58 protein-coding genes and 1 pseudogene (2 of these 59 cut by a window edge) are annotated in these 57,671 nt (G+C 31.0%); 34 read left to right on the forward strand and 25 right to left on the reverse strand.

What is annotated here, in order from left to right; genetic code table 11:
• Nucleotides 1–268: the 3' portion of a hypothetical protein gene (locus tag ACS5L2_RS01885; protein WP_459202071.1), read on the forward strand. The gene continues 143 nt to the left of window position 1, outside the view; the window shows 268 of its 411 coding nt (coding positions 144–411); its start codon lies beyond the left edge, outside the window; the stop codon is at nt 266–268.
• 116 nt (nt 269–384) lie between these two features.
• Nucleotides 385–1,254: an HNH endonuclease gene (locus tag ACS5L2_RS01890; RefSeq protein ID WP_459202072.1), complete on the forward strand. Its 870-nt coding sequence runs from the start codon at nt 385–387 to the stop codon at nt 1,252–1,254.
• Between the two features lie 42 nt (nt 1,255–1,296).
• On the opposite strand, the gene ACS5L2_RS01895 is transcribed toward ACS5L2_RS01890, so the two are convergent.
• On the reverse strand, nt 1,297–1,836 hold the full coding sequence (locus ACS5L2_RS01895) for a hypothetical protein (protein ID WP_459202073.1): 540 nt from the start codon (nt 1,834–1,836) through the stop codon (nt 1,297–1,299).
• A gap of 190 nt (nt 1,837–2,026) precedes the next feature.
• On the opposite strand from ACS5L2_RS01895, the gene ACS5L2_RS01900 reads away from it, so the two are divergent.
• Together ACS5L2_RS01900 and ACS5L2_RS01905 are read left to right on the forward strand one after the other, a co-directional pair.
• Nucleotides 2,027–4,966, forward strand: a complete 2,940-nt coding sequence (locus tag ACS5L2_RS01900; RefSeq protein ID WP_459202074.1) for an Eco57I restriction-modification methylase domain-containing protein — start codon at nt 2,027–2,029, stop codon at nt 4,964–4,966.
• An 11-nt stretch (nt 4,967–4,977) separates the two neighbouring features.
• Nucleotides 4,978–6,618, forward strand: coding sequence for an Eco57I restriction-modification methylase domain-containing protein (locus ACS5L2_RS01905; protein ID WP_459202075.1), 1,641 nt, complete (start codon nt 4,978–4,980; stop codon nt 6,616–6,618).
• Between the two features lie 11 nt (nt 6,619–6,629).
• Here the strand turns inward: ACS5L2_RS01905 and ACS5L2_RS01910 are convergent, their stop codons facing one another.
• The 3 genes from ACS5L2_RS01910 to ACS5L2_RS01920 all read right to left on the reverse strand — a co-directional run bounded on the left by ACS5L2_RS01910 (nt 6,630) and on the right by ACS5L2_RS01920 (nt 10,214).
• Nucleotides 6,630–7,076: an EVE domain-containing protein gene (locus ACS5L2_RS01910; RefSeq protein ID WP_459202076.1), complete on the reverse strand. Its 447-nt coding sequence runs from the start codon at nt 7,074–7,076 to the stop codon at nt 6,630–6,632.
• A gap of 295 nt (nt 7,077–7,371) precedes the next feature.
• Nucleotides 7,372–7,977: a DUF3800 domain-containing protein gene (locus ACS5L2_RS01915; protein WP_459202077.1), complete on the reverse strand. Its 606-nt coding sequence runs from the start codon at nt 7,975–7,977 to the stop codon at nt 7,372–7,374.
• A 143-nt stretch (nt 7,978–8,120) separates the two neighbouring features.
• Complete coding sequence (locus ACS5L2_RS01920) at nt 8,121–10,214, reverse strand: hypothetical protein (protein ID WP_459202078.1); 2,094 nt, start codon at nt 10,212–10,214, stop codon at nt 8,121–8,123.
• A gap of 133 nt (nt 10,215–10,347) precedes the next feature.
• Between ACS5L2_RS01920 and ACS5L2_RS01925 the strand changes: the two genes are divergently transcribed.
• Nucleotides 10,348–11,115, forward strand: a complete 768-nt coding sequence (locus ACS5L2_RS01925; RefSeq protein WP_459202079.1) for a TRADD-N-associated membrane domain-containing protein — start codon at nt 10,348–10,350, stop codon at nt 11,113–11,115.
• Nucleotides 11,116–11,211: 96 nt separating this feature from the next.
• On the opposite strand, the gene ACS5L2_RS01930 is transcribed toward ACS5L2_RS01925, so the two are convergent.
• The 3 genes from ACS5L2_RS01930 to ACS5L2_RS01940 are packed head-to-tail and all read right to left on the reverse strand — an operon-like array spanning nt 11,212 to nt 14,079.
• Entirely contained in the window at nt 11,212–11,715 is a 504-nt protein-coding gene (locus ACS5L2_RS01930) for a hypothetical protein (RefSeq protein ID WP_459202080.1), read from the reverse strand.
• Nucleotides 11,708–13,516, reverse strand: a complete 1,809-nt coding sequence (locus ACS5L2_RS01935; RefSeq protein WP_459202081.1) for an AAA family ATPase — start codon at nt 13,514–13,516, stop codon at nt 11,708–11,710. The genes ACS5L2_RS01930 and ACS5L2_RS01935 overlap by 8 nt, the downstream gene beginning before the upstream one ends.
• Entirely contained in the window at nt 13,516–14,079 is a 564-nt protein-coding gene (locus ACS5L2_RS01940; RefSeq protein WP_459202082.1) for a hypothetical protein, read from the reverse strand. The genes ACS5L2_RS01935 and ACS5L2_RS01940 overlap by 1 nt, the downstream gene beginning before the upstream one ends.
• Before the next feature lie 182 nt (nt 14,080–14,261).
• Here ACS5L2_RS01940 and ACS5L2_RS01945 point away from each other — a divergent pair, with 182 nt between their 5' ends.
• Complete coding sequence (locus tag ACS5L2_RS01945; protein ID WP_459202083.1) at nt 14,262–15,047, forward strand: S1 family peptidase; 786 nt, start codon at nt 14,262–14,264, stop codon at nt 15,045–15,047.
• Between the two features lie 95 nt (nt 15,048–15,142).
• Here the strand turns inward: ACS5L2_RS01945 and ACS5L2_RS01950 are convergent, their stop codons facing one another.
• On the reverse strand, nt 15,143–15,520 hold the full coding sequence (locus ACS5L2_RS01950) for a MarR family transcriptional regulator (RefSeq protein ID WP_459202084.1): 378 nt from the start codon (nt 15,518–15,520) through the stop codon (nt 15,143–15,145).
• 164 nt (nt 15,521–15,684) lie between these two features.
• On the opposite strand from ACS5L2_RS01950, the gene ACS5L2_RS01955 reads away from it, so the two are divergent.
• From ACS5L2_RS01955 to ACS5L2_RS02040, 18 genes are all read left to right on the forward strand, one after another.
• Nucleotides 15,685–16,119: a hypothetical protein gene (locus ACS5L2_RS01955; protein ID WP_459202085.1), complete on the forward strand. Its 435-nt coding sequence runs from the start codon at nt 15,685–15,687 to the stop codon at nt 16,117–16,119.
• 60 nt (nt 16,120–16,179) lie between these two features.
• Nucleotides 16,180–16,323 (forward strand): hypothetical protein, encoded by a 144-nt coding sequence (locus ACS5L2_RS01960; RefSeq protein ID WP_459202086.1) that lies wholly within the window; start codon nt 16,180–16,182, stop codon nt 16,321–16,323.
• Between the two features lie 4 nt (nt 16,324–16,327).
• Nucleotides 16,328–16,471, forward strand: coding sequence for a hypothetical protein (locus tag ACS5L2_RS01965; protein WP_459202087.1), 144 nt, complete (start codon nt 16,328–16,330; stop codon nt 16,469–16,471).
• Nucleotides 16,472–16,483: 12 nt separating this feature from the next.
• A complete protein-coding gene (locus ACS5L2_RS01970) occupies nt 16,484–16,699 on the forward strand; it encodes a DUF2080 family transposase-associated protein (protein WP_459202088.1) in 216 nt (71 codons plus the stop codon).
• 204 nt (nt 16,700–16,903) lie between these two features.
• Nucleotides 16,904–17,134 carry a hypothetical protein gene (locus ACS5L2_RS01975; RefSeq protein ID WP_459202089.1) on the forward strand — a complete coding sequence of 77 codons (231 nt, stop codon included), beginning with the start codon at nt 16,904–16,906 and terminating at the stop codon, nt 17,132–17,134.
• Nucleotides 17,135–17,147: 13 nt separating this feature from the next.
• Nucleotides 17,148–17,327, forward strand: coding sequence for a hypothetical protein (locus tag ACS5L2_RS01980; RefSeq protein ID WP_459202090.1), 180 nt, complete (start codon nt 17,148–17,150; stop codon nt 17,325–17,327).
• A 5-nt stretch (nt 17,328–17,332) separates the two neighbouring features.
• Complete coding sequence (locus tag ACS5L2_RS01985; RefSeq protein ID WP_459202091.1) at nt 17,333–17,485, forward strand: hypothetical protein; 153 nt, start codon at nt 17,333–17,335, stop codon at nt 17,483–17,485.
• 5 nt (nt 17,486–17,490) lie between these two features.
• Entirely contained in the window at nt 17,491–17,709 is a 219-nt protein-coding gene (locus tag ACS5L2_RS01990; protein WP_459202092.1) for a hypothetical protein, read from the forward strand.
• On the forward strand, nt 17,706–17,855 hold the full coding sequence (locus ACS5L2_RS01995; RefSeq protein ID WP_459202093.1) for a hypothetical protein: 150 nt from the start codon (nt 17,706–17,708) through the stop codon (nt 17,853–17,855). Before ACS5L2_RS01990 ends, ACS5L2_RS01995 begins: the two co-directional genes overlap by 4 nt.
• 9 nt (nt 17,856–17,864) lie before the next feature.
• Complete coding sequence (locus ACS5L2_RS02000) at nt 17,865–18,104, forward strand: DUF2540 domain-containing protein (protein WP_459202094.1); 240 nt, start codon at nt 17,865–17,867, stop codon at nt 18,102–18,104.
• Between the two features lie 5 nt (nt 18,105–18,109).
• Nucleotides 18,110–19,078, forward strand: coding sequence for a tyrosine-type recombinase/integrase (locus ACS5L2_RS02005; protein ID WP_459202095.1), 969 nt, complete (start codon nt 18,110–18,112; stop codon nt 19,076–19,078).
• 28 nt (nt 19,079–19,106) lie between these two features.
• On the forward strand, nt 19,107–22,121 hold the full coding sequence (locus ACS5L2_RS02010; protein WP_459202096.1) for a hypothetical protein: 3,015 nt from the start codon (nt 19,107–19,109) through the stop codon (nt 22,119–22,121).
• 539 nt (nt 22,122–22,660) lie between these two features.
• Entirely contained in the window at nt 22,661–23,044 is a 384-nt protein-coding gene (locus ACS5L2_RS02015) for a hypothetical protein (protein ID WP_459202097.1), read from the forward strand.
• Between the two features lie 258 nt (nt 23,045–23,302).
• Nucleotides 23,303–23,545, forward strand: coding sequence for a DUF2683 family protein (locus ACS5L2_RS02020; protein ID WP_459202098.1), 243 nt, complete (start codon nt 23,303–23,305; stop codon nt 23,543–23,545).
• A 14-nt stretch (nt 23,546–23,559) separates the two neighbouring features.
• Nucleotides 23,560–23,835 carry a type II toxin-antitoxin system RelE/ParE family toxin gene (locus ACS5L2_RS02025; RefSeq protein ID WP_459202099.1) on the forward strand — a complete coding sequence of 92 codons (276 nt, stop codon included), beginning with the start codon at nt 23,560–23,562 and terminating at the stop codon, nt 23,833–23,835.
• 652 nt (nt 23,836–24,487) lie between these two features.
• Nucleotides 24,488–24,757 carry a DUF3467 domain-containing protein gene (locus ACS5L2_RS02030; RefSeq protein ID WP_459202100.1) on the forward strand — a complete coding sequence of 90 codons (270 nt, stop codon included), beginning with the start codon at nt 24,488–24,490 and terminating at the stop codon, nt 24,755–24,757.
• Between the two features lies 1 nt (nt 24,758).
• Entirely contained in the window at nt 24,759–25,259 is a 501-nt protein-coding gene (locus ACS5L2_RS02035) for a hypothetical protein (RefSeq protein WP_459202101.1), read from the forward strand.
• 21 nt (nt 25,260–25,280) lie between these two features.
• Nucleotides 25,281–25,784, forward strand: a complete 504-nt coding sequence (locus ACS5L2_RS02040; protein WP_459202102.1) for a hypothetical protein — start codon at nt 25,281–25,283, stop codon at nt 25,782–25,784.
• Between the two features lie 33 nt (nt 25,785–25,817).
• On the opposite strand, the gene ACS5L2_RS02045 is transcribed toward ACS5L2_RS02040, so the two are convergent.
• Together ACS5L2_RS02045 and ACS5L2_RS02050 are read right to left on the reverse strand one after the other, a co-directional pair.
• Entirely contained in the window at nt 25,818–26,102 is a 285-nt protein-coding gene (locus ACS5L2_RS02045; protein ID WP_459202103.1) for a MarR family transcriptional regulator, read from the reverse strand.
• Nucleotides 26,103–26,128: 26 nt separating this feature from the next.
• Nucleotides 26,129–26,284: a hypothetical protein gene (locus ACS5L2_RS02050; RefSeq protein WP_459202104.1), complete on the reverse strand. Its 156-nt coding sequence runs from the start codon at nt 26,282–26,284 to the stop codon at nt 26,129–26,131.
• A 137-nt stretch (nt 26,285–26,421) separates the two neighbouring features.
• Here ACS5L2_RS02050 and ACS5L2_RS02055 point away from each other — a divergent pair, with 137 nt between their 5' ends.
• Nucleotides 26,422–26,832 carry a hypothetical protein gene (locus ACS5L2_RS02055; protein WP_459202105.1) on the forward strand — a complete coding sequence of 137 codons (411 nt, stop codon included), beginning with the start codon at nt 26,422–26,424 and terminating at the stop codon, nt 26,830–26,832.
• A 37-nt stretch (nt 26,833–26,869) separates the two neighbouring features.
• Here ACS5L2_RS02055 and ACS5L2_RS02060 read toward each other — a convergent pair whose 3' ends face one another.
• Nucleotides 26,870–27,013 carry a hypothetical protein gene (locus ACS5L2_RS02060; RefSeq protein ID WP_459202106.1) on the reverse strand — a complete coding sequence of 48 codons (144 nt, stop codon included), beginning with the start codon at nt 27,011–27,013 and terminating at the stop codon, nt 26,870–26,872.
• Nucleotides 27,010–27,279, reverse strand: a complete 270-nt coding sequence (locus tag ACS5L2_RS02065; protein WP_459202107.1) for a hypothetical protein — start codon at nt 27,277–27,279, stop codon at nt 27,010–27,012. Before ACS5L2_RS02065 ends, ACS5L2_RS02060 begins: the two co-directional genes overlap by 4 nt.
• Before the next feature lie 187 nt (nt 27,280–27,466).
• Here ACS5L2_RS02065 and ACS5L2_RS02070 point away from each other — a divergent pair, with 187 nt between their 5' ends.
• The 3 genes and pseudogenes from ACS5L2_RS02070 (at nt 27,467) to ACS5L2_RS02080 (ending at nt 30,058) form a co-directional block, all read left to right on the forward strand.
• Nucleotides 27,467–28,756 carry a Fic family protein gene (locus ACS5L2_RS02070; RefSeq protein ID WP_459202108.1) on the forward strand — a complete coding sequence of 430 codons (1,290 nt, stop codon included), beginning with the start codon at nt 27,467–27,469 and terminating at the stop codon, nt 28,754–28,756.
• A gap of 891 nt (nt 28,757–29,647) precedes the next feature.
• Nucleotides 29,648–29,707, forward strand: a pseudogene (locus tag ACS5L2_RS02075) (hypothetical protein); the annotation flags it as partial.
• A 69-nt stretch (nt 29,708–29,776) separates the two neighbouring features.
• Complete coding sequence (locus ACS5L2_RS02080; protein WP_459202646.1) at nt 29,777–30,058, forward strand: DUF2798 domain-containing protein; 282 nt, start codon at nt 29,777–29,779, stop codon at nt 30,056–30,058.
• A gap of 137 nt (nt 30,059–30,195) precedes the next feature.
• Here the strand turns inward: ACS5L2_RS02080 and ACS5L2_RS02085 are convergent, their stop codons facing one another.
• The 9 genes from ACS5L2_RS02085 to ACS5L2_RS02125 all read right to left on the reverse strand — a co-directional run bounded on the left by ACS5L2_RS02085 (nt 30,196) and on the right by ACS5L2_RS02125 (nt 40,291).
• Nucleotides 30,196–31,221 carry a hypothetical protein gene (locus ACS5L2_RS02085; protein WP_459202109.1) on the reverse strand — a complete coding sequence of 342 codons (1,026 nt, stop codon included), beginning with the start codon at nt 31,219–31,221 and terminating at the stop codon, nt 30,196–30,198.
• A 391-nt stretch (nt 31,222–31,612) separates the two neighbouring features.
• Entirely contained in the window at nt 31,613–32,122 is a 510-nt protein-coding gene (locus ACS5L2_RS02090) for a bifunctional adenosylcobinamide kinase/adenosylcobinamide-phosphate guanylyltransferase (RefSeq protein ID WP_459202110.1), read from the reverse strand.
• A 1-nt stretch (nt 32,123) separates the two neighbouring features.
• A complete protein-coding gene (locus ACS5L2_RS02095; RefSeq protein WP_459202111.1) occupies nt 32,124–33,098 on the reverse strand; it encodes a TIM barrel protein in 975 nt (324 codons plus the stop codon).
• A gap of 54 nt (nt 33,099–33,152) precedes the next feature.
• The gene (locus tag ACS5L2_RS02100) at nt 33,153–34,208 is read right to left on the reverse strand and encodes a FecCD family ABC transporter permease (RefSeq protein WP_459202112.1); all 1,056 of its coding nucleotides are present in this window, start codon (nt 34,206–34,208) and stop codon (nt 33,153–33,155) included.
• A 19-nt stretch (nt 34,209–34,227) separates the two neighbouring features.
• On the reverse strand, nt 34,228–35,274 hold the full coding sequence (locus ACS5L2_RS02105) for a FecCD family ABC transporter permease (RefSeq protein WP_459202113.1): 1,047 nt from the start codon (nt 35,272–35,274) through the stop codon (nt 34,228–34,230).
• A gap of 136 nt (nt 35,275–35,410) precedes the next feature.
• Nucleotides 35,411–36,688, reverse strand: coding sequence for an ABC transporter substrate-binding protein (locus ACS5L2_RS02110; RefSeq protein ID WP_459202114.1), 1,278 nt, complete (start codon nt 36,686–36,688; stop codon nt 35,411–35,413).
• Between the two features lie 127 nt (nt 36,689–36,815).
• On the reverse strand, nt 36,816–38,891 hold the full coding sequence (locus ACS5L2_RS02115; protein ID WP_459202115.1) for a PKD domain-containing protein: 2,076 nt from the start codon (nt 38,889–38,891) through the stop codon (nt 36,816–36,818).
• Nucleotides 38,888–39,745: a hypothetical protein gene (locus ACS5L2_RS02120; protein WP_459202116.1), complete on the reverse strand. Its 858-nt coding sequence runs from the start codon at nt 39,743–39,745 to the stop codon at nt 38,888–38,890. The genes ACS5L2_RS02115 and ACS5L2_RS02120 overlap by 4 nt, the downstream gene beginning before the upstream one ends.
• Nucleotides 39,746–40,291, reverse strand: a complete 546-nt coding sequence (locus ACS5L2_RS02125) for a cellulosome anchoring protein cohesin region (RefSeq protein ID WP_459202117.1) — start codon at nt 40,289–40,291, stop codon at nt 39,746–39,748. It abuts the gene before it with no gap.
• A 430-nt stretch (nt 40,292–40,721) separates the two neighbouring features.
• Here ACS5L2_RS02125 and ACS5L2_RS02130 point away from each other — a divergent pair, with 430 nt between their 5' ends.
• The 4 genes from ACS5L2_RS02130 to ACS5L2_RS02145 all read left to right on the forward strand — a co-directional run bounded on the left by ACS5L2_RS02130 (nt 40,722) and on the right by ACS5L2_RS02145 (nt 51,192).
• The gene (locus ACS5L2_RS02130; RefSeq protein WP_459202118.1) at nt 40,722–45,116 is read left to right on the forward strand and encodes a CARDB domain-containing protein; all 4,395 of its coding nucleotides are present in this window, start codon (nt 40,722–40,724) and stop codon (nt 45,114–45,116) included.
• Between the two features lie 270 nt (nt 45,117–45,386).
• Complete coding sequence (locus ACS5L2_RS02135) at nt 45,387–49,259, forward strand: cobaltochelatase subunit CobN (RefSeq protein WP_459202119.1); 3,873 nt, start codon at nt 45,387–45,389, stop codon at nt 49,257–49,259.
• Entirely contained in the window at nt 49,256–50,338 is a 1,083-nt protein-coding gene (locus tag ACS5L2_RS02140) for an ATP-binding protein (protein WP_459202120.1), read from the forward strand. The genes ACS5L2_RS02135 and ACS5L2_RS02140 overlap by 4 nt, the downstream gene beginning before the upstream one ends.
• A gap of 119 nt (nt 50,339–50,457) precedes the next feature.
• Nucleotides 50,458–51,192 (forward strand): vWA domain-containing protein, encoded by a 735-nt coding sequence (locus ACS5L2_RS02145; RefSeq protein WP_459202121.1) that lies wholly within the window; start codon nt 50,458–50,460, stop codon nt 51,190–51,192.
• 98 nt (nt 51,193–51,290) lie between these two features.
• Here the strand turns inward: ACS5L2_RS02145 and ACS5L2_RS02150 are convergent, their stop codons facing one another.
• Nucleotides 51,291–52,247: a nucleoside recognition domain-containing protein gene (locus tag ACS5L2_RS02150; protein WP_459202122.1), complete on the reverse strand. Its 957-nt coding sequence runs from the start codon at nt 52,245–52,247 to the stop codon at nt 51,291–51,293.
• 132 nt (nt 52,248–52,379) lie between these two features.
• On the opposite strand from ACS5L2_RS02150, the gene ACS5L2_RS02155 reads away from it, so the two are divergent.
• Both ACS5L2_RS02155 and ACS5L2_RS02160 read left to right on the forward strand, forming a co-directional pair.
• Entirely contained in the window at nt 52,380–53,516 is a 1,137-nt protein-coding gene (locus tag ACS5L2_RS02155) for an ABC transporter ATP-binding protein (RefSeq protein ID WP_459202123.1), read from the forward strand.
• 228 nt (nt 53,517–53,744) lie between these two features.
• Entirely contained in the window at nt 53,745–55,016 is a 1,272-nt protein-coding gene (locus ACS5L2_RS02160; protein WP_459202124.1) for an ABC transporter substrate-binding protein, read from the forward strand.
• 425 nt (nt 55,017–55,441) lie between these two features.
• Here ACS5L2_RS02160 and ACS5L2_RS02165 read toward each other — a convergent pair whose 3' ends face one another.
• The 3 genes in view from ACS5L2_RS02165 to ACS5L2_RS02175 are tightly spaced (at most 15 nt apart) and all read right to left on the reverse strand, a layout consistent with a single transcriptional unit that may run on beyond the window.
• Nucleotides 55,442–56,473 carry an ATP-binding cassette domain-containing protein gene (locus ACS5L2_RS02165; RefSeq protein ID WP_459202125.1) on the reverse strand — a complete coding sequence of 344 codons (1,032 nt, stop codon included), beginning with the start codon at nt 56,471–56,473 and terminating at the stop codon, nt 55,442–55,444.
• A 15-nt stretch (nt 56,474–56,488) separates the two neighbouring features.
• On the reverse strand, nt 56,489–57,202 hold the full coding sequence (locus ACS5L2_RS02170; RefSeq protein ID WP_459202126.1) for a Rossmann-like domain-containing protein: 714 nt from the start codon (nt 57,200–57,202) through the stop codon (nt 56,489–56,491).
• Nucleotides 57,189–57,671 carry the 3' portion of an ABC transporter permease gene (locus ACS5L2_RS02175; protein WP_459202127.1) on the reverse strand. Its footprint extends 318 nt past the window's final position, so 483 of the gene's 801 nt are visible here — the last part of the coding sequence; its start codon lies beyond the right edge, outside the window; the stop codon is at nt 57,189–57,191. The genes ACS5L2_RS02170 and ACS5L2_RS02175 overlap by 14 nt, the downstream gene beginning before the upstream one ends.

A 57,671-nucleotide genomic window follows, 5' to 3' on the forward strand; every position in this document is an offset into this window, starting at 1 on the left:
GATTGTAGGCACTTTTAATGTTGGTGAAGTGATTGAAAACTGTCCAAAAATTCTTTGGAATGAGTTTAAAAACGTTTCTGGAATTAAAGAATCTGATTTCTTTAAATATTTCGAAGAGAAAGAAAAGGGGTATGCTATTGAAATAGACTGCTTGAATGAATTTGAAAATCATGTAGATCCCAAAAAAATAAATCCTGATTTCAGGGCCCCACAGTCATTCTGTTATATGTCAGAATCTTTTGAGGAAAAAATTCTGTCTTCAAACTAATATTTGCTTTTTTGAAATTATTAATATTTCATTCTTCGGAAATTTTACAACCAAATAACAACTCTTTTAAAATTTAAAAAAATAAGTTAATTTAACCATATTTTGGGGGATATATAATGAGCTATGAGGAACTGGCTGTTGGAAACATTATTTCTAATAATAAAATACATGAAATTTTTGGAGGGGGGACTGAAGCAGGAATGAGGTATTCGACAACAACCGAAACGTTAGTTCTTATTTCAAATCCAGAAAATGGATTATATGTGGACGAATGGCATGGGGGAGTATTGCACTATACGGGGATGGGCAGAAATGGTGATCAAGAACTAAAAGGGCCAAATAAAAGATTATATGAATCAAATGAAATGGATTTAGAAGTCTATCTTTTTGAAAAACTAGAACCAAATAAGTATGAATATAAAGGACAGTTTGAACTTTCAAAAGACGAAAAACCTTATCAAAAAGTTCAAAATGATGCAAACGGAGATCTGCGTAAAGTATGGATATTTCCAATTAAAATTAAAAACCAGTTTGTGATTACACCTCGTTCATCAATTCAAAAAAGCTATGACGAAAATTATGAAGAAGCCAGAAGTCTAAGTATTGGAAAGCTTGCATTGGAAACAAAAGGTTCTGATTTGGCCCCGCCGGTTCGAATGTATTCAAAAAATTATACGTATATTCGAGATCCTAAAGTAGCACTCCTAACTAAAAAAATTGCAGACGGTTTTTGTCAATTGTGTAAAAAAGAAGCACCTTTTGACAATAAATTGGGTGAACCATATTTAGAAACACATCATGTAAAATGGTTATCAAAAGGTGGATTGGACACTGTAACCAATACTGTAGCACTTTGTCCCAATTGCCATAAAAAGATCCATATTTTAAATTTAAAAGAGGATACTAAAAAATTACGTGAAATTGCTGTAAAAAATGCCCTATTTGTAGATCAACTTGCTGAAGAAGAATTAATGAATCAAAAATAAGTTTTTAGTAAATCTAATAAATAGATTATTTAATCTACTTTTTTAAAGAATAATCCTTGAAATATCATCTAAACACTGAACTCTCCACGGTTCAAGTTCTTTTAACTCCAATTTACATTTTATTTTTTCAAGAGGGTAAAGAAATAAATTATCCGGATCATTTGGACATCCCCCAAGACCAAATGCAAAGTATACAGGATTTTCTACTTTTTCAGAAAATTCTCTAAATGAATCTATTTGATCAGCCCTTGCCCAGTCATAAAAATTATTATACAAATATCCTCTGAATTTACATTTTAAATAAAAATGATCGTTATTTTCGTTTAAAAATACTTTGTAGTCGGGTTCATTCTTAAATTTACATTCTCGTTCAAATATTTTAAAATAAGGCTTTTTAAACAGTTCTTCACAAACATAAGCTTTAAAAAGTGCTGATTTTTTCAAAGATCGTCTTTTCTTTTCCCAATAGCTTTCTTGCTTTTGGTAGCTGCTTTCTTTTTTGTTATTATAATTTATAACAAGCGTTTCTACTTTTCCGATTTGAACTACCTGATTCTCGCCATTTAGTTTATTTTTAAACATTGTCTCACACAGTTTAGATGGGTTATTTCGTCAAAATAAACTATCAAAAAGGACTATATAAATGTTGATTATTTGATAACTTTTCAATGAATCTTTTGAAATTTCTTTAAATTTTAAACATTAAATCGCATCGTAACCAATATATCATAAAAGAGGTTAATTATTTAATAATTTAGTTATGGTGCGGAAAATGATAAAAAAATTAGCCGATTTAGTAAATAAATTTAATGCTAACCTTGAAAATTATAAGTCTGAATTTTATAACGAAACTTCATGTAGAATGGAATTTATTGACCCATTGCTTGAAATTTTTGGATGGGACATATCTAACAAAAAAGGACTATCGCCCAATTTTCGTGAAGTGATCCCGGAATACCATTTAAAATCAACAGGTAGGCCTGATTATGCACTTACATATAATGGACAGAAAAAATGTTTTTTAGAAGTTAAAAAACCATTTGTTGATATTTCTGAAAATAAAAATGCTTCTTTTCAGGCTAGAAAATATGGATGGTCTGCAAAACATAAAATAGCGGTCCTAACAAATTTTGAATATCTTATAATATACGATGCTACAGTAATGCCTGATTCAGAAGATAGTTATAATGTTGCAGTATTGAAAAAATATCATTATTCTGAATATTTAGATAAGTTTGATGATATTAACGCGATTTTATCGAGAGATTCCATATATGCTGGTACATTTGATGATTATTGGTCAGAACTAATACAAAATACTGCTGGAATAAAAATACCTGTGGACGAAAAATTCTTAGAAGAAATAAACGAATGGAGATTGGAAATTGCAGAATGTTTGAAAACTGAAAATTTAGATATGTGTCGTTTGAACCAACAAATTCAAAAATTTATAAATAAAATCGTCTTTTTAAGGATGTGTGAAGATAGAAATCTGCCGATACTACAAACACTTGAAAACATAAATGATTCTGCAGACGTTAAAGAAACTCTTATTGAGCTGTTTTTAAACTCAGATATCAAATACGATTCAGGTATTTTTGATGACGTTGATGACGACTTAACTGCTTTTTTGGATAATAATGTAATTTCTTCAATTATTTCAACATTATATTATCCGAATAGTCCTTATGCGTTTGGAGTGATCGAACCTGAGGTATTGGGCCAGATATATGAACTTTTTTTAGAAAAACAGGTGAATATTGAAAATGGTAATGTGGTTTTAGAATATAAAAATAGGTTATTACATAAAGATATAGTGTCAACACCTGCTGATATTGCAAGATATATGGTTAAAAATTCATTAGAGTTACTTTGTAATAATAAAACGCCTGATGAAATCTTAGATTTAAAAATAAGTGATATATCATGTGGTTCTGGTTTATTTTTAATTGAAGTTTATGATTATTTGTTAAATTACTTTACTTCATGGTATATCGAAAATGACCCTTCTTTTTTAGTAAATCGGGGTAATAACGTTCTAGAACTTCCTTATGAATTTAAAAAAGAAATTTTGGAACGTTGCATATATGGAATAGATATCGATAGCCATGCCGTGGAGATTACCAAATTTAATTTATTATTGAAATTACTTGAAAACGAATCTGAACTTACATTGCCTAAAGGAAACAGCTTACTCCCTAAATTAAATAATAATATAATTTCTGGAAATTCTTTAATAGATTTTAGAAAAACGTCTGCAATTGGGCTTTCTCAAATGGATGCTGCTGACTTAAACTCCATATCGAATTCGTATGGAAATTTTGATTTAATAATTGGTAATCCACCGTATCTAAAAAAGGAAGATCTTATAAACACCTCTTCAGAGTTGGAAATGGATATTTACGACAATTATAACTCTGCAGAAAAGCAGTATGATAAATATTTCTTATTCTTAGAGCGAGCTTTAGAATTAGCTAAACAAGGCGGTTATATTTGTTATTTAGTCCCGCCAAAATTTGCAAATATTGTTTCAGGTAAAAAACTTAGAGGATTGCTATCAAAATACGTTTTGGAATTTATAAATTTTGGAGCATTGCAACTTTTTAAAAGTAAAAATAAAATAATTTACAGTTCGATAATCACCTTAAAAAAAGAAATTCAAAATAATGTTAATTATGAAAAAGTAAAAGATTTTGAAAATTGGATTAAAAATGGTAAAAGTACTACAAAGATTGAAAATACTTTATCAAAGGATCCTTGGGATTTATTTGCAGACATTTCTGAAATTATCGATCTTAATCGATGTATTCCATTAGAATCTATTTCTGAAATTCTCAATGGCATTCAAACGAGTGCAGAATCTAGAAAAACATACTGGTTCCCGAATAATAAAAATGTGTTGTTAAATGAAACCGATTCTGTTTTTGAAATAGAACGGGACGGCAAAACATACAATATAGAAAAAGCCATAGTTCGACCTTATTTTAAACCTGAAAGACGTGAAATGGGAATGACTACATATGATCCTTACGTTCCAAATAAGTGGATAATATTCCCTTATGATGAAAATGGTAATTTATATTCTATTTCAGAAATGAAAATAGATTATCTTGGAGCCTGGAACTACTTAAAAGACCAATACTGGTTTTTGGTTCCACGACAAATAAATTCTCGAGGAACTCGAGATGTTCCTCATGCAACACCCCAAACATGGTATCATTACGGCAGATCACAAGGTCTTACAATATTTAATAACGTCGATAAAATAATTGTAGGCGTACTTAGGAATACCAATTTGTTATATTTATATGATAAAACCAATTCACTTATTGCTTCAGGCGGTACTGCTGGATATTGTGCAATATTTAAAAAAGAAGATAGTTCCTATGATTTAGAATATATTCAGGCAATTTTGAATAGTGATATTACCGAAAAATTGGTTAAATCCTTAGGTAGCGAATTTGAGGGAGGATTTGTATCCCGAGGCACCGCAGTACTTAAAAGAATACCTATTATTAAAATAGATTTTGAAAATGAAAATGAAAAAACAATTTACGATAAAATTGTTAAGAAATCCCAAGAGATTCGGGAAATTAACGAACGTATTATTAATAGAAACTATCAAAACTTAGAGTCCCTAGATCGAGCAAAAACTGAGTTGATAAATAATATCAATGAAGAAGTAATTAAGCTATATACTGGTGATTACTAAGAGGTATATTGATGAAATTAAAGTCAGAAAGTACAGAACAGAAGTTAAGGGGCGGATATTACACTCCAAAAGCCCTATCTGATTTCATGATCAGAATATACAAGGACAGACCATTAAATAAAATTTTAGAACCTAGCTGTGGCGATGGAGTTTTTCTTGAAAGTATTTTAGAAATTTTAGATTTATCAAATATCAAAGTTGATGCAGTCGAGTTAGATCCTTTAGAGGCAGAAAAATCTCGTTTAAAAGTTTCAAATAATCCGGAAATAACCGTTTTTAATGAAGATTTTATTTTGTGTTATGATACGATAAAAAAGAAAAAATATGATTTAGTTGTTGGAAATCCCCCATATATCAGATATCAGTACCTCTCCAAAGAACAAAGGGAATTGCAGGCTAAAATTTTAGAATCAAATGGAATGAAACCAAACAAACTCATTAATGCTTGGGTTTGCTTTGTAGTAGAATGTGTACAGCTTTTGAATGATACAGGCTGCATCTCAATGGTATTGCCTGCAGAAATTCTCCAAGTAGCTTATGCAAAAGATTTAAGACAGTATTTATCCAATAGCTTATCAAAAATAACAATAGTAACATTTGAAGAATTAGTATTTGAGGGAATTGAACAGGAAATCGTTGTTTTTATGGGCGAAAAGAATCCCGATATACCCCCTGAAAAATGTGAAGTTTGCGTTACTGAACTAAAAAATCTTGATTCATTGGGCGATTTTGATATTGAAAGCTTAGAATATCAACCCATCAATCATAATACAGGAAAATGGACCAAATATTTTTTATCAAACCATGAAAATTTATTAATTGAAGATATTCAAAAAAATGAAAGATTTAAACCACTTAAAGAATATGGAATAATAAATGTAGGGATTACTACTGGAAATAATGATTATTTTTCAATTAATGCAGAAACTGTTGAAGAATATGATTTAAAAAACGTTTCTTTACCATTGATTGGTAGAAGTTCACAGGTTCATGGCGTTTATTTTACTAAAGAAGACTGGGATAAGAATATTAAAAAAGGAGCTAAGGCATTTTTAATATCATTCCCAGAAATACCTTTTGAAAAATATCCTGAAAAACATCAGTCATATATTACAAAAGGAGAGGAAGAAGAGGCAAATAAAGGCTACAAATGTAGAATTAGGAATCAGTGGTATGTAGTACCTTCAATATGGGTTCCTGATGCATTTTTCCTCAGAAGGAACTACGGGGTTCCAAAATTTGTTTTAAATAATATTGATGCAGTCAGCACTGATACAATGCATAGAATTAAATTTAATGAAGAAGTAAATCGTGAAAAAATGCTATTATCTTACTATAACAGCATTACATTTGCATTTACTGAAATAAAAGGTAGAAGTTATGGGGGAGGAGTATTGGAGATCCTTCCAGGTGAAGTTGGTGAAGTTATATTGCCAAACCTTCAAGATATGGCAATGAGTGACGTAAGATCACTAATAGATAAAATAGATTGTCATATAAGAAATAATAAAAATATAGAATCACTGCTGGATGAACTGGATGAAAAAATCTTAGTTAATCATTTAGGCATTGAAAAAGATGTTGTTTTATCATTCAGAACCGTCTGGAAGAAATTAATGAAACGTAGGCACGGTAGAAGCCTTGCAAAATAATAAAAAATAAGTTATAATTGATTTTCAACTATTTTTTTATAGTCTTTTTCTCCAATCTGCGCCATTGCCCTTCTTAAAGAACCTGACCATTGCTTTTTATTTTTGATAAATTCCATTTTAGGTACCAATTCCTTGAAAAGAATGGGTTCGTCAAATATTTTAACTTCTTTTAAGTTAATTCTTAAAGGATACGTTTCTAAAGGATTTTTAGGATGAGATTCAAAGATTTTTCTATTATTTTCATTAACTTCTGAAACTGCCTCATAAACTGCACGAATGTATTGAGGTTTTGCTTCACTGATCTTGGTTTTTGGTTTTCCCATTTCATAAATTACCAAATAATCCCCAATATTTACTTTTGAAATAGCATTTTCGTAATTTTTAGAAACTCCCCAAATTTTCTTTTCTTTTATTACATTCCAGTTTTCCTCGGTTGTAATACATAAAAAATAGTTCATTAAACCACCTGAAAATTAACAAAACTTTTAACAGTACAATTTTGTAAATTTTGGTTAATAATAATTATGTTTTAAAATGTGTTTTTGATTAATTATCATAAAATAGAAATTCTAAAAACAGAATAATTATTAACTGAAGAATTGATATCCCCAACTAAATCTTCAGACTGTATCTTCAGATCGTAAGTAATATATACTGAAGTTACTAACTATTAATTACAGGTAAAACCAGATGGGCAGTGTACCTTGAGGATCACGCCTTCAGTCCCATCTGGTACTGGAAAACTGTTTTAATTTATTCAAAAACGTTAGACCCTTTTTTATTAATTGTTAACATGTCAAAATATTCTGAGTCATTTCGTTCGTATTTCCTAAATACTGACCATGCGAGTAAATCTGCAAATTGTAAACCAGAATATGAATGAGAATTACTATGTTCTATTTTTAAAGAATTAAATGTCGAATTTTCACGCAATTTTGATTCAAAATATTGATTAAAATCATCCCTTAAAACCTGTTTACCTTTCGATTTGTCAATCCTTACTTCAAGATTGTTGCAGTTTACAGAAACATTTTTAGCGAGTTCTCCTGCGATAAAATTGTATTTTTTGTGATTATCGCCATTTAAAAATTCACTATAACATTTGTGTAATTCTAATACTGTATAATATAAACCGGAATTTGGCACTTCGTTTAATTTTTTTAACATGTATTTTTTAAGTTCAGGGCTTGAATTATATGCTTTTATTTCATTTACTCCACTTAATTCTTTTTTAAACTTATTTCTACGCATATTTTTTATAATTCTATTAAGATTCTCAGGATCTCGAACAACGAGAGCCGATAAAACCATGTAATTTGAACCTTTTAATCCCAAATCCCCGCTTTCGTCAATATACATGTAATACACTAAAATCAACCTGATAATTATTTTATTTAATATATAATTTCCATTGATAAATCTTTTTTGTTTAAAGAAACAAAACTTTAATCATTTAATTAACTTAAAAAAGTTAAAAAAGACATTTTTACTCTTTTTTCACGTTATTTTAAAGCTTCAGCATATTCTTTAGACTTTTCAATGATTTCAGTACATAATTTTTTAAATCTAAGCTCTTTTGAGATTTTATCATCTAAATTAATTCCCAAAGAATCTAAATCATCAAAATTTACCCCAGAATAATCAGGATAACCTGCATGTTTAATTAAATATTGTAAAATCCTTTCTGGGTCTTGTCGTGCCCAGTCACCTAATTTCTCAATTTTAAACTTATTTTTGATTTCAGTTATTATGTCATCAAAATATTTTTCTTCTACATCCAAAATATCGTTGCAGAATAAATTAAACGGAATTAGTGATAACAGATCATTTATTGGCATTTTATCATTTAATTCGGAAAATAATTCAGAAATTGACTGTTTTTCAACTAAATCATTATTTTTATTTAGATAATTTATTAATTCTATAAATTTATGTGCATCAGGATCTTTTTCAACAGTGTTATCCTCAGGAAATATTGTTAGAACCCCTTTTGAAAAATCCAATGGAATTATACTAATGCCTGTTTCAGAACCCAAATTTAATTCTTTTTTGATATGTTCTAAAATATCTTCTGGAGACCAGCCCAAATCCCATTTTATGACATGCATTGATGGATCGATCCCCTTTAAATTTTCATTTTGTATATTCTTAGAATTCTTCCCTGCTGCTGAGATACGTACCAATTTATCAGTAAATCCTTTTTTAAATATGTTCATTGTATTAGATTTTGACTTTACTAGTACCAAAAAAGAATTTGAAACTTTTCCCGAATTTGATATCTTTTCATCAATTCTATCAAAAATGCTTTTATCTATCCCATATTTGGAAAGTCTGCCCTCAACAATTAGTTCACGTAATTTTGAATGTAAATTTTTCGTAGATTCATGTTCTGATAATGAAACCTGAATTAATCTATACATTGGAAAATATTTTTCAATAAATTCAGCTAATAATTTGGAATAAGCCTCACCAGAAATATTCTGAGTCATTATTATGTCAGAACCGTCTTTGTTTAGTAAAATATTAGTTTTTTCGTAGATTAATTTAAAATATACTCTCAAAAAAATGTCTACCCGGGTATCTATATCTAATTCGTTAGTAGTATAATCTAATAATCCCAATCGTGAAGAATATTCCATCAATCCCGAATCAGATACCGTTCCACCAAGATCTCTTTTTTTACATAAGTAACATAATATTATGCTGTTCCTGAGATTGGCTTTGAGGTTGTTATTTTTCAAAAAATACTCTAAAATATCCGTTTCAGACTTCTTTTTGGGATCTTTGGGAAGACTTTTATTTAATAGTATATTTTTACCAAAATAAGATTCAAAACTAGATAAAACTTCCAAATATTCTTTTTTAATTTCTAAATGTTTTTTATTTAATTCTTGACAGTCCATAAACTCTTCCAATGCCATATCATAAGTTTCAGGGGTTATTGAATTGGTTTTCCAGTCGAGATTATTTTTTAAATTATGGTATATATTCAAAAAAGTTTCAGTTTTCCCTAAATTTTTAGCATTTATTATTCCTAAAGATTCTGAAAGCTGGAGAACTTTCGATCTACTATGTTCATCAGACTCATTTTCTGATTTTTTACAATAATAACATAGTTTTAAACTATCTAACTCTTGTTTATTTTTTATTCCGTTATTTCGCAGGAGTGTATCTAAAATAGCATATTCTTCTTTTCGTTCAAAAGTACCAAAATTAATTAGTTTTAACTTAATACTTTTTTTAAAATAGCCATTAAATTTATTTAAAACATCTATCCAGTCATCTTTTATCGATTTTAAATTAGTATATTTATCAAATTTCTGTTTACTTGCAGTTAATACTGAAATCATTATAGAAAGGGAGTAAATTAGATATTCTTTTGAAATATTCTGCAAAGCCACATAATTAAAAAAAATCATGACAAGAGAAACAACTAATGAAGAAAAAATCCAATGTTCAAAAACAATGTTTAATCGTTTATAAAATCCAGGAATATACAAAATCAGCGTGATGAATGGAAATATAAGTAAAAAAGTGCTATATAAAAGATTTTGTTTTATCTGATTAATTATTGTTAAAATTAAAGTAAAATCCATGAAACCGCCCCTGGTTATCTCCCACATTTAAATTCAAATCCATACCCTTTTATTTTAATTTTAATAATATAATTATATTACGATTTGAAGGTTAAATTTTCTAAATTAGGTTATTTTATTGGGGGAATTAATTATGGGTTTTGAAATTAAAGAATATTCTCGAAAAGAAATATTGGAAGAAAGGATTCAAGACTTAAAAAATAAAAAGAAAAAACAAGATAAGGATAACAAAAAATATACTGCAATGACTATATTCTCTTTTGTTTTGGCCGCAATAGGTACAATATTTAGTTGCATAATGTGTCCAAACTGGTGGAAAATATATCCAGAATTGGCAGTTATCCCCCTTTGTTTTTTCTTATATCCCGCGTTATTTTTAACATTGCGTATAATACGTCCTGATCCAAATATTGAATCGGAATTAAGGCAAACCCAAGATGAATATGATCTTGTAGTTAATTCAGAATATAGTTTGGAAGAAAAAGCAGAAAAACAGTTTAAATTGCACCAATATATTCTAGATAGATATTATGATCAGTCATTAACCCAAGGGAAAAAGATATTTTCTGTTGGTATTTCTTGTATTATTGTGGGATTTCTAATAATGATTGGAATTATACTATTTGCAGTTTTCTTGCCTGAAAACCAAAATAAATACTTAATTGGAAGTCTTGGGGGATTAAGTAGTATTTTATCAGGCTATATCGGAACCATATATATGAAAATGTATTCAGAAACAATAAAATCATTGAATGAATTCCACAATCGGCTTGTTTATACACATAATTTACATTTTAGTAATTTTTTCGCTTCAAAAATAGAAAATAAAGAATTAAGGGAAAAAACAATAGCTGATATCGCATTGAAAATTGCAAATGAAAGAAATGGGGTTAAAAATTAAATAAATTAAAGGTCCATATTGGGCCTTAAGAATCGATTATGTAATACATTAAATAAACCATCTGTAATTGGGATTTTCCACTCTTGGATCCAATTATTACTTTTTCAAAGTATCTTTTAAGTCTAATTTTGCGCCCAACATGTTTCTACGCTTAGCTTCTTTTATAGCTACGTCTTGTTCTAATTCACTACCTGATTTATGCCCATTAGCATCTAAATATTCTTTACATTGTGTCAATACATTTTCAAACATGCTGTTTTCTAAAAGTTCACCAAATCTTTTTTGATATTCAATTAATCCATTCATGAATCGTTTTCCCTTTTCAGTTAAATTATATCTATTTTCTAATCTTTTAATTTCTTTTTCAATTTCAATAATGTCCAAAGTTTCCCAGTTCACAATATCTTTGGAGATTCCTTCATCAGTAGGCCCGTGATAATTTCTTACAAAATCAAAACTATCTTCAATGTCATAGCCCTTTTCAACGAGTTCTTCAGCCATTAAATAACATAATTTATGGTATTTTTTATTTCCATTAATGGTACCGAGGTGGTAAATACAAAAAAGCCTTAAAAAATCGGGGGCGAGTTCATTACTCATTTTCTACCACCAATTTCATCTGAAATCGAATGTTTATGTTTTCCATTTTCAATTTATTTGTATATTCATTATCTGCAGTTAGCAGAATAATTTGCATATCATCTTTTTCAATTTTTTCTTTTAATATCTCTATGAGAGTTTCTTTATGGTTTACTTCATCCATTTCATCATTATAAACTCCTTCTGCAGGATCTTCCATTATAATGTACCCAATATTTGAAACATTGTATATTTTATCCAAATCCGAAAATGCACATGCCAATGAAAAATCTAAACATCTTTTTTGGGCATTTCCCCTCCTTTCGTCGAAAATGCTCAAATATTTAACGTCATTGTGCAGAGTATCTTCAAATAAAAAATCCCCTTTTCGATAAACAATATTTTGACTTTTTATTCCCATTAATTTACCGTAATAATGGTTTAACTTTTCTAAAAATACCGATATGGATTCTTTTTCTAACTCGGAATATAATTTTGTATTTTCTTTTTCAATTTGTGTTTTGCTTTCATCTAGTTTTTTAATTTCTTTTTCAATACTTTCAAGCATATCCGTTTTATTTTTGATTTCGTTTGTAATTTTAGTTAATTCCTGTTTTCTATCCTCTAATTCTTTTATTTTTTCGTTTATTTCCAGTTTAAGCTCTTCACTTTGGTATGAATCATATTTTTTACAATAATCTAATGCATAAGGGTTATCTATAAGTTCTAAGTTTTTTTCTCCTTTTTCAATACTTTCAAGCATGGCTTTTTTATCATCAATTTCTTTCGTAATTTTTTCAATTTCTTTTTCAAATTCCGGGACCTTTTCGTCTGAAGAATCTATTCTGTTCGCAATTATATCATATAACGATTTATCGTAATTTTCTGAACCGCAGTATGGACATTTTTTAGTTTTATAATAATTGCTTATTTTTCCTAAATTTGCATTATCTCCACATACTGGACATACTAGTGATGATAGTGTCTGTTTGACTAAATCTAAAATCTGTTGTTTATAAAAACTCTTTAATTTACCTAATTCACCAAGTTTTTGGCGTTTTTTGCTTTCTAAAGATTTAATATTTGAACTAAGCTCTTTAGCTTGTTCAAAAACTTCGTTTTTTTGTTTTTTAAATTCGAAATACTTTTCCATCGAACCATTTTCATAGGATTCTACTAAATTTTTAAGTTTTCCAATATATTTTTCAGAATCTCGGTTTTGTGTTTTCAGCATTGCTATTTCTTTTTTTATCCTGTTTTGGTCAATTTCTAAATGGCCTTTATCATCTTCAATTTTTCGTAAAACCTTCTTATTTTCATCTATCGTATAATTTTTTTGATATAATCCAGTATAGTAACTTAAAAGTTCCATAAACCGTGATTTATTGAGTTTTCTGAGTGAATCATTTGGGCTTTGGTAAACTATTTTTCCACGAGGTTCTAATGATTCTTTGTTGATGTTAAACAATTCTTTTATTTTTGCATCAATCTTATCAATTCCACGGATGGTTTCTGTTTCGTTAGCACTGTCTTTTAGAGATTTTACTGTTAAAAAATGTTCATCGCCAACTTTTCGTTTAATGCTGAGTTCATAGTCTGAATTTTTTAGTTCGATATAAGTATCGGCTAAATTATGATTTTTAATTCTGGATCCACCGGTTCCAAACACGGCATAACCTAAAGCATCGATTGTTGTGGATTTTCCACTTGAATTTCCCCCATATATCATTAAATTATCGAACTCTTTTTCGATTCTAGCCCCACCATAACTTAATTCAGAATATTTTTCAATATTAAATGTAGTTATTTTGAATTTATCCATCATTCCACCTTAAACATTGGTACGTGTTCAATAGTATACGATTTTTTCATATCGTTATGATTTTTAAATAATAAACAAAACATGGCTAAACAGTAGCCTGCTGAAAAAAATAACGTTAAATAATCCTTTGATTCAATTATAAAAAATACGAAAATAAATACGGACGTTGTAAAAGCCATTAATGAATCGCAAAAATTTGGCCATTTTTCAGTGCTGACTTTTTTGTCCACCTTTTCGTCAATGAAATTTTGGGTGGTTCCGTCTAACTTTTTATAGTATGTATTAATCGGATCTTTGTCATCCCAGCCTTTACTTTGATAATAGTCTTTTCTAACTTTTACTAATCTGAATGCATCTAATCTATACAACCAATCTGTAGCAATCTGTTTTCTTGATTTTATCAACATATTGTAAAGAATTGCATAGCCTACGAGTACACCCACAAAACTTAGTGAATTTTCTAATGCGTGAGTAGTATCCGCTAGATTTAAAACATAAATCGACAGTAAAACTGCCGAAAAAAATGAAAAAATACCCAAATATTTTGTAAGATTTATATTCATACTCCCCATCTCGAATACTCATTATTAAAATGGGTATTAGTTTATAATTACCCCAATAAAAACCTTTATTATTAATGTCTGAAAATAAAAACAAATTTACATAAAAAAAATGGTAAAAATTTAAAAAAGTTTTTAAATGTACACTGAAATAGCTAAATATCATAACTTAGTGGGGGGTAATTATGATAAGAAATACACTTGAAAATACTATGGAATCGACTTTTAGTATAGATTTACCCAATGAACAGGCTGCAGGAATGCCGACTCCAACAGGAACCGGTTTTTTTATATCTCCGGATGGATGGTTTGCTACTGCTGCACATGTTGTAATGGGCAAAGATAAAAAACCTAGAGACGATATAAATAAAGCCTTTTTGACAAAAGAACGAAGTGCAACGGGTCATGGGGCCATGTGTCAGTACGTAACATTAGAGCATATACTACCTAAATTTGATATTGCATTATTAAAAGTTGATTTCGAAAAAAATTCAAACAAACAATGGCTTAGTGGAAAGACAGAGTTTCCATTCATAAAAGTTTCAACAAAATCTCTAAAAATGGGTGAACCAGTTTATTCATTTGGTTATCCATTATCAAGTTTTGGTATAATTAAACCTGGCCGGGTGGGATTTACAAAATTAAGTCCAAGAGTTACTTCTGCAATAATTTCCTCAAATTTAGAATCAACAAACATGGTTATGAGTAGCCGTGATCCAAAAAATTATGTATTAGATAAAGCATTAAATTATGGAAATAGTGGTGGACCAATTATTTCAACAGAAACAGGTCATGTGCATGCTATCTGTTCTAAATTTCAGCCAGTAATTATTCCACAGCCCCATATTAATGATAATCAAGGTAAACCTACAGCAATAATGATTCCTAGTCTTTATGGGGTAGTATCTAGTTTTAATAATGGGGAAGTTATCGATCTGTTAAAGTCGTTAAATGTTCCAATTGAGGAATAATTTTTCAAATGTTCCAATTTTACATTTTTTATCCCAAATATAATTTTTATTTGAGTTTCAGTTTTCACAGAAAATAGAACAATTTAAAAAAACCTTTATTTACCTTTTTTAAAGTTAATCTCTAAGCCGTCGGCTTTATCTATGTTGATAACCTGCCCAACGTCGCCATTAATCTCATTATGAAATTTAACGTCATTTATCTCTTCTTCAAGTTCTTCATCCCATTTATAAACTTTTACGGCTTTTTTCCCAATTTTGGTGAGCATAAAATATGATTTACCAATGCTTTCACCAAGGGGCTCTTTTCGTTTTTCCAGAAGTTTTTCTTTAACTAAGTTATTTAACAATGTGCTTAAATTTCCACTATCTATGCCCAGTTCAGTCTGAATCTCAGATAGGTACATTTCTCCACGTTCATTTAATAATTCCAACACATTACGAACATGTTTTTTTGTTAAAATCGTAAGAACCATCTTTTCACTAAATCTTCCTTTATATATAATATACATCTTTGGTATAATAAATATCAAAGTAAATTTTAACATAGTTGTAAAATATTACATAACTTTAAATAACGGTACATACCAAAGTATTATTTGTAAAAAATTACAATAGTGTAAAATTCAAGAGGTGAAGAATGATCTTAAAAAATTTACAACCCTACACTGTGATAGAAGTAGAATCTACAACTATCGGTGAATTCTTAGAACGATTAACAGACGGAAAAGAAGCCGTAGAAACTCTAAAAGAAAGTGGATTTGAAGAGTTTTTAGAATCCAAATACTACATTGACGGAAGAACGATGGTAATATGTGAAAATGATGGGGAAGCTGCAAAACTTGCAGATTTGGCCAACAAAACCATTTTTGCAGAAGATCCGAATTTTTATGCAAGAATAAGGTCTGCAAGATATGAAATTTTTGAAATTCCAACAGAAATGTTCAACAATGCAAGGCTGACCTGTGAAAGCTGTGGTTCTGATTTGCTTGTCTCAAAACCGCGGAAAACGTACGTATGCGAAAAATGCGGCAAAGTTCATCCTTTAACGAAGAAACCAAAGAATTTAGAATAGTTACGAAAAAACTGTAAAAATCCTTAAAATCAAATTTTAAAGAAAATGGAGCTGATAAAAATGGATCCAAAAGATTTCCAGATAATATGTAAAAAATGCGGTTCTACAAACGTTAGAGTAGACGTAATTTACAGGGCTGCAAGCACCACGGTAGGGATAGAATGCAGAGACTGCACAAATGAAGAAACGGAAGATGAGCGGTAAACTCATGAACAATTCAGAAGCTAAAAAAACAAAAGAAAATTTCGAAAATGAACTTGAAAACCTATTTAATGGTTCAAAACAGGTTGAAAATTTTGTAAAAGTCTCAAAATCCAATGAAAATTCAGAAAATAAACCAGATCAAAAATAAAATTTAAAAAAGGTGGTCATTATCGAAAATTCAGAAAAAAACATACTTGTCTGCTACGATGCAGTCATAAAAAAGCAGGGCGGCGGCGGTAGAGTCTGGCCAAATCCATTCCCTGAACATGTTGGAAAGCGCGCAAGAGTCATTATCTACGATGAAGATTGTCAAACCGAGCCTGAAAGAATTGCAATTCAGATTCAAAATCAGTTGAAGGCAAAAGCAGTCGATTAAAAAGCTAAAAAAAAGTAAAACACAAATGAAGGTGATTTTATGCGCAGTGAAGAATTTAATGGGCCAAATGGAACGAAAAAACCGTGCCAGGAGTTTGTTGCTCAGCCCCTTTTTCAGTATTTTATTTACATGTTAACTTGTACTGCATAGGATTTAAACCCGCACATTCGACAATACGTGTAAAATTTAAGAGGGGTAGAAAACATGAGATTTCACTACATTATTCAAAAAGACAAAGTACCGGAAAGCTACGGAATAGCAACCGGTAAAAAAGAATTAAACAGAATTACTGAACTTGTAAAAGATGAAAACTGCACTTTAAAAGTATTAAACCGCCCTGATTTTTTGAAAATCAAGAGAAAAATCGACAGTAAAACAGTCGGAAAACGAACAAGATTATTCAAAACTTCGAGATTTGATTACTTGTTGGCTTGATGGGTGAAAAAGCGTGAACTGGGAGCAGTTTTTAGCGTTTCAAAAACACTGCAATTATTCTTACGAACTAAAAGATGACGGAAAAACGCCTGCCGAACATGTCGACACCACGTGGTGCAGTATAACTGAAAAAGCATGCGATCCGGAAAACTGCCCGTTAAACAGCAGGTGGGACCGCAGCAGAGAGATGTGATAAATATGGATTCTTATTCTTACTGGAAATATGGCGTTTTAAACCTTCAAATCGAAGTAAATCCAAAAGGACGGCTTGTAAATCAGGAGGGGCTTAGAGAAGTGCTCGATGAATTAAAAGCAGTCGTCGAAGAAAACGAAAATAAAATATTCAGGTGAAAAAGATGCCGGAAATGAAAGAAGGGGATTTTTTAAAAAGCGACATGGGAGTGCTCTATTTAATCCTTAGAAAATTCAGGAACGGGGATTTTATCGCACTAAATGACGTTGATTTAAAACCTGAAAGATTTTCTTCTGTTGATGTTAGAAACTACGAAATAATCACGAAAATGGAAAATCAGCATTTAAAACTTCTTAAACAGGTAATCGGGATGAAAGCATGATTGACATAACAAATGTGGAAAACTTCGGGTTAGAGGATTCAAAAATAACAGGCATTGTTATTCAAGAGTTTAAAGTAAAAGGAAAAGATTTTGACAGCATGAAAGCTGAATTAAAAGAAATTTTCGAAAAATATGGACTGAGATAAGGTGGAACAATGAAACAACACTTTACATTGATAAAAGAAATGGATGCAAGAACTCTCAGGTATTACTTTCATAAACTCGAAAATATTGAGAATATCGACCCAGAACAGCTTGCAGAAGTTGTCAAAGCACCAAAACAGCATAAAAGACCGTTAAGCCTTTCAAAAGAAGAAGAAAAAATAATCGAAAAATTCGGAAGAGCAACAAACCTGCTCGTAAATTACATAATAATGACAGAAAGCACGGCGTGAATTAGATGGACATCGAGAGACTTGTAATTATCAAACCAAAGCGTGAAGAGGTTAAAGAAACTCCACAAATTAGGGAATGGGCCGACCGTTTCAAAGAAGAGCGAGAATTTGACGGAATTAAAAAAACAACGTTGAAAAATGACATCACGAGGTTAAGGGTATTTTTATCGTTTGTTTTCATTGAAATCGAAAAAACTCCCGAAATTATGAATAACGGCGACTTTGTCAAGTTCTTTAATTACCTTGAAAAAGAGCGAAAACTTCAAAGAAATACTCTTGATAAGTATTTTAAACTGTTAAAAGTGTTTTACCGACTTATGCGGCTTAAAAACTTCTCACAGTTCGAAGAAGAAAGTAGGGAAAGAAAAAGATATTCAAAATTTGAAATAAAGCATTATGATTCCATAAATGCTGAATTGATAAATCAGGTGCTTCAAAAAATTATCAAAAGCAGCAGTAGAACGAAATTAAGAGATGCAGTACACATCCGATTTTTATGGGACACTGGAGCAAGGCTTTCAGAATCTTTAAACATCACGTATGGTGACTGCGACTTTAACGAAGGACTCTTCAAGCTTAAAGATACCAAGGGAAGTGAAGAAAGAATAGTAACCTGTTCAGGCGACACTCTCGAAGCTTTAAAGCACTACTGCCGGTTCAACGTAAAGCAAGGTCCCGAAGACACGATTTTTCAAACGAATAAAGGTGGGAGAATCGTAAAAGTCGGCTGGATAGGTCAGGTATTCAAGAGCGCAATCGATGAATTAAAAGAAGAAGGCAAAATCCCAAAAAACAAGCGTATCGTAGTCCACAGTTTAAGGCATGGAAGAGCAGTAGACTTGCTGGACCAGGGAATCCCGATTGAAATTGTAAAAGAATATCTCGGCCATAAATCAATTGAAACGACGTTATTTTATGCACATTCCAAAGAAAGGCAGCAGAAAATGATTAAAGACATTAAGAAAATGCTGTGAGTTTAATTAATGTTATAAAAGGGGAAAAATGGATCGATTAGAGGCAAAAGAAAAAAGTATGCAGGCGCTGACAGAAAATACTGTTAGAAAGTTTTTCGAGCAGATTTTCTCAAAAAATAACGAGACTCCCGCATATCTTGAGTTAAGGGCATTTAATACCAATAAAAAGCCAGTTTCAAAGTTTTATAAATATCCCGAACAGCTTGATTTGTTTTTAGATGAATCAAGAGCAGTAAATAAAAAACTCTGTGTATACTTTGGAATAGGCCTTAAAAAAGAGGAGAAAGGAACTAAAGAAGCTACTTATGACAGCCTCTCGATAATCCCGTTAGATATTGATATTTTAAAAGACTGCCTCGATTATAAAGATAAAACGAAATATCCAGAAACCCCTGATGAAAGAGATTTAAACCAGCTTTCAGATTCAGAAGCATTTTCAATCGTTAAAAGATATTTTAACAGCATCTATTTACCTGTAGAACCTTCATGGGTATTTTATACAGGACACGGCGTACAGGTTTACTATGTTTTAAATGAAACCATCACCGAAGAACAGTTAAAAGAATTTAAAAAAGTAATAGAATTTGATAATGTTAATAAAGGTTTTATAAACGCTGATTCAAACATCTACGACCTTGCAAGAGTTTTAAGAATTCCTGGTTCAAATAATAAAAAATTCCAGGAAAAGCAGGGCAGGATTTTATCACACAAAAACAATGTTTATTCTTTTGATCATGTGTTAAATGAATTTAAAAGCCACGTTCAATTTAGGAACCAGGTAAAATCAGAAATTATTGAAGAAACAAGTTTTAAAGCAAATGAAAGTATAAACTGGGATTATGTGCCCCCGTGTGTTAAAAAAGCACTTGAATTAAGGAAAACAGGTTCTGCAAATCGAGAAATCCAGTTATTCTTAAGGGCATTTTTCATGAGGTACTTTAACCAGGATAGCGGAAATGATACGAAAAAAACTCTTGAAATCTTTAAAAACTATTCTGATAATTTTAATGAAGAGTTAACATTAAAAAGTCTCGAAGAATGGCTTAAAACAAGACGGGCGCCATTAAACTGTGTAAATTCCCCTGGAGAATTAAAAGAATCATGTAAAAACTGTAATATTGTAAATATCAAGCGAGGAAACCCTTTAAAATCATATTTTATCGCAAAAAGGGAAAAAGAAGAATTAAGTGCTGACCAGCTCGAAGAACAGCTCGAAGAAAAACAGGTTTTAATTAAGCGGGTTGGTGGAGCAGGTATTATAAACAAAACTTGGGAAAAAGAGCTCGCAAACTCCACGATGATAATGAGCAAAAATATCGGTTCTTTCTCAAAACCTCATATAAACCATGTTCAGTACTTCAACTTAGATAATTTCGAGTATAATAAAGAATTAGTGGTAAATAAAAAAGTAATTGATATTTTAGATGAAGAGCACGCATTTTTAGACTTCGTAAACACTGTAAAGACGAAAAATGTTACTTGGGAAGATTTTGCAGAAGATTACTACTTAACGTACCAGTATATTGTTAAAAAATACGATAAAAACCATGAAATAAAGCGATCAAAAGCATACGGATTTTTTGGAGAAAATCGGTCAATTCTTGGAGACGGCTGGGAACTCGATTCAAAATACGCATGTCATGGAAAAGCAAAGAAATTAATGGAATTATTTGATTTGAAATATAAAATGGGCGATATTGAAGATATACTGTATCATTTGAAAAATTACTTGCAGGATGACCTTGGAAAATGGATTTTAGAATATTCTATGGCATCATTATTTAGATATTACTTGATGGACACCAAAAAGTTAGACATGTTCCCAAATCTTGTAATTACGGGACAGCTTGGAACGGGAAAAAGTGCAAGAATAAAACTGCTTTTTGCAAAGATGTTTTTAAATTTAGATATTTTAAACAGTAAAAAGGTCGCAGGAGGAACAGGAATAAGATTGGAGAATGAACAGTACTGCAATTTGCCATTAATCATTGATGAAGCAGAAATTCCTGAACAGATGTATGATATCTTAAAAATTTTAGGGACCTCCAAAAGAACTGAAGATTCAAGATACAACATAAGCACGAGAATTGAAAATTCGCTGATAAGGCCATTAATGGTTTCAGCAAACAGTATAAGAATAGAAGACCCGGCCCTCGTCGACCGTTGTGTTATCGTTGACGTTGATGACATGCCGCTTGTAAATACTGAAGACGAACACCGCTATTTAATAGATAAAATCAACAAACTTGGAGCTTTCATCTATCGAAATATTGATAAATTCTATGAACAGTTAAAAACGCTTCAATTCAAAGCTTCCAGAAAGCATGCAAAAGAAAGCGTATTTTACATTGGAAGAGAACTTTTAAAGTTCTTATTTGAAAGCTTTGGAATGAACTACAATTCAAGCTGTGAAAATCCTGTTGAAAGCTACACGCACACCAGCACGCTTGGAAAAAGAATCAGGAAAACAATTGTCGATGACATTAAACGAGTTATTGTTACCGAAGAAGGTGTGCAGTACAATATTTACGATGCAGTGAACAATTCCGTTCCGGGAGACGCATATGACAAGCTCATGAACAAACTTTCAGCAATCGGAGTCTTCATAAAAGAAGATCGAAAAGAAGGATTTATTAAATTACTTCTTACAAACGAGAGTAAAGACCATTTAAACATCGATAAGCTTGGAATATACAGTTTAAGGAAGTTAAAAAATGAAGAAGAATTTGACTACAAGGAATACAAGATCGACGGAAAGACTAAAAAAGCTTTATCGATGAATTTAATGCCTATCGAAAAAGATCGCGAAATAGATCTCGTTAGAGAAAACCCAAGAGAGCTTGACAGCGATGAAAGAATAATTTTAGAACTCATAAAAGATGAAGTCGAGGAAAAGAAATCAAATGTGGTTTCAAAGGCTGCGGTGATTTCAAGGGCAATGTTTAAGAATTATCAAGAAGGGGCTGTTGAAGACAAAATTAAAGTAATGGTTGATAAAGGAATTTTGACTGCATTTAAAGACCAAACGCTGATGATTGCGTAAATTAACCGTATAGCGTGAGCTATCTAAATATTACTAATTTTTAAAGATTTTCAAGACTTTTTTAAGGAATATTTCTTATTTTTCAAAGTTTTTTAGATTTTCAAGTTTGAGCTGTAACTTCTGCAGCAGGTCCTTACTTTCAACACTATTTTTCGGGCCACACATGTAAAGTTTAATTTAATAAATATGGATATTTTTCAAAATTTGATTTGACAAAATAATATTTTTAATTTTGGTTACCATTTTTTTCTCAAAAGTTACCATGTTTGGTAACCAAATGGTAACTTTTTGGTAACCTTTTTTGAGAGTATACGGAAGTTATTTTTTAAAAATATTGGCTAATTGTGCTTTTTGATTTTGCGGTTACCAGGTTACCACAATTTTTGTGATTATTGATGGAAAAAAAGTTGAAGATGAAATTTATGAAAGAAAACTTTATTTGAAATTTAATCAAATGTTAAATGTTTATAAAATTACATCTGAAAGTTTTTAAATAACAAAAATTAAAGGGTAATTACACAATAAAATGGGGTTTAAGTATGTCCCGAAATAAATGTGCAGGCGATTTTGATTACGATGGATTTTTAGATGTCATTTACCATAGGGCCAACCCAGAATTAGAATATGGTATAACTCTCGATTTTGGCAATGTTTTAATTGATCTATCAAAGGACCAAAATATTAAGAGGATTGAAATAATTAATGCTTCAAAAATTCTCGGTGTATCCACATACGACTTAAAACATATTATTTGTATAATGGGCAGTCTTAATATTGGTAATAATAAAATCAAATTAACCTTAAAAGTTAAATTTTTAAAAAGAAATAGAAATACAACTGTTTCATTTGAATCAGACATTTTAAATGATTATGGACTTTCTGAAACCACAATAAATGTTTCAGCAGGACCTGCTTTAGCTTAAACGTCTTTATTTTTTTAAAATCTTTTTTTATAGTTTTGTCGAGTTTATTTTGATTCAATCATGTTATTTATTTCTAACACTATATTAATATACTATTAAGTTAATATTAACATATAGCTTTGAACCAGATGTAAAACAAAACTCAAAATCTAAAACTCTCAAAATCTAAAACTCTCAAAATCTAAAACTCTCAAAATCTAAAACTCTCAAAATCTAAAACTCTCAAAATCTAAAACTCTCAAAATCTAAGCTGAAAACATGGTAAAAGCAATTATAAACATAAGCGACAATTCAAATCAGATCTTAAACATTGTAAAAGCGAAATACGCGTTAAAAGATAAAAGCGAAGCTATCGAAAAAGTAATTGAAGAATACAGTCAAGAAATGTTAGAACCAAATTTAAGACCCGAATTTGTCGAAAAAGTAAATAAAATTATGGAGAAGAAAACTGTCAAAGTCGGCAGTATTCAAAACCTGAAGAACAGATATGCTAACGAATAATACGACGTGATTTAATGTATTTGGCGGAAATTACCGAAGATTTAGATGATATACTGTTTAAATTGGCCAAAAAGGACCCTAAAAAATTAGATATTATATTAAATAAGATGGAAGAAATTTTAGAAAATCCAAATCGCCATAAAAACTTGAAAAAACCGCTCAATAATTTAAAACGAGTTCATATCGATAAAAACTATGTCCTTGTTTTTACAGTTAATAAAAATACGGAAACGGTTATTTTTGTTTACGACCATCACGATAAAATATACTGTAAAAATTATGAATACTAAATTTTTTTACTTTTTCAAAAAACCCTTCATCGAAAATTTTATATTTTTGTTACGTCTATTTCGATGGAATATCCCTTAATAACGAATAACTTTGATAATTTTTAAAAATAGTCTAAAAAAAGTTAAAAGAGATATTGAACAATTCAACAACCCCCAGAAATGAACTGTTCGGCGGTGTATGGAACCGTTTTAACGACTTATGAAACTCCCCATTTCCCAAGATTTTCCCCTCTTGGGCAAATATAATTTTTGAAAATAGCATTACTTAAACATTTAGAGTAATCAAAACCAATACATCGGGTTAAAAATGGAAAAAAGAACTTTCCACGAAAAAACCCTTTCGAAAATTTAATATTTTAGCCGCCTTAAATTAAATTTAATTATATTTATAGAGGGGAATTTTATGTCTTTTCAAACAAAAAACAAATTCCTATTTTAAAATATTAAAAAAGATTATTTTTGGTTAAATTTAATCGTTTAATTCTTTTCGAAAATTTAATATATCTGTCGGGGTAATTTAGTTTAATTATATTTTAAATAAAATTAGAACTGAAATATTATTATATTTATTAAAACATAGTTCTCAAATACTTTCGCAAAGATATATATCATATAACTTTTATATTACTCGAAATAACTAAATGGTGGTTTGATGGACAAAGATACTTCCGAATTAAAAAAAACGGATCTGATTTATGTAAATAATTTGGGTGCTAGTCTTGGCCCATTTGAAGTTATCCTAAATTTGGGAACTCAGGTTGAAAACAATATTATTAACTCTGCTAATGTTGTAATGAGCCCACAACATCTAAAGGTATTTGCTAAAACATTAAATAAAATGGTAAGTGACTATGAGGATATTTTTGGGCCCATACCTGAAGTTAAGGTAAATAGTGAGTCTAAAATTGTAAAAGGTAAGTAATATGGAAACATACTACAATGCAGTAGAAAACTCCCGAAGGACAGGTATTTCGTATAATTATAATGTTGAAACACCGCAAAAAGAAATATCTGCAGTGGTTGCAACAGAATCAATTAAATTAATCGAAGGAATTCACGAAAGAATATGTAATGGGTTTATGGCGCACTCATTGGCTTACCCTACTGAATTTATTCTTTCAAAAGAGTTATATGCCCACAACATTCTCGAAAATTTAGAAATTGATCTGATACCTTATGAATTGAAGTTATTGGCTTCCAAAGTTGCTCTAAATTTAGATGATCTGATCAGTGAAATGTGTGAAAATTACCGTATCGAAATAGATGGTAATGTGGACCTAAAAATGGGCGTAGTTATATTGTATCTTGAGGAAGATATGGTTGATAATGAATTTGAATTAAGAAGGGAGTTATTTACTAAACTTAAATCTAAAATGAATTTGGATACATTGAGCGGTATATCAATACGTATTGAGGATATTTAGATATTATAATGAGATGTAATTATGGATATGGACCCTAGAGATTTTTTTTGTATTGGGCATGCTATTCACGAAGGATTAAATAATAACCAATATCAAACTTACGAAAACGGGCTTATTAGGGTATCTCTTGGGCGATACTATTATTCCACATTTTTATATTTGAGGAACCAAATTATTTCTGGAGCCCCAAATACGAGCTACCAAACAAATTTAAAGTATTATTTTAAATATAATGGTCACCAGAACTTAATAATTTATCTAGAAAAACTTTTAAAAAATATGAGGTATTCGAATCCTGAAGAGGTATCCTCAAGCTTAGATAAACTACTTATATTAAGAAAAACTGCGGATTACGAACTTGATAAAGAAGTTACTCTAAGAACACTGAAGAAAGCAAAAGAACATCGTACATTTGTGCTTTCTGAGGTAAAAAGTGCCCTTATATCTTTTGGCAATCAAAATACAACAATGAAAGATGCAATGGATACGTTAGATATGCGTGGAAGATTACCCCCTGCTAGATGAAATGCCCTTACAAAATAAACTTAAAAATAAAAATTATTCTTTTTCATATTGTATTTTTTCAATTTCGTTACATCTGTTAAGTATTTCCAATCCTTTTTTAGTTAGTTTATAATATTTTTTGGGCATCCTCTTGTTCTCACTAACTTCTTTTAGTGAAACTAAGCCATTTTCTTCTATTTCGGCAAGTAATTTACTTAAATTACTTTTGTGGATGTCCAATTCGTTTAATATTTCTCCGAAATACATCTCACCACGTTCATTTAATAAATTTAAAACGTCTGTGGCATATGCTTTGGATAATAGTTTTAAAATACTCATAACGAAACCGTATACTTTTTTGAAAATCATTCATCAGCTTTAAAAATTATTAAACACTTTTTTCCATCTATCATATCTGGCTTTTTTTCCACATATTCGGGATTATCTAAGAATTCTAACTCAGTATTATTAAATGTAGTTCCTTTTGAAGTTCCTATTTTGATTATCTTCGATTTTGCCATTATATTACCCGTTAAACATTATATTATAATGTTCATTATTCGGGATATAACTACTTTTGTTATAATTTAGATACGTATAAATATTATAATAATTATATTAATATTTATTATAATAAATGTGGAAATAAGGTGAACCAATGAAAGAAATAGAAGAAAAAGTTCTGAAAAATCTAAAAAGCCACGAAGAGTTGAGCAATATATTAAAATCAACACTTTATAAAATGTCCTTAGAAGGATTTGAAGCATTCGAAGACTATAAAACTTACGCAAATCCGGATTCATTCGAAAATGCAGTTAGAAAAATCGAATGGGTCGAATTAGTTGAAGATGACAGGTTATCAGTTCATAAATTACAAAAAATCAAATTACCAGACCTTTCAACCAAAACCACAGAAATTATGTCAGAAGGCAATTTAACAATTGATCAGTTTTTGGTTGGATATATTGTCCCAGAAGATAAAGTGATTGAAGAAATAAAAGCTGGAAATGAACTATATTACGTAAAAGATGCTGATTTATTTTACAAAATCAATGTTGACGATTTTTAATTACCAAAACTCTCTTTTTACTGTTTTATTTTAAAATTTAATTAAAATAGAAGTTTTTATAAATTCCAACTTTTTCTAAAAATGAGTTAAGTATCGATTTATCAAGTTTTTCATCGCTTTCTTTTAATTTATTATATATTTCAGCAGCATTTGGAGAAAGAACTACTCTTACATCCTTCATAGTTCAAGCCCATTACGTACTACATTTCTTAAATTCACATTTGTATTGAATATCCAGGTAATTCCTTTTAAGGATACTGCAATTTTGTTACTTTCTTCCAAATATTCTAAAATTACCTTTAAAGTGTTGTGATTCACTTTTTTTGGAAGTTTTTTCTTCAATTCTGGGATTGTTATGATACTGTCTGCATCTTTCAATGTTTCTTCAACCATAAGAATTGTATTTAGGGTTGGCGAGTGTTGTAATTTTGATTCACTTACTGCCATATTTATCACCATTTGATACAAGTTGATAACTATTATTTACAAAATTGTATAAATAACTATTTAGTTTTTGAAATTTTATAAAACAGAATCTATCAAAAAGTAGTAAATTGATAGAAAATAATATATGTGATAATATCAATATCTATCAAAAAGTAGTAAATTGATAGAAAATGATAGTTGATAGTTTATGAAACTTCCAGAAATTCCAAAATATTCAAGAGAAAACATTGATATTGCAATTAAATACGTACCAAATCCGGAAATAATTGGTATTGTCCAAAAATACAATGAAAAGTATCTTCATTTTAACGAATTAAAACATAAATCACTTCCCGTAGACCCCGTTATAATCTGGACCATAATGAAAATGTTTAGAATGAATAATTTAAAATCAATACAATTTGGAAAATGGACATTTAATTATTCTTTAATCGATGAATTCATTGAAAAGCTGCATACTCTCGATAAATCGGCATCTGGAAACCTTTCAACTGCACTCGACTCTATTCCAAGTGAAAAAGAACGATATATTATAGATTCATTGATGGAAGAAGCAATTGCATCAAGCCAGATTGAAGGGGCAGTGACCACAAGAAACGTAGCAAAAGAAATGCTAAAAAAAGGTCAAAAGCCAAAAAATAAAGATCAGAAAATGATACTTAATAACTACAAAACAATGAAATATATCCTCGAAATAAAAAACAAAGAATTTTCTATCCCTGAAATACTAAAAATTCATAAACTTATCACTGACGGAACACTTGAAGACCCAGAATTCGTTGGAAAATTTAGAAAAGATAATGAAATTGGAGTTTATTCTACCGATGGAACACTTCTTCACCAACCTCCCGAATATGGACTGGTTGAATCATTAATGGAAGAATTATGTGAATTTTCAAATTCTAAAGACAAGTTCATCCATCCAATAATAAAAGGAATTATAATCCACTTTCTAATCGGATATATTCACCCATTTAATGATGGAAATGGCAGAACTGCAAGGTCCTTGTTCTACTGGTATCTTTTAAAAAATGATTACTGGCTATTTGAATATATGGCCATTTCAAGAATAATAAATGGATCAAAAGGGCAATATCGGGATGCTTATTTAAAAACAGAATCAGATACTTTTTATAACGACGATAAAGGGGATTTAACGTATTTTATAAAATACAACCTCGAATGCATCTGTAAATCGCTTGATGAAATCCTGGAATATTTGAGTAAAAAACAGGTAGAACAGAAAGAAATTTTAAATATCATAAATAAATCTGAAAATCTCAATCTGCGACAGGCGGAGATTTTAAAAGAGATTTTAAAGACTCCTGAAAACATAATTACGATTAAAGAAATCGTTACAACATATAATGTCGCATATGCAACAGGAAGAGCGGATTTAAACCACCTTGTGGAGTTAGGATATTTGGAAAAGAAAAAAGCTGGAAAAGAATTCATTTATATTTTAAAGAAACAATGATAGTTTACCCATTAATTATTAAATTACCAAGAATCTGATGAATTAAATGATTTATCAGCTGCCAATATTTGAACTATCACTATCTATCAAAAATTAGTAAATTGATAGATTTTGATAGTTGAGTACTGGTCCACTATTAAAAAAATTTTAACAATGCGTGTTGAAGTCTTAGGGTTGCTAAACAAAAAGCCAATTTTATATAAGAACTGTAATTTATGCATTATTTCTAAATTTAAAAGCCGTTTTTTCGTCGATTATAAAACATTTATTCTTATTTTCAAAGTAGATGGTGGAATCCTATAACTTAATATAATAGTCGAAATTGCCTCGACAATATGGTCAGAGTACAGGTCAAACGGACCTTCAAGTACCCTAACGTACCATGCAATTGGACTATTCAGGAGTTCCCATTTAGTTATTCGGGAATTATCCAAAGACTTAGAAAAGTATAAAAAATTTTTCGGTCTGCTAATCCCGTTACTCTCTGAGTAACCCGAGTTCAAATCTCGGTCTCCGCGTTTTTGATTTAACGCGCTTTTTTCCAGTATTTTACAAGACCCATTATAAATTTATGGTCTGTTCTGATAAATCTCCGTTTTTCAAACAAAATCAAAATTATTTACGAGTTTAGTATATGCCATTTAAACATTTTAAATTTTAATTTTTTATATAATTCGAGAAATATTGCAACAGACGTTAACTTTATAAACTAATTATTTTTAATGTATCGTGGTAAGAAGATGTCAAAAACTTTTTTTGATACATATAGACACGCCTTGTGTTAAACTTTCTTGCGAAACTCAATAAAAAACACAGGGTGAAGACATGATTACAAATAAAACCGAAAATTTAGTTCATACATTTTTTTATGTTTGTTTCATGGCCTTTGTAATGACCACGTACAATACTTCTTTAAACCAGGGTTTTTCTGAAGATACTCTTAAGCTAAGCTGGCTGAGTTTTCCCCTCACATTTTCAGTTGCATTCACATGTGAATACTTCTTTGTTGGGCGGCATGGGATGAAATTAGCGTTTAAACTACATCAGAATCATCACACGCCTTTTCAAAAAAGAGCTATAACTGCATTAGTTATTGTTACGGGAATGGCTTCCTTAATGTCGTTATATGGGTCCATTTTAGCAGTTGGTTTTTCAACAGATTTGCCGTTGCAGTGGAGCCATAATGTAGTTCTTAACTTTATATTTGCATATCCATTGATAGTATTTGTTGCAGGGCCGCTTGTAGGTTTTGTTTTCAGAAAAATTTTTCCAGAAGGAAGTCTTATTGATGTTGCAAAATGAAAATGAGTTTTAAATCCATTATTTTTTCTTTTTTTCAAAAAACTAAAAAATTCATAAATTGTCAGATTAACTGTTAAAAATTAATTTATTGAGTATTTAAAAATTAAAAATTGTATTTTAAAAAATTAAAAAAGAGTTTAATCGCATTCAGGATATATGACATATGTTGCCCAGTTACTTCCCTGAAACGTATTTCCTCCAAAGCAGGTGTCGTTCGCCCATGCAGTTTCACAGATGCAGTTATAGATTGGAACACATCTGTAATTGGCTTTTACAGCATCAATGTCATAGTCGTGCGTTGATAACGTATCATTTATTCTTATTTTTTCGATACATACTCCACTTGGAAGGTCGTAAATGTAGTTTATAAATGTATTTGCTACAGTTGCACCACCCTCGTTATTTATAGCAGTTCCTACGGGGTAATACGTTCCGTTATAAAATGCTTCAACGGAAATGCTTTCAACCCAGTATTTATTATGATTATAGGTTACCTCATAAATTTCTAAATCCGGGGTGGAATTATCTCCATCTCCACAGATGCTGCTATTAAAATACAATTCTATTGATCCCCCGTGTCCCAGGCTAGTAAATGTCTTTGTGCCTTGATTTGAACTATCACTTTCTCCAAGACATAATAATGGATTGTATCTCCACGATTCAGTTGAATCTGGTGAACCGTTAATATAAGTACTATAATTTACTGCCCAAGAGTCATTTACTGCTTCGCAACCGTAGCTTATTATTTCATCCCCTTCTTTGCAAACTACGGCATGTGCAGCAACAGTTATGTTTTTTGAAGTATCCAATTCACTGATATTAAGTGAGCCAGAATATCCGGTTAAACATGGATCTAATTCTGTATTGATTTCAAACTGTCCAACTTTAGGATTTCCTGTTTTCGTGATGTATCCTTTTGTATACCAGATGTTAGTTTTATCTGTTTCAGGAATTTCATTTAATGCGGTTAAGTGTACTTCACAAAGGTTCCATGGTGATATTATATTATAATTAAAATATAACGTATCTCCAATCACATCCAATGTCAAAGTTCCTACTTTTTCGTTCTGTCCTGCAATAAGGTCGTAATCTATCGCCACAGCCCCGGGGATTACTGAAAAGACCATGGAAAATAAAATAAATCCAACTAAAAACTTTTTCATGAAGACCCCCTCCAAAGTTTTCGGAATTTTTAAAAATAGTTTTTACTAAGTAATGGTAAATTAACCCCAATTTAATTATATATCTGGTAATATATAATTATATCCCAATTAAAAGAGTTTTAATCGGAATTATTAAAAAATAACCCTTTATAATAGATAAATTATTAAAATAAATCATAACAATTTATTTTTTTGTTGGAAATTAATATTATATTATTTAAATATGATTTGAAAAATCTTCAAAATTCTTTTTATTGTCTTTATATTGGTGTTATTGGATTTTTCAAAAAATGTTCTGAGTATTTCGTTTTTATTATTATTCACATAGTTTGATGATTTTTTTATAATTTCTGAAAAATAGGTGTTTTTCTAACTTTTTTTAACTTTAAATTTACTTTATTTTAACAGGAATCCCAGAAAACATTATGTATGTTTCGTCAGAAATATTAGCAATGTATTGATTAATTAAACCAAGCATGTCAATAAATTTACATGCCATTTTATTTGCAGGAGTTCCACCAAGGCCAATTTCATTTGAAACTATGATATAAGTAGCATCTGTTTTTAAAAGCCCATTTAATTCAGTTTTAGCTTCTTTGATACATTCATTAATGTCCTGATTATTATCAAAGAAAAAATTGGTCATCCAGAGAGTTATGCAGTCGATTAGTACAACTTTATTCTCAAATTTATATTTTGAAATGTATTTTTCTTCCTCGATATTTGTCCATTCATCTCCCCGATCAGATTTATGTCTATCAATTCTTTTTTTATAATCTTCGTCCCAAACTCTCGATGTTGCAAGATAAATAGGATTTTTACTAAGACTTAATGCTAAATCTTTGGCAAACGTTGTTTTTCCGCTTTTTTGCCCTCCTGAAACATATATTACTTTAGACATTTTATTTTACCCACTTGTTTTGTCGTTTAATTTTATCTTCTAAATCTTTCAAGTTTGGTGCAAATAATTCATATACTAAATATTTTATGTTTAAAGATTCGATTAATTCTTTTATTTTTTCATGTTCAAATGGGTCGTGATAGTCAATTTTCCCGATATGTTCACATACTTCTTTAAATAATTCATCTAATTCGCAAGCTCGATTTGTAATTTTTTGAGTTTTAATAAATTCTTTTACATAATTACCGGATAAAGAATAATTAAGATGCATGCCAAAGATGTAATCCTTCATTTCGCCTAAATTTTCAATTGTTTCAAAAATATATTCAATTGCTTCATTTTTGTTTTTAATTTCGAGATTTGTATTTATCAGGTGTCCTGTATCAAGTACAAATCCAACTTTTTCATATTTTATTTTATCAACAAGTTTTCGCATGTGTTTTTTATTATTGAGTTTTAGTCCTGGCCACCATAAATTTTCCAATAATAAATGGAATTTACAGTCAGTTTCCTCATCAAAAATTTCGTTTATCAAATTGATAGCTTCATCAATTACCTCTTCATCAGTATAATTAACATTATAGTTAAGTGAATCTTCCAAATCAACATGGCAAACATGCATTACAACATATTCAACATCCATTTCTTTTGCAGTTTTGAGTTCGCTCTTGTAATAATCAATAATTACATCTTTACTGGTGCCACCATATAGCGTAACAATATTTTCTTTAGAATATACTTTCGATAAAAGTTTATCTATATCCCCCCTGTAAAAATCAATCCAAGTCGGATAAAATCTCAAATGAAGTCCTTTAATAAAGTTTTTAGGTATTTCATCTTCATTCCACTGTCCAAATTGGAGTACTTCAAACCCGTCAAGATTATTCCGTTTTAAAAATTCCCCCATATTGTTATGATCATGCTGAAATTTTTCAAGATCGCCCTTGTAATTTGAAACATTTATTAGTTTATACATTTAAAATCCCCATAATTTTCTTTGAAATCAAATTCAGTAAAAAAATTAAATTCTTTAAATTTTAATCTTTTTTTCTCTTGAAACTACAAGATAAATAACGAGCAATCCTCCAACAATGTCAAGAACACTCCCTATTGGAATTACGCTTACTGGTCTATCAATATCCATCAAATACGCAAAAGGAAGGTTGTATTTAAAAGTTATAAAGTGGCATGTAAGCATTAAAAAAATGCCTGTAAGAAGCGTTGTTGGAACAAGCCACCTATGGTCTGACGTTTTTATTAACGGTCTTGCAATAAATGGTGCTGCAACCCCTACAAAATTTATTGAACCAACATAGGGCATTATCGATCCAGCCACAAATGCAGTTGAGGCTAATATCAATATTCTTATTTTTTTTACACTTAATCCAAAACTTTTTGCGTAAACTTCTCCAAATAACAGCGCATTTAATGGTTTTATTGATAAAAATGCACACAATGCAAATAATAAACTGCAAGTCCCAATAATTGGCAGGTCTTCAGGCCTGATTCCCGTGATACTACCAAGTGTAAAGAAGTAGTATGTCATAACTGATGCAGGATCAGCATTAGCTACTAAATAAGCCCTAATTCCCCCTAAAAAGTAGCTCATCAAAAGAGATACTACAATAATATCATTTACATCTTTTATTTTAGATGCGATAATTACCAGTATTATTATTGATATTAAACCTCCAATCCAACCACTAATTAATAATTTATCAGGGCCGAATGCGGCGAATAATTCTGAAAAACGTTCCAAAAATATTACAAATGATGCAAAAAGCAGAACTCCGCTTGTAATTCCTGTTGTATAAGGCGATGCAAGGAAATTCCTAAATAATGTCTGCAGCATTAAACCACACACTGAAAGACTGAGCCCCACAAAAACTGCGGTAAATATCGGGGGTATCCTAACGTTTTGTAAGATCATGTCTTTGAGTTCGTCGCCAGTTGTGTGTTCACAGATGTAATTGGTTATATCACCACATTCTATTGATTTTGCGTTTCCCCCGTAATAAATTCCTGCGAAAACCAACCCCAAATCTAACAAAAAGATCATAGAAATTAAAAAAATTTTATACTTCATTTTTCCGCCCTGATTTTTATTATATTCTCATCTTTTTACTTTTTAAGAATGAAATTATTACAATTGGACCACCGAGTAACGATAGAGGGCATAAAAGAGGTAATGGTACTGTAGCTTGAAATAATACGCCAGGTCTTGATAATATATCTGCTAAGATTACAAAAATGACACCCGTCAATGCAGTCATCGGTAATACAAAAAAATGTTTTGATGTGCCACATAAAAGTCTTGCAACTATTGGACACACTATTCCAACAAATGCAATAGGTCCTGCAAATGCAACTACGGTTGAAGCAAGAATGCATGACAACAAAACAAGTAGACTCCTGAATTTTTTAGTATCTACCCCGACACTTACTGCATAATTTTCCCCAAGTAAATTTGCATCTAAATTTTTTGATAGGAATAAATATGTCAATATAATGAATGGAATTATTACCAAAGTCATTGATTCGAGTTGAACCCATGTAAGGCTTGATATTGAACCCATACCCCAAGATAAGTAACCTGCAAGTTCTGAATTTTCCCCATCAACGTAACTACCTGTCGCAACAAGAATATCAGAAAAACCAGAAATTGCGGCACTTATCATCATACCACAGATTAAAAGTGTTGAAATTTGTTTTACAACTTTTGAGATATTTATAACAACGAACATGGCAATTAATGACCCTGCAAATGCTGCAATAATTCTTCCATATACAGAATGTGGAATGCCCATGTCAAAAAGAACCGATGTAAATGTATATAATACAACGCCTAATGAAGCCCCACTCGCAATTCCCATAAAATACGGGTCTGCTAAAGGGTTTCTAAAATACCCTTGCATTAATAATCCAGAAACTGCAATTGCTGATCCTACCAAAATACTTCCAACGATACGGGTCATCCTCAAATTTTTAATCATCAAATCTATTCCCGAATTTCCAGTGGATCCATCGAATATGTAATCTTTGAGATCTTCGTCTGTTAATTTAACACTCCCTTCAATAATGCTGAAATATGACAAAATCCCAATCAAAATTAAAGATAAGAAGAGGAGTACTGAAAATTTTTTAAGATTCAAAGAATTCACCTAAAATGGTTCCGTATTAAATTTTTAAAAAAAGTAAGATATAATCATATATATACTTAATTTATTTTTAAATTACATTCTAAATTTTAATTTAAAAATTAAAAAAAGTAATTGTTATTTGAGGTTATTATCCTGCAATTGGTTCGATTTTAGTGTGGTGTAAGAGATCGCTATCCCCGTTTGAATATAAATCAGGGTTGATCATTCTTGCATAATCGTCCATATATCCGATAGGATCAATTGCTTCTTGGATAAAGTAATCCCTATATGAGGTATAGAATCTTCCATTTTTATAGGACTTAAAATTTGCAAAATCTGGATTTACTAAAAGTAAATCTTCTGCAGTTAATACTTCACTGCCTGTGTATACTTTCATAATACATACATCTGCATTTTGAGCTCTTTCGTAGAATGTTTCTTTGTCAGGATAATTTGAAGAGGTTCCAGGAATGTCGTTAAATACATATTCCCCACCAAATTCATTTACCATCCTGCTGTAGTAGTGCTGAGCACCGTAAACACATGCAGTACCTTTTGAACTTGACCATGAGAAACTAACTACTGTAGGGTATTCTTCAGCAGTTGAAGCAGTTCTTAACAATTCATTTCTTTTCTGCCAAGTAGCTTGGAAATATTCTTCAATAGTTTCGGAGTTTTCATCGCCCCACAATGCTGCGGCAAATTTAGCCCATTCAGTTCTACCCATGAATGTAGGTTCATCGTATGTAAAACATCTACACGATAAAATGTTATTTTCAGCTAATTTTTCTTCCATTGCATCATGTTGGTCCCAATCTGCTAAAAATACTAAATCCGGATTCGCTTTGAGAACATTATCGTAGTTCATAGCACTGGATGATCCAATATCAAGTATTAAACCCGCATCGTATCTTGTTTGTAGTTCCGAAGAATATTTTACATAAGACTTAGGTATTACTTTGAGAGAATCATATATTTCGGTTTTATCTAAAATACATGCAGTAGAAATTATTGGGCAGTAAAATACTGTACCAACATTAGTTAATGGAACATCTAAAACAGTTGCGCCTTCAATTTCAGGGTCAGTTGCGCCTTCTTTTAATAAAACAAATTTATTATCTGCTGAATCTACAAGGTAGCAGTAACCTTCATCCCAGTTAGGGTCCATTTCAAATCGTTCTGAAAATACTACTGGATTCCTAAAAGTATCATAATTTTTAAATAAATAAACCACGTCAACAACGTTTACCGAGTTATCACAGTTTAAATCCCCAACATCTAACCCAACGTCTCTGTGTTTAAAGAGATAAACTACGTCTGCAATACTGATGCTGTCATCCCCGTTAACGTCCCCAATAGCTTGGGCGGAGATTGAAGGCATTAATGCAATCATAGCAAGCATTAATAGTGCCATTATTTTTTTCAAATTACCACCTTCGTAATAATAATATTAAAAATATATTACCAAATACTATGGTTATTGAGATAGTATTTAAAATTTATTATAAAAAATAAAAAAGTATTATAAAATAAACTTTAATAATAATTAGGTATTATCTTATCTTATAGCGTACAAAAATAAGTCCAGCAAATACCCCTGAAATTGCCGTAAAACAATAATATACTACAGATTCATCTGTTGATGAAACAGTTTTGTATATGACCTGATTTTCAACCCTTTTAACTTTATTGACCTCTAAAATAACTTTTGTATTATTCACATCAACATATTCTGTTGAATTGATAATAGTCGCTTTTTCTTTAAATTCAACATTTTCGTCAAAACTCCATAAATAATACCCAATATCTATATCATCAGACGTAATCGATGCTGGAGGGTAGTACAAAACATTCCACTTTATTTTACCGGATTTAGTGACATTTATAGGAATAATTAGGTTTTTAGTTTCACCCATACTTAATAATACATTATAGGATGAATTTAATGGATCATACTCATTGTAATCTACAAATTGAATATATGCATTTACATTGTAAGTTAATGGATTATTTAACGTTAAATTTAGGTACAGTGTTTTATTTTCGCCTTTACTTCCCACTAAATTCGTATTTGACAGCCTGTACGAAATAGGTGAAATATCTACAAGTTCGATAATCCCTTTTGATGTATCACTTGCATTCAAAGTATCCATTACTTTGCATTTTACATAATATCTCGAATAATTGGAATATGTATGAATAGGTTCATCTTTGGTGGACTCTGTTCCATCACCAAAATTCCATTCATAGTCCAAATCATCTAAATCATCATCTTTATCATTGCTAAGTGGATAAAAATGAACTTGGTTGTTATTATATACATTATAAAAAATTTTAACTGATGGCGGAGAATTCTGACTTTTTTCAACAATATTTACATCTAAATCTTTTGCATCAACGGAAAGTTTTGTTTCATTGAAATATGCAGAAAGATTTCCAAATTGAATAGTTGATGAAACATTTTCATTTATTTTTGAACGTAATTTAAATTCTAAAATACTAAATGTGCCGTTTGTACCATTATCTTCCATTGAAATATTAAAATAAAGATAGCTTTCATTCAAAGAAATATCTGACGAGTCTAATTTATTGTAAACGTCTGAAACGGTCGGTATTTGGTATTCAGAAACGTCAAATAAAGAGTCATTAATAAAAAGATAACCTGAAATATTTGTTATATTTTTGTCGTAATTACATACTTTTAATTTAACTTTTTTAGGGCTCCCGATAATAAGTTTTGTTTCAGTATTATAATCATTATCAACGTAAAACATTAATCCTGAGTATGTTGAAGCGTCTATTGATTCTTTTTCCTCAATTATGGATATATTTTGTAGTTTTACTCCGTTTACATATAACTCGCTTGAAATATTATAATTTTTATTGTTTACAATTACTGGAAACCTTAAAAGTTCAAACATTGTTTCATTTTCAGAAATTTCATTTGGAACGATAAAAAATGAAAAATTATTTGAATTTAACTCGTAATTGAATTTAGAACATAATAATTCCGAGATAGATGGATTTTCAACAATAGATACATTTTCAAAAGATAGATAACCTGAAATATTGTTTATAGGAGTTTTAACCCCTTTGAATGATAAAACAGCATCTATTTTTTCGTCAGTTTTGTAATCTTCCAAAGTGATTTCTGCAACAGTTTGATTTAATGGGTTTACAGAGATATTTAAACCATTTATCGATATATTTTTGTACTCTGAACCATCAGAATCTGAGATTGCAGTTTCTGACATCGTAATTTCTGACTTACCTTCGTTTAACGTATTGAATTTTACTTTTGCAATTTCTATGGTGCCGCTGGGCGGAGTAATAAACCATGCAAGTTTTATTGTTCCATCAGACTCTTTTACCTCACTATAATCCGCATTTAAATTACCATCTAATTCAATATCCGATAAAGTTAGTAAACTATGATCATAAGTTATTTTTAGTTCGATTCCACCACATTTTTGAGTTACCGGAACATTTTCAACAGTCAAGTCTAAATTAAAGTTATCGCCCACAAAAAAAGAATCTGAATTAGATTTTAAGTTCACTGAAATATCTTCTGAAAATACCTGTGATATCGCAAAAAAAAGAATCAATAGATAAAATAAATATTTTCTCATAGAATTCTCCCTCTAAAAAATAAACCAAACATGGCACCCGAAAGAATACTACCCAAAAAAATGGATACCAAAAGAACTGGATTTATACCGCCCTCATTTTGAACAATTACAGTAATATTTGGGGATATTTCTTCTACATCAACTTTTTTTACGATTACTTCGGGTTCTTTTTGATTGGGAACTACGTTAATGTTGTAGACTACATTAGACCCCGAAAGTGCCGTAGTTTCTTCAAAAGTTCCTTCTAAGTTTGTAGGCCCCTCATAAGAACTTATACCATTAACTTTGATTTCTGAACCGTAAAATTCAGTTTCAGGATATTCAACCCTTGTAGTTCTTTCATCATCCGTGTCTGCCGTTCTTTTACCCCCATTATATTGACTGCCTAAGTTTGAAGCCAAACATCCGGATAGGTCTAATTCTGTTGTAGATTTAGCAATTGGGTTAAATACGACCGTTCCAATGAATATTGAGTCATCATACCTGGTTTCATCAAAGGTTATTGACAGATAAAATTCACCGTCTTCGAACTGGTATTCTTTCCAGTCCATTTCCATGCATGATTCACTCCAGTTAAATTCGACTGGCTCCAAAATATCGGTTGAATAATTAATAAAAACATCAACTGCCGCACAACCCCCATCTTTTTCATACCCTGCTAAATTTGAGCCATCATAGCCTTCATCTAAACTATTTTCAGGAGGGATATTTTCAACGCTGATATTAAAATATAATAATTCACCCTCGGTTTTTGTTTCTTCGGGAGTAAGTTTTAAAATAAGATTATCAGATGCAAAATTTTCACTAAACATTAAAAACATTAAAAAAATGGAAAAAAAGATATATTTATTCATTTAACCACCGAAAAAGAAATTTAAAATACTTTTGATCAGATCCAATAATGAATTATTGTTATTATTTTCTAATTCGGGATTTACCAAAACATTTAATTCTTTTTTGACCGTATCAACAGGTATGGCGTTTCCATCCGTGTCTGCACATTCTGATACAAACGTTAACGTATTACTTCCAGAATTTAATGCCTTTAATTGAACAGTAAATGCATGGAAATCCTCGTTTACAGGTTCATCAAACACGGTGAATCTGTTCAATACCCCCGATTTAGTTGTTTTTATTTCATAAAACTGACCTGCTTTTTCACTTATCTCACTATTTTCCGTTACATTTATTATTTCAAAGTTATCCTGTTCTTCTAATGGAATTTTTAATTCGCATTCAAATCCACAAACTTCGATATTATTTTTTACATTAACTTCGATAGTGAATACTTCCCCCGCAGTAATTTCTTCGGGCATTTCTATTTCTAAACCAGTGTTGCTGGCAAAATTTGCAGGCAGTACTAAAATTGACAGTATTACCAATAAAAATGCTTTTTTCATAAAATCCCTCCATCGTATCTACTTACAATACTAACAAAACTTCCGAATTTGGTGGCATGTTTTGTTTAATAGTTATATTATTCCAGTTATATTTATTAAGTATAAATTAGACTTTAATAACTAATCATTTAACATGTATTAAAATAAGCATGAAGAATCAGCAAGGCATCATTTTTCGTTAATACTTATTTCAAAGTTAGATGATATTGTATGCATAAAATATAAATATTAATCCTTTTGTAATATGAAATTTGTTTTTATTATTAATATGTACATATAAAATACATTAAATTATGCAGTAACCAAAATACGTTAAATTTCACGAAAATTTAGTAATCGAATAATGACAATATTTTTGAAAATTAAACGGTATTTTGGGTTTTACTGTGTGTGTCAATTATTTTCTAAAAAAATTTTAAGGTGGTATTGTTTGAAGTTCAAACTAATTGTTACTTCGATTTTAGCACTTCTGGCGTTAAATGCATGTTTTGCCACGAGTGTTGAATTAAATTCCAGCAGTCTAAGCATTGAAAATGGGGATACGTTTAGTTTAGACTTGTTGATTAAAGATGCGCCTGAAACTTGGGCTTTTGAAAATGCTAATCTAAATTATGACAAAAATATCTTAAATTTAACGTCTATTACACTTAGCGAAGTTTCCAGTTCAGGAATGGCCGATAAAAGAGTATCTGATGGATTTATATCCATTCTATGGATGTCTAGCCAACCAACTGGGAATTTTACAATTGCTACGCTATCTTTTGAGACCTTAAGTAGAGGAAATACCCAAATTACATTAAATCCTACTTTGGCAGATTCAGAAGGTGAAGTAGACATAAATGTTACAAATACTGACGTTTCAGTATACGAGATATTACCAGACTTGGTAATTACAAATGTTTCAATAGATCCATTAAAAAAATATGAAACAAATACTGTTTTAGTAACTGTTTTAAACAACGGAACTCTTAATACAAGTGCATTCAACGTTTCATTGGAAGCAGTTACGGGAGTTATTGATTCAGATGTTGAAGAATCAGTTGCAGGATTAAATATTGGAGAAAGTACTGTTGTTATGTTTGAAAATATAACATTGGGTCCAAACAACCTGTTTGATATTTACGTAGATTCTGAATACGCCATTGAAGAATCTGATGAAACAAACAATGAAATTTCATTTGGTAATCAGCCTTCAGAAAACGCAATTTCAGCAGTTTTATCCTGTGAAAACGATTCTGTAAAAACTGGTGAAACATTTAATGTAACATTCTCATTAAATGATTTAACAGCAAACAGGCCTGCAAAAGCTGTTGAAGGAGAATTAGTTTTCGATTCAAGTGTTTTATCCTGTACTAATTTCAAATTCCAGTTAAATGCATCAGAAGCTAACGAAACGTATTTAGAAAATGTAACAATCGGTAGTGGAGTAGTTACATTCAGTATCGTTGATGGAACTATCGATGAAAATACAACGATTGCTATCGCAACCTTTGAAGCATTAGCCGTTGGAAACTCAGATATTTTATTAGAAAATCTCGTTGTATCTGATGTAAACGGTTACGCATTCAACAATGTAAGTGAAACAGAAACGAACATGATAGTTCAAGGTCCAGACGTTTCAGTCGAAAACGTTGAAGTTTCGAACCCCTACTACATGGAACCTGCAATTATCAAAGTTACTGTTGCAAACAACGGACACCAAACTGTAGAATCATGTGATGTAAACGTATACATTGATTCTGATGAATTAGCTCCTTTAACCGTAACCGATTTGGGAGTTGGTGAATCAAAAATCGTGGAATTTAATTGGACTCCTCAAAAATCAAAAACATTCACAGTTGTTACCGTTTTAGATTCTTCAGATGCAATAAGTGAAGAAAACGAAAATAACAACCAAAATACAACACACTACACAGTTTCAGAAAACGCAATTTCAGCAGTTTTATCCTGTGAAAACGATTCTGTAAAAACTGGTGAAACATTTAATGTAACATTCTCATTAAATGACTTGACAGCAAACAGGCCTGCAAAAGCTGTTGAAGGAGAATTAGTTTTCGATTCAAGTGTTTTATCCTGTACTAATTTCGAATTCCAGTTAAATGCATCAGAAGCTAACGAAACGTATTTAGAAAATGTAACAATCGGTAGTGGAGTAGTTACATTCAGTATCGTTGATGGAACTATCGATGAAAATACAACGATTGCTATCGCAACCTTTGAAGCATTACGGGCAGGAAGCCCAGTTATTTCATTAGAAAACCTTGCAGTATCCGATTTAAACGGTTACGCATTCAATAACGTAAGTACTGAAAATACGGGCATTATAGTTGAAGGTCCAGATGTTAAAGTAGAAAGCGTTGAAATTTTGGATGCTTACTACATGGAACCTGCAGTTATCAAGGTAAATGTATCAAATATTGGACATCAGGCAGTAAATTCGTCTACAGTTAAAATATACATTGATTCTGACGAATTAGACCCTTTAACAGTAACGGAGTTAGGAATTAACGAATCAAAAATCGTGGAATTTAACTGGACTCCTCAAAAATCAAAAACATTCACGATTACAACCGTTTTAGATTATTTAGATGAAATCGGCGAAGAAAACGAAAATAACAACCAAAATACAACACACTACACAGTTTCAGAAAACGCAATTTCAGCAGTTTTATCATCAGATAAAGAAACCGTGGGTACCAAAGAAACATTTAATGTAACATTCTCATTAAATGATTTAACGGCAAACAGGCCTGCAAAAGCTGTTGAAGGAGAATTAGTTTTCAGTTCAAGTGTTTTGACCTGTACTAATTTCAAATTCCAGTTAAATGCATCAGAAGCTAACGAAACGTATTTAGAAAATGTAACAATCGGTAGTGGAGTAGTTACATTCAGTATCGTTGATGGAACTATCGATGAAAATACAACGATTGCTATCGCAACCTTTGAAGCAGTGGATATTGGAAACCCAGTTATTTCATTAGAAAACCTTGCAGTATCCGATTTAAACGGTTACGCATTCAATAACGTAAACGAAACAGACGTTAACGTTACAGTTTATGGCCGTCCAGACGTTAAAGTCGAAAATATTGAAGTTTCAAACCCATACTACATGGAACCTGCAGTTATCAAGGTAAATGTATCAAATATTGGACATGAATCAGTAGATTCGTGCACTATAAACGTATCTGTTGATGTTGATAAATTAGCTCCTTTAACCGTAACCGATTTGGGAGTTGGTGAATCAAAAATCGTGGAATTTAACTGGACTCCTCAAGAATCAAAACCATTCACGATTACAACCGTTTTAGATTATTTGGATGAAATAGGTGAAGAAAACGAAACAAATAATCAATACACTGAAAATGTAACTATAACTGAAAGACTTATTTATATAGAGATTTATAAAAAATCAGAAACAGAAAACCAGACAATCGCTTCAGTAAAATTATCAGGCATAGTGGAAGAAAGACAGTGTAACAATTATAGTGTATATCTTTCTCTTGATAATTTAGAAGCAGTTGAAATTAATGCAATCGGAGAAACCACAAACTGGTCAGTTACAAACAATACTTTGTTTATAACGGGATATGAATTCACCGAATATGGCGAATTTGAAATAGCAAATATTACATTTAACAGAACTAACAATTCGATTTCAGCAATTATCTCAGAATGCGCATTATCCGATGTAAACGGTTACGCATTCAATGAAATATTCACTTCAAACAAAATTTTAAACTTAAATTCAATCGAAAATATTGTTGTGGGCAGTGATGTTTCAGAACTTGTAAATGAAAGTGCTCTTGAAACAGCAAACAACGGGAAATTTAATGTTACAAAAATATATTTCGACAATGGTGACAGTATCTGGATACCAGAAGTTGTTGAAAATATATCCATTACAAATGAAACATTAGACGCAATGAATGAAGCAATTTCAAATCTTGGAAACATTGATTTTGATTCAATAACTTCTGAAGACGACGCTAATGACATTATGGATGAAGTTATAGCGAATATGGTCGTTGTTTCAAACTATGGATTTGACGTATCGAATATTACCCAAGAAACTGTAACTGATGGAACTAACGCAGTTTCAGAATTAAGATTCACTGCAACCAACACAAGCAGTAAAGGATTTTTAATATTAAGGCTTCCAGTTGGAGAATTGGAAATATCTGAAATAATTGTAAACAATGGAACAGCTAACATCTCGTTAGAAAAAGATGACATTGAAAGTACAATTGGATGGTACAGAACCCCAGTTGATGGAATTCTCGAAATAACATTAATTAAAGATCCCGAAGTTACAATAAAATTCGTATCTGCACTTCCACAAAGTACTTCATCAAGTTCATCCAGAAGTGGCGGTGGAAGTTCATATTCCGCAGACATTGCTGACGACATCGAATCAAAAGTACTTAAAAACTTTGTTTCAAGTGCCTCCGTTATATACGGAAATGAAATCGACATGGGATATGCAACCCAATTAAGGGAAAGAGTAACAAATGCAAGCGGATTTACAATTTACGGAAATACAATAATTGTTGGTGGACCGGAAGTAAACGCATTTGCAAGAGAATACAACAGTCAGTTTGAAATTCCAATTTCAAACGATGTTCCTGGAGAAAACAGAGGAATTATTCAAGTTATGACTATTCAGGATAATTCAGGAACTGTAATTAAAAGTTACACTATTGTATATATTGCAGGTTCTGACAGATTCGGAACACTATCTGCATTAGAATACTTTAAAACTTTGGATGAATTGCCAGAATGGCCAATAACCGTTGAATGGACACAAAGCGGTCCGGTTTTAGTTTAATAACTTATTTAAAATAATATTTTTATTTTTTTGAAAAATTTAAATTTAGATTCTGAATATTAATGTCTTTTTTTATCGAAACTATTATAAACGTGAACCATAATACTTTTAAAAAAATTATAGTATTAAAAAATAAATATTTGTTTAAAGTATTACAAAATAATATCATTTTTAATAATTTATTCAAATATGGGGCTTTAAAGTAATACCTCATAAATTAGAGTCGTTTACTGTAAAAAAATGGCTAAATACCCATCAAAGAGGAAAAGAATGGTAAAAATATCCATATTGCTTGGTTACGGTGCAGTAACTCTGCCTCAATTTTCTGAAGCACTGAATAAAGAAAAACTCGAAACTTCTTTTGAATACTTGATTTCAAATTCTGAAAATTTAAACATCGATCTGGACTTCATAAAAAATTCAGACGTTATATTTATTTATTCGCCAAGCATGGATGAAAAACTGCAAAAGACAATTGAGGAATCAACTGCAAAAGTAATAATTTCTGGGTCTGAGCCAAATCTCCACCTTTCAAAAGGATCAAATGCTCAATTATCAAAAGCAATTATGTATTACAAAATAGGCGGACCTAAAAATATTGAACAGCTTGTTAAAATCTTCCTAAATTTTGCAGGATTTAATTTAACTGTGGAAGAACCTGAGGATACACTCTGGCAAGGAATATGGCACCCCAAACACGGAACTTTCGAAAATTTAGAAGACTATTTAAAAACTTATGGGACTAAAAAGGATTTTGTAGGGGTATTTTTCCACAGGACTTTTTGGATAAGCCAAAGTACTGACCATATCAAATCACTCGTTGAAGAAATTGAAAAACAGGATTTAGGAGTAATTCCCGTTTTTACTAATCGATTAAATATTGAAGGTTATAATTCACTTACTGCTGAAGAAACCATTCAAAAATACTTCTTTGATGAAGATAAGCCATTAATAAACGCACTCGTTAATTCTACATTCTTTTTTATGTTAGACCATTCATCAAGAGTTCATGAATCAAAAAATAGATTTAAAGATGTTTCTGGCGTAGAATTATTAAAAAAATTAGACGTGCCCGTACTGCAAGTTATCCATTCATTTAGGGAAAGTGTAGACGAATGGATGGAGAATCCTCAAGGAATAGATCCAATGTCGCAAGTATATCAGGTAATAATGCCTGAAGTTGACGGAACTATCGAACCTATTTTTTTAGTTGGAAGTAAGGTTGACGAAAACGGTGTCAAAAGATATGAACCTTATAACGAACATGCAAAATACATTTCCGAACGAATAAAAAAATGGGTAAATCTATCAAAAAAACCAAATTTTGAAAAGAAAATTGCGATTGTGTTGATTAACCCCCCATGCCATGGTTCAGAGGCATCTCTTGCAGTGGGTTTTGGATTAGATGTTCCAGAAAGCCTTGTAAGATTGCTTAAAAAATTAAAAGAAGAAGGTTACAATGTTGGGAATTACATACCTGAAACTGGGCAGGAAATGATGAATTATTTAATGTCTAAAAAAGCAGTTAATGAATTTAGATGGACTTCGAGTTCTGAAATCGTTGAAAAGGGGGGAGCCGTAGGTTTTGTAAATCACGACACATACAGGGCGTGGTTTGATGAACTTCCAAATAATGTTACTTCAAAAATGTTAGAAGACTGGAAAGATCCAAAAGAAGTCTTATCTAAAAATGTTTCAAGAGAATATATTGGAATGGTTCATGAAAACAGGTTTGTAGTTCCAGGGGTTATGTTTGGAAATATTCTGGTAACTCCACAGCCAAAATCGGGTTGTGCCGGTACATTTTGTGACGGAAAGGCATGTAAAGTGTTACATGACCCATTAATCAATCCTCCGCACCAATGGCTTGCAGCATACCGTTGGATGACGAGGATTTTCAACGCAGATATGTTAATGCACTTTGGAACTCACGGTTACCTCGAATTTAGGCCAGGAAAAGGTGTTGGACTTTCCCCTTCATGCTGGCCAGAAATAACCATTGATAATGTTCCTCATTCTTATATTTACAATTCAGCAAACCCTATGGAGGGAGTAATGGCAAAAAGGAGGGCATACGCCACAATAATAAATCACATGTATCCTCCAATGACAATGCCTGAAGTTTTAGGGGATATTGATGAATTGCTTGCAGAATATTCAAAAGCGAAATCTTTAGACGATAATTTAAAAATGGAAGTAATTTACGAAGAAATAATCAAATTAGTATCAAAAAATAATATTAAGATATCATCAAAAGTTCCTGAAGAAGTAGTCGAAGAACTTCATGAATACCTAAACATGATATCTGGAACACAAGTTGAGAATGGTCTTCATATTCTTGGAAACCCTACTGATGATTCAGAAAAAATTTCAAAATATGTCATAACAATGATGACTTATGACAATTACAACTTTAAGTCAATAAAACGGGTTTTTGCAGAATATTTGGGATTTGATTACGATGAATTAAGAAACGAATCTTCAAAAATTTATGATAGTGGGTTTACTGCAAAAGAAATAATCAAAGAAAATTCGAATTTACTCCAAAAGACATTGAAAGAGATTTTAATTACGAATGTTGAATCAGACGCAGAAATTTTAAAAATACTCCATGAAAATATATCTGAAAGCCAGATGCTGAAAAACTGTGAATTAAACGATTCTAATGATATTTTAAACGCAATAAATACTGGAAAATTAATTGCAGAAAAAATAAAAGCATGTACTGCAGAATACTCCGGAGTTTTCGATGTTTATAGGGGTAAATATATCCTTCCAGGGCCTTCTGGAGCAGTTACAAGAGGAAAAATAGAAATTCTTCCAACCGGCCGTAATTTTTACACGATCGACCCAACTGCACTTCCGACCCCTGCATCATGGAAAGTAGGAATAAAAACGGCTGAAAAACTTATTTCTCATTATTTAGAACATCACGGTAAATATCCTGAAAATATTGGACAAATAATGTGGAGTATGGATGCATACAAAGCCGATGGTGAACAGCTTGCACAAATTCTTTATTTAATGGGAGTAAAACCGCTATGGAATAAAGACGGCTCGGTAAAGGATGTTGAAGTTATTTCACTTGAAGAACTAACTCGGCCTAGAATTGACACACTCGTCAGGATAAGCGGGATTACGAGAGACACACTTCCAAACTACATAAAAATAATTGATGATGCAGTTACAAATGTAATAAACCTTGATGAACCTCTTGAAATGAACTACGTGAAAAAACATTATTTAGAATATTTAAATGAATTCAGTGAACAATTAACCGAAGATTTGTTAGACGAAGCAAAATCTCGAGTTTGGGCAAATGCACCTGGTGCATATGGTTCAGGAGTAAATTTAGCAGTAGATGCATCAGCATGGAATTCGGATGAAGATTTAAGTAAGGTATGGCTACAGTGGGGTTCTTACAGGTACACTACAAAATCGTATGGAAAATACAGTCCCGAAGCCTTAATTTCAGGTTTGAAAACTGTGGATATTGTAACTATGGACCACATGAGCGATGAACATGATATCACAAACTGCTGTTCAAAATATGCGTATCAAGGCGGGATGTATACTGCAGTTTCCACTTTAAGAGATAGTTCTGATATAGACCTCGTAATTGTAGATACAAAAGATATTTCAAATGCAAAAGTACGAACAATTGAAAAAGAACTTGAGCGTGTAGCAAGGTCTAAAATATTAAATCCTGCATGGGTTAATGAAATGAAAGTCCATGGATATAGGGGCGCAAATGAATTTTCAAAAAAGATTCAACACATCTACGGCTGGTCTGCAACTACGAAAATGGTTAATGACTGGGTTTTTGATGAGATAACTGAACAGTATATATTAAACGACGAAATGAGGGGATGGTTTAAAGAAAACAATATTTACGCCTGTGAAGAAATTGCAAGACGATTAATAGAGGCTTCAGCACGAGGATTATGGGATGCAGATGAAGAAAAGCTCGAAAAACTTAAAGAAGCATATTCTGAATTAGAAGGGGACTTAGAAGAATTAATGGATGGAGAATCGGAAATACAGGGTGGCCAAATAATAACGAGTTCTTTCAACGAAGATGCAAAAAAAGAATCGTTATCTGGTTTAGAAGGCATTTGGAACAGATCTAAGGTGGTAAAATGAGTAGAAAAATAATATATCCATTTGGGGCAGTTGTAGGTCAGGAAAAAGCAAAAAAAGCATTGCTTTGTTGTGCAGTTGATCCCTCAATTGGTGGGGTGCTTTTAACAGGAGACAAGGGCGCTGGAAAATCAACACTTGTAAGGTCACTTTCACATGTTTTACCAAATTTTGAAGCTGTTTTGGAATGCCCATTTAACTGCAATCCTGAAAATCCCCTTGAAATGTGCGATAACTGTTACGAAAACGTAAATTCAGGTAATGAGTTCGAAAAAGTTGAAAAAACTATGAAAGTAGTTGATTTACCATTAAGCGTAACTGTTGACAGGCTTGTAGGAACAATCGACATTAAAAAAGCACTAAATGAAGGAAAACGAGTTCTTCAACCGGGAATTCTTGCCAACGCAAACAGGAACATTCTTTATATTGATGAAGTGAATCTACTCGATGATTATGTTATTGATATATTACTCGATTCTGCAGCGATGGGCTGGAATACGATTGAACGAGAGGGAATTTCCTTTAAACACCCTTCAAGATTTGTGCTAATTGGAAGTATGAATCCAGAAGAAGGTGAGTTAAGACCCCAGTTATTAGATAGATTTGGACTTTACGTGGAAATAGAATCCCTCTTTGAAGCAGAAGATAGACTTGAAGTTTTAAAAAGAGTCGAAAAATTCCAAAAAGACCCAATCTCATTTTATGAAACATATGAGTCAATTGAAGAAAGTTTAACAGAATCAATAAAACTTGCGAAAAAAATACTGAATGATGTAACAATTTCAGAAGAACTATTAAAAATGTTAATTGATTCGATAATTCACATGGGAATAAAAACGCACCGTGCGGAAATAACCACGATAAAAACCGCAAAAACCATTGCAGCACTTGATGGACGTATGGAAGTTAGTTTGGAGGATTTAAAAACAGCCATGGATCTTGCACTGATCCACAGGTTATCAAATCCAAACAGCAATCCGCCATCACAATCCATGGAAAATGAAAATAACGAAGAAATAGAAGACGAATCTAAAAAAAAACGGAAACAGATCCGCCAACTAGTCCCCCATCACCACCATTAGATGAAAAAGATAACAATGATGGAAATAAAACTAATTTCGAAGAAAAAAACCATAATTTTAAAGAATTAAATTTCGAAACTGAAAATTTTGATAAAAAAATAATTTCTAAAAATTCAGAAATGGAAAAAAAGTGTTTTGAAAATCATTGCGGGTCTAAAAAAGTAAGGGCATCTGAAATAGGCTCTAAAAGGGGATACCCGATATCATATACTGCTGTCTCAAAACCCGAACACTACGAAGATATAGATATAATTTCCACGATAAACAGCGCAATTCTAAATCAGAACACGTACAAACTTTTAGAAAGTGATTTTAAGGTAAAAATTCGAAAAAACAGGATACCTAAACTTTCAGTAATCCTTTTAGATTCGAGCGGAAGTATGGGGATCTCCAAAAGAATTGGAATTGCCAAAGGAATCGTGGACCGTTACGCTGATGATTCATACGTAAAAAGAGAATATATCTCAGTAATATCTTTTAGGGGGCGTGAAGCTACAGTATTATCTCCATTTACAAAAAAATATAATTTAATTAAGGCCCAGTTAGAGTCCATAAAAACCGGCGGTAAAACCCCGCTTTCTTCAGCACTTAAAGCTGCATTAAGCATTTCAAAACAATTTCGGGATAAAAACAAAAAATCTTCAGTTGAATTTATACTGATAAGTGATGGAAAAGCAAATGTTCCCATTAAAAAAGACATAAAATATGAAATCGAAGAACTTTCAAAAACCATCCAAAAAAGGAAAATTTCATTTAAAATATATGATATTCGGAATAAAGGGGTAATCGATCCATCTATATCCTATTTGGATAAAATATCAGAAATTACGAATGCTGAAATGGAAAATATATAACTAATCTGAATTTATACTACTTTTTTAGAAAAATTACATTTTTTTAGCAGGGTTGTAATTACAATTTTTAAAACAAAAATATTAAATTAATTGTGGAATCAGCCAAGCAATAAAAATGCTCCAATTATTAATATATCGATGGCAAATGTAATACCTGCATTTATCATGACAATTTTAGTTCCCAATTTCGGCCCGAATAGTGAAATGTGCAGTGGAAGAGAGTGTTTTGCATATCTTGTTGAAAGTGATAAAACATTTGCAAAAATTAATCCAATTATCACATCTTTTGAACTCAAAACCCCATTTTCCAAAAGTCCGCTTCCCATTACCATTGCTGCCTGAACATTGATTAAATCTGTGAGGATTAAAATTCCAACACTCGGATCAAGATTTAAATATCCTGTAAATGGGGTTATAATCAGTTTTATGACTTCAAAAACCCCTAAATTCGAAAAATAGATGACGATAAACATTGTGACAAACATTATTGGGAGAATTCGTTTTGAAACTCTTAATGTACTATCGAACGATTTTTTCATGCTTTTTTTAATATTCTTTTGTTCTTCGTTTTTTGGTTCATATTCTGCCATATTTTTCGAGACTAACGCCAAATAAAAAAGACCAATAATTGTTTTGACCATTGCAACACCAGATCTGATTAAAATATAAATCACACCGGTCATTCCGAGTAGAGGTATTGCAATCGGTATAAAAAATGTAACGGTATGTGAAAATATTGAAGGAAATGAATTTGCAAGGGAACTTCCAATAAGTTCTTTTTCAGTGACTTTTTTATCGTTATATCCTTCAGCAAGTATCGAATAGCCAACAGTAGGGCTGAAAAAACATGAAAGTATAGAATATAATGAAAGCTGATTCATTTTCAGGTGTTTTGTAAAAGGATATAAAAAATTACTTACTTTTTTCATTATTCCGGTATTTATCAGGCAGTTCATGATAAACATTGTAAGAAGAACCACTGATGATAGTTTTATTGTATACAGCACCGCACTTAATAGGGAATTGCCCAATATTGAAAAATCAAAAATGTTCACTGAACCACCATAGTTAATATAAAGTAATAAAAAATATAATATCTTATTATTTAAAGTCTTTTGAATAAATATGAGATTCTAAATTATAACTTTGGTCCAGACTATCTCAAAACAATGACTCGTTGTGATACATTGCTAAAAACAGAAAACTTAACTGTAGGATATAACGATTATGTGGTTGTTGAAAATGCAAATCTCGAAATAAAAGAGGGCGAAATATTATGTATAATCGGTCCAAACGGGGTTGGCAAATCAACACTTCTAAAAACTATTGCAACATATTTAAAGCCAAAAACAGGCGTAGTTTATTTAAACGCTGAAAAAATTCATGAATTAAAACCAAAAGAACTTGCAAAAGAAATGGCAGTTGTACTAACTGATCGAGTAAATCCCGGAAATATGACTGGTTTTGATATAATTGCAATTGGAAGGCACCCATATACCGATCTTTTTGGCAGATTATCTGAAAACGATAAAACAATTGTTACAAATGCTGCCATATCAGTAAATGCCGAACATCTTCTTTCAAAAAATTTCTTTGAGATGAGTGATGGTGAAAAACAAAAAATTATGATTGCAAGAGCAATTGCACAAGAGCCAAACGTATTGATACTTGATGAACCGACCAGTTTTTTGGATGCGAAACATAAAATTGAGCTAACTCTTCTTTTAAGAAAACTGGCCACCGAAAAAAATCTTGCAATAATTGTAACTTTGCACGACATAGAATTGGGTTTAAGGATAGCTGATAAAATGGCACTCATTAAGGACCACAAAATAATTGCTTATGGGTATCCTGAAAATATAATGGATAAAAAAACAGTGAATTCACTTTATGATTTGAATAATGCTAATTATAGCAGTTTGATTGGATATTTCGAGTTAAAAAATGAATTTAATGATAAAAAAAATGGAAATAAAAAAGTATTTGTAAACTGCGGGGGAGGAACTGGTTCTGGAGTATTGAGATACTTGGTAAAAAATGGGTATGATATTACTGTTGGAATCTTGCAGAAAAACGATATTGACTATGCAGTAGCAGAATCTATGGAATTAGATATTATCTGTGAAGAAGCATTCTGTAAAATTTCAAATAAGAAATTAAAAGAAGCGTTCAAGGAACTAGAATCCGCAGATGTATTCATAAACACGAACTACCCTATTGGTGACATGAATATTTTAAATTTAAATCTCTTGGAACAAGCTCAAAAATTGGGTAAAATAGTCATCAACTACGATGGAAATATTCAATGTTTAAAAGACATTTAGAACCATAACTTGAAAATTTTGTTAAATATCACCTATCAAATAAATTTAATGGAATTTTTAGCGACTATTGAATTTAACGAAGAATTATTTTTTTCATTTATTAATCTTTATACCATTTTTTAATCGTACTTATCGTTATAAAGATAACTTGACAACTTTTAAATAGTACTTGATTACTCATACTATTTGATACTATATTTTTAATATTATTATTACGAAGGTGGTAATTTGAAAAAAGTAATAGCACTTTTAATGTTTGCTATGATTGCATTTATGCCGTCAATCTCTGCCCAAGCTATTGGAGATGTTAACGGGGATGACAGCATCAGTATTGCAGACGTAGTTTATCTCTTTAAACACAGAGACGTTGGGTTAGATGTTGGGGATTTAAACTGCGACAATGCAGTAAACGTTGTTGATGTAGTTTATTTGTTTAAAAATTATGACACTTTTAGGAATCCGGTAGTATTTGCAGAAACTTTTGAAATGGACCCTAACTGGGATGATGGTTACTGCTATGTTAAAGATTCTGTAGGAAATGAATACGTTTTATTAAAAGAAGGTGCAACTGACCCCGAAATTGAAGGTGCAACTGTTTTAACTGCCCCCATAAGCAGTCTTGCATGTACCCAATATTCACCAGTGCTTTCAACTGCAGATGTTTTGAATAATGCTGATGTATATGACACGATTGCAGGAATTGGAAACTGGGATACAACAAATTCAGCAGAAATCTATTCACGCTATTTAAACAATGAAACAATTACTGTAGGCGGCATAACGGATATAGATTATGATAAAGTCGCTATTTTAAATCCTGATGTGGTATTTTTAGGTAGCTGGGATGATCATGACACCGCAGAAAATAAATTGAGAAGTGAACTTGGAATAGATGTGGCCAGATTTTATACTTACGATGAAAAAACATACCTTGGAAGAATCGAATGGGCCAAATTCGTTGCTGCATTCTGGGGAGATTCAAATTCAGATGCAATTGAAGAATATTTCCAAGATGCCTGGCATAAAAGAAATGAATTAATTAGGACTGCTTCTGCTGCTGCTGACTATCCAACCGTAGTATACGTTATGCCGGTAGATTACGGGGGATTAACTTATTATCTATATGGTTCTCAAAATTATAACAACAAAATGATTACAGAATTTGGTGGAGACAATATATTTAACGACATTCCTGGATCCAGCAGCATTATTATTGATGCAGAAACATTCTACGAAAGAGCTGCAAGCGCAGACGTTGTTATTTACATGGGAATGGAATATTACGGAATAGAATCTAGAGATGACTTATTACAGTACGATCCAAATCTTGCAAGTTTTGAATCACTTTCTAACGGTAAATTATACATTCCTGTTCCAACTTATTATATTGACGAAGCAAAAGACCCTGCAAATTACATGGAAGACTTTGCAAGAATGATCCATCCAGAATTATATTCCGGAGGAGATTCTAACTTAACTTACTTCCTTAAAATCGAATAATTAATTTTTTTATATACTCTTTTTTCAAGAAAAAATTAAATTTCTAAAAATTAAACTCTCGAAAATTTTCAAAATCAAGCTGCCATAGGTATTTTAAGTTTTTAAAACGTAGTCTTAGTGATAACGTTCAAACAAATGTTCTTCAAACTTAAAAACATGTTTCTATTTTTTTATCCATACATAAAATGTATGACACTTCCTAAAATTACGATACTGAAATAAGATAGTATTTGATATTTCTTCAGCAACGTATATTTTTATAATTATAAGTTTGATTTTAAGGCAATATCAAATTTTCCAAAAATATTTTTTAGAATTCCTAAGAAAAAAGTGAGATATTTTTAAATTTTAAAATTCAACTTCTATTTTTAAGTACTCGTAATTTATCAAAAATAACGTTGAATATTAATTAATCGATATTTAGGTTATCCAATTATAGAGATGGAATCTATATAAAATTCTATAAAATCTCCTTTTTTTAGCGGGTTTTTTAAGAGGTCACTGTTTTGTATTTCCGAAATCAGTTCTATACCATTAAATTCAATTACTGCTTTTGAATGAAACGGGCTTGAAGTCACAATGCTTTTTATTTTTCCAGAATAAGTTTCGGGGTCTTGTTCAGATTTTTTTGAAAATATAATATCTTTAGGAAATATTCCGAGTGTGATGTCTCCATAATTTGCTTCATCAATCGGTATTTCAAATCCTAAAAGTTTAATTATATAATTTCCATCTTTTTTTATACATTTTCCATACAGTATGTTTTTGATTCCAACGAATTTTGCCACAAACTCATTTTTAGGATGTTTTAATACATTTTGAAGTGTTCCAATCTGTTCTATTTTTCCATTTTTTAATATTGCCATTTTATTTGACAAAACTGCAGCTTCTGAAAAGTCATGGGTAACATGTATAAATGTGACATTTGAAGACTTGTGAACATCTTTTAAATCATACATCAATTTTTCATGGAGTAGCCTATCAAGAGATGATAGCGGTTCATCGAGCAGTATTATTTCGGGGTTCATTACAAGTGCCATAGCAAGGGCTACTCTTTGTTGTTCACCACTGCTCAATCTTTCGGGTTTTCGGTTCAAAAGGTGCGTAATATTAAGTAGTTTTGAAATATTATCGATTTTTTCCTTTTTTTCAGATTTTTGCAGGTGTTTTATCCCGTATTCAATATTTTTTTGAATTGTTAAATGGGGAAATAGATATTTACCATTACAAAGAACGATTTTTCGCTCATTTATCGGTTTATCTGTAATATCTACTCCATTTAAAATTATTTTTCCAGAATCCGGTTTAATAAATCCTGCAATCATTTCAAGAATTGTAGTTTTACCGCTACCGCTCAAACCCAAAAATACGAAGTAATCGTCATCTTTTATTTCAAGTTTTTCGATATACAATTCAAAATTACTGAGATTTTTTCTCAAGTTTTCAATTACAAGCATCACTACCACAAACAATTATTTTCCAAGGGCACAGAATCTTTCTAAATTCAGCATTTTTGCGGCACATGCAACAGTTGTTCCGTAGAATATTATTCTTTTGTCATATTTTTTTGTGTAATCTAAAATTTCTTCTAAACTTCCATTTGCAGCAGTACTTCCTGTTGAAAGGACAATATCGGAGTTTTCGATCAAATGTTCGTTCATACTACCATGCATTATTACAATTCCCTGTTTAATTCTTCCAATAGTATCTAAATCCATATCTGACGCAATAACGTTATCTTTTCCAAATGTGGTTACCATCTGTCTTATTATTGCAGGGTGGTAGCCAATAACACCGATTTTTATGTCTTTTCCAAGTTCTTTGATTAAAAAGTCAGATAAGTCTTTTGCACAAACTTCTGGTTCTCCTTTTATGCAGTGTTCTGATTTTTCAACCATTTTCAAATGTTTCATTACTGAATTTAACGCAGCAATCATCATTTGATTGCTTCCTGACGCAATAACTTCTGAGATTTTGCCGTTAAATTCAACGAGGTTGTTTGTAAATGCATCTCCAACATCGCCTTTAAAGAATGCACGGAGTAAAAATTCTTTTCCTTGCATTAATGGGTAATCATCGATAGTTTTTGATTCTAAATTCACATTAACAGGTTTTATTTCGATAGTTTCATCTAAGAGATTGTTTTGTGTTGCTATTCTTTCTAATTCTGATTTAAAGTCTATCATTTTTCTCACCCATTTTTAAAATCAATCTAATTATAAATAATACTAAAGTTGCGACAATTAAGAATATCAGGGATACTGCAAGCGCTTTTTCAAGGTCTCCAAGCGAAATGTTTAGAAACACTGCAATTGGAAGTGTTTCTGTTTTCATTTTTGTAGCCCCTGCAAGCATCATTGTAGCTCCAAATTCTCCGATACTCCTCGCCCAAGCAAGAATTACTCCTGCAATAATCCCATTTTTGGCCATTGGAATTACGACATCGAGGAAACTTTCATATTTTTTAGAGCCGAGACTTTGTGCAATAAGTTCGTACTTTTCATCAATGCATTCAAATACTGATTTTGATGTTCTTATAATAAATGGTGTTGCAACGAAAAACTGTGCAACTATCGTTCCTTTGTATGTAAAAAGGATTTCGATTAGATTTTCAGTTATAAATTTTCCAAACACTGTATTTCCAAAGAATACCAG

The sequence above is a fragment of the Methanococcus mangrovi genome, from assembly GCF_054506835.1.

What these genes read in the sequence shown, in the direction of transcription:
- ACS5L2_RS01890 (WP_459202072.1), top strand. Translation starts at nt 385, where the DNA reads ATGAGCTATGAGGAACTGGCTGTTGGAAACATTATTTCTAATAATAAA.
- ACS5L2_RS01895 (WP_459202073.1), bottom strand. Translation starts at nt 1,836, where the DNA reads ATGTTTAAAAATAAACTAAATGGCGAGAATCAGGTAGTTCAAATCGGA.
- ACS5L2_RS01900 (WP_459202074.1), top strand. Translation starts at nt 2,027, where the DNA reads ATGATAAAAAAATTAGCCGATTTAGTAAATAAATTTAATGCTAACCTT.
- ACS5L2_RS01905 (WP_459202075.1), top strand. Translation starts at nt 4,978, where the DNA reads ATGAAATTAAAGTCAGAAAGTACAGAACAGAAGTTAAGGGGCGGATAT.
- ACS5L2_RS01910 (WP_459202076.1), bottom strand. Translation starts at nt 7,076, where the DNA reads ATGAACTATTTTTTATGTATTACAACCGAGGAAAACTGGAATGTAATA.
- ACS5L2_RS01915 (WP_459202077.1), bottom strand. Translation starts at nt 7,977, where the DNA reads ATGTATATTGACGAAAGCGGGGATTTGGGATTAAAAGGTTCAAATTAC.
- ACS5L2_RS01920 (WP_459202078.1), bottom strand. Translation starts at nt 10,214, where the DNA reads ATGGATTTTACTTTAATTTTAACAATAATTAATCAGATAAAACAAAAT.
- ACS5L2_RS01925 (WP_459202079.1), top strand. Translation starts at nt 10,348, where the DNA reads ATGGGTTTTGAAATTAAAGAATATTCTCGAAAAGAAATATTGGAAGAA.
- ACS5L2_RS01930 (WP_459202080.1), bottom strand. Translation starts at nt 11,715, where the DNA reads ATGAGTAATGAACTCGCCCCCGATTTTTTAAGGCTTTTTTGTATTTAC.
- ACS5L2_RS01935 (WP_459202081.1), bottom strand. Translation starts at nt 13,516, where the DNA reads ATGGATAAATTCAAAATAACTACATTTAATATTGAAAAATATTCTGAA.
- ACS5L2_RS01940 (WP_459202082.1), bottom strand. Translation starts at nt 14,079, where the DNA reads ATGAATATAAATCTTACAAAATATTTGGGTATTTTTTCATTTTTTTCG.
- ACS5L2_RS01945 (WP_459202083.1), top strand. Translation starts at nt 14,262, where the DNA reads ATGATAAGAAATACACTTGAAAATACTATGGAATCGACTTTTAGTATA.
- ACS5L2_RS01950 (WP_459202084.1), bottom strand. Translation starts at nt 15,520, where the DNA reads ATGGTTCTTACGATTTTAACAAAAAAACATGTTCGTAATGTGTTGGAA.
- ACS5L2_RS01955 (WP_459202085.1), top strand. Translation starts at nt 15,685, where the DNA reads ATGATCTTAAAAAATTTACAACCCTACACTGTGATAGAAGTAGAATCT.
- ACS5L2_RS01960 (WP_459202086.1), top strand. Translation starts at nt 16,180, where the DNA reads ATGGATCCAAAAGATTTCCAGATAATATGTAAAAAATGCGGTTCTACA.
- ACS5L2_RS01965 (WP_459202087.1), top strand. Translation starts at nt 16,328, where the DNA reads ATGAACAATTCAGAAGCTAAAAAAACAAAAGAAAATTTCGAAAATGAA.
- ACS5L2_RS01975 (WP_459202089.1), top strand. Translation starts at nt 16,904, where the DNA reads ATGAGATTTCACTACATTATTCAAAAAGACAAAGTACCGGAAAGCTAC.
- ACS5L2_RS01985 (WP_459202091.1), top strand. Translation starts at nt 17,333, where the DNA reads ATGGATTCTTATTCTTACTGGAAATATGGCGTTTTAAACCTTCAAATC.
- ACS5L2_RS01990 (WP_459202092.1), top strand. Translation starts at nt 17,491, where the DNA reads ATGCCGGAAATGAAAGAAGGGGATTTTTTAAAAAGCGACATGGGAGTG.
- ACS5L2_RS01995 (WP_459202093.1), top strand. Translation starts at nt 17,706, where the DNA reads ATGATTGACATAACAAATGTGGAAAACTTCGGGTTAGAGGATTCAAAA.
- ACS5L2_RS02000 (WP_459202094.1), top strand. Translation starts at nt 17,865, where the DNA reads ATGAAACAACACTTTACATTGATAAAAGAAATGGATGCAAGAACTCTC.
- ACS5L2_RS02005 (WP_459202095.1), top strand. Translation starts at nt 18,110, where the DNA reads ATGGACATCGAGAGACTTGTAATTATCAAACCAAAGCGTGAAGAGGTT.
- ACS5L2_RS02010 (WP_459202096.1), top strand. Translation starts at nt 19,107, where the DNA reads ATGGATCGATTAGAGGCAAAAGAAAAAAGTATGCAGGCGCTGACAGAA.
- ACS5L2_RS02015 (WP_459202097.1), top strand. Translation starts at nt 22,661, where the DNA reads ATGTCCCGAAATAAATGTGCAGGCGATTTTGATTACGATGGATTTTTA.
- ACS5L2_RS02020 (WP_459202098.1), top strand. Translation starts at nt 23,303, where the DNA reads ATGGTAAAAGCAATTATAAACATAAGCGACAATTCAAATCAGATCTTA.
- ACS5L2_RS02025 (WP_459202099.1), top strand. Translation starts at nt 23,560, where the DNA reads ATGTATTTGGCGGAAATTACCGAAGATTTAGATGATATACTGTTTAAA.
- ACS5L2_RS02030 (WP_459202100.1), top strand. Translation starts at nt 24,488, where the DNA reads ATGGACAAAGATACTTCCGAATTAAAAAAAACGGATCTGATTTATGTA.
- ACS5L2_RS02035 (WP_459202101.1), top strand. Translation starts at nt 24,759, where the DNA reads ATGGAAACATACTACAATGCAGTAGAAAACTCCCGAAGGACAGGTATT.
- ACS5L2_RS02040 (WP_459202102.1), top strand. Translation starts at nt 25,281, where the DNA reads ATGGATATGGACCCTAGAGATTTTTTTTGTATTGGGCATGCTATTCAC.
- ACS5L2_RS02045 (WP_459202103.1), bottom strand. Translation starts at nt 26,102, where the DNA reads ATGAGTATTTTAAAACTATTATCCAAAGCATATGCCACAGACGTTTTA.
- ACS5L2_RS02050 (WP_459202104.1), bottom strand. Translation starts at nt 26,284, where the DNA reads ATGGCAAAATCGAAGATAATCAAAATAGGAACTTCAAAAGGAACTACA.
- ACS5L2_RS02055 (WP_459202105.1), top strand. Translation starts at nt 26,422, where the DNA reads ATGAAAGAAATAGAAGAAAAAGTTCTGAAAAATCTAAAAAGCCACGAA.
- ACS5L2_RS02060 (WP_459202106.1), bottom strand. Translation starts at nt 27,013, where the DNA reads ATGAAGGATGTAAGAGTAGTTCTTTCTCCAAATGCTGCTGAAATATAT.
- ACS5L2_RS02065 (WP_459202107.1), bottom strand. Translation starts at nt 27,279, where the DNA reads ATGGCAGTAAGTGAATCAAAATTACAACACTCGCCAACCCTAAATACA.
- ACS5L2_RS02070 (WP_459202108.1), top strand. Translation starts at nt 27,467, where the DNA reads ATGAAACTTCCAGAAATTCCAAAATATTCAAGAGAAAACATTGATATT.
- ACS5L2_RS02080 (WP_459202646.1), top strand. Translation starts at nt 29,777, where the DNA reads ATGAAATTAGCGTTTAAACTACATCAGAATCATCACACGCCTTTTCAA.
- ACS5L2_RS02085 (WP_459202109.1), bottom strand. Translation starts at nt 31,221, where the DNA reads ATGAAAAAGTTTTTAGTTGGATTTATTTTATTTTCCATGGTCTTTTCA.
- ACS5L2_RS02090 (WP_459202110.1), bottom strand. Translation starts at nt 32,122, where the DNA reads ATGTCTAAAGTAATATATGTTTCAGGAGGGCAAAAAAGCGGAAAAACA.
- ACS5L2_RS02095 (WP_459202111.1), bottom strand. Translation starts at nt 33,098, where the DNA reads ATGTATAAACTAATAAATGTTTCAAATTACAAGGGCGATCTTGAAAAA.
- ACS5L2_RS02100 (WP_459202112.1), bottom strand. Translation starts at nt 34,208, where the DNA reads ATGAAGTATAAAATTTTTTTAATTTCTATGATCTTTTTGTTAGATTTG.
- ACS5L2_RS02115 (WP_459202115.1), bottom strand. Translation starts at nt 38,891, where the DNA reads ATGAGAAAATATTTATTTTATCTATTGATTCTTTTTTTTGCGATATCA.
- ACS5L2_RS02120 (WP_459202116.1), bottom strand. Translation starts at nt 39,745, where the DNA reads ATGAATAAATATATCTTTTTTTCCATTTTTTTAATGTTTTTAATGTTT.
- ACS5L2_RS02125 (WP_459202117.1), bottom strand. Translation starts at nt 40,291, where the DNA reads ATGAAAAAAGCATTTTTATTGGTAATACTGTCAATTTTAGTACTGCCT.
- ACS5L2_RS02135 (WP_459202119.1), top strand. Translation starts at nt 45,387, where the DNA reads ATGGTAAAAATATCCATATTGCTTGGTTACGGTGCAGTAACTCTGCCT.
- ACS5L2_RS02140 (WP_459202120.1), top strand. Translation starts at nt 49,256, where the DNA reads ATGAGTAGAAAAATAATATATCCATTTGGGGCAGTTGTAGGTCAGGAA.
- ACS5L2_RS02145 (WP_459202121.1), top strand. Translation starts at nt 50,458, where the DNA reads ATGGAAAAAAAGTGTTTTGAAAATCATTGCGGGTCTAAAAAAGTAAGG.
- ACS5L2_RS02165 (WP_459202125.1), bottom strand. Translation starts at nt 56,473, where the DNA reads ATGCTTGTAATTGAAAACTTGAGAAAAAATCTCAGTAATTTTGAATTG.
- ACS5L2_RS02170 (WP_459202126.1), bottom strand. Translation starts at nt 57,202, where the DNA reads ATGATAGACTTTAAATCAGAATTAGAAAGAATAGCAACACAAAACAAT.